General features: G+C 34.8%; 36 protein-coding genes and 1 tRNA gene (1 of these 37 only partly in view). 21 read left to right on the forward strand and 16 right to left on the reverse strand.

Annotation, left to right across the window (positions count from 1 at the left end):
* On the reverse strand, positions 1-2,631 hold the 5' portion of the coding sequence (locus ACFSQS_RS13695; protein ID WP_388020062.1) for a hypothetical protein. It extends 762 nt beyond the left edge of the window; 2,631 of the gene's 3,393 nt are visible here — the first part of the coding sequence; it begins with the start codon at positions 2,629-2,631; its stop codon lies off the left edge, out of view.
* A gap of 213 nt (positions 2,632-2,844) precedes the next feature.
* Here ACFSQS_RS13695 and gltX point away from each other — a divergent pair, with 213 nt between their 5' ends.
* Complete coding sequence (gene gltX, locus ACFSQS_RS13700) at positions 2,845-4,422, forward strand: glutamate--tRNA ligase (RefSeq protein WP_388020065.1); 1,578 nt, start codon at positions 2,845-2,847, stop codon at positions 4,420-4,422.
* A 219-nt stretch (positions 4,423-4,641) separates the two neighbouring features.
* On the opposite strand, the gene ACFSQS_RS13705 is transcribed toward gltX, so the two are convergent.
* The 3 genes from ACFSQS_RS13705 to ACFSQS_RS13715 are packed head-to-tail and all read right to left on the reverse strand — an operon-like array spanning position 4,642 to position 8,216.
* Entirely contained in the window at positions 4,642-5,805 is a 1,164-nt protein-coding gene (locus ACFSQS_RS13705; RefSeq protein WP_388020068.1) for a glycosyltransferase family 4 protein, read from the reverse strand.
* A complete protein-coding gene (gene wecB / locus ACFSQS_RS13710; protein WP_388020071.1) occupies positions 5,806-6,900 on the reverse strand; it encodes a non-hydrolyzing UDP-N-acetylglucosamine 2-epimerase in 1,095 nt (364 codons plus the stop codon).
* Positions 6,897-8,216, reverse strand: coding sequence for a phenylacetate--CoA ligase family protein (locus tag ACFSQS_RS13715; RefSeq protein WP_388020074.1), 1,320 nt, complete (start codon positions 8,214-8,216; stop codon positions 6,897-6,899). The genes wecB and ACFSQS_RS13715 overlap by 4 nt, the downstream gene beginning before the upstream one ends.
* A gap of 103 nt (positions 8,217-8,319) precedes the next feature.
* On the opposite strand from ACFSQS_RS13715, the gene purD reads away from it, so the two are divergent.
* Positions 8,320-9,603, forward strand: a complete 1,284-nt coding sequence (gene purD / locus ACFSQS_RS13720; protein WP_388020077.1) for a phosphoribosylamine--glycine ligase — start codon at positions 8,320-8,322, stop codon at positions 9,601-9,603.
* Positions 9,604-9,692: 89 nt separating this feature from the next.
* Here the strand turns inward: purD and ACFSQS_RS13725 are convergent, their stop codons facing one another.
* Positions 9,693-9,920 carry a DUF6341 family protein gene (locus ACFSQS_RS13725; protein ID WP_388020080.1) on the reverse strand — a complete coding sequence of 76 codons (228 nt, stop codon included), beginning with the start codon at positions 9,918-9,920 and terminating at the stop codon, positions 9,693-9,695.
* Positions 9,921-9,990: 70 nt separating this feature from the next.
* Between ACFSQS_RS13725 and ACFSQS_RS13730 the strand changes: the two genes are divergently transcribed.
* Positions 9,991-10,914 carry a DUF6427 family protein gene (locus ACFSQS_RS13730; protein WP_388020083.1) on the forward strand — a complete coding sequence of 308 codons (924 nt, stop codon included), beginning with the start codon at positions 9,991-9,993 and terminating at the stop codon, positions 10,912-10,914.
* On the opposite strand, the gene upp is transcribed toward ACFSQS_RS13730, so the two are convergent.
* Positions 10,903-11,562: a uracil phosphoribosyltransferase gene (gene upp / locus ACFSQS_RS13735; RefSeq protein ID WP_388020086.1), complete on the reverse strand. Its 660-nt coding sequence runs from the start codon at positions 11,560-11,562 to the stop codon at positions 10,903-10,905. The two genes, ACFSQS_RS13730 and upp, sit on opposite strands and share 12 nt — an antisense overlap.
* A 77-nt stretch (positions 11,563-11,639) precedes the next feature.
* Between upp and ACFSQS_RS13740 the strand changes: the two genes are divergently transcribed.
* The 8 genes from ACFSQS_RS13740 (at position 11,640) to ACFSQS_RS13775 (ending at position 19,854) form a co-directional block, all read left to right on the forward strand.
* Complete coding sequence (locus ACFSQS_RS13740) at positions 11,640-12,248, forward strand: DUF4254 domain-containing protein (RefSeq protein ID WP_388020089.1); 609 nt, start codon at positions 11,640-11,642, stop codon at positions 12,246-12,248.
* Between the two features lie 69 nt (positions 12,249-12,317).
* Entirely contained in the window at positions 12,318-13,340 is a 1,023-nt protein-coding gene (locus ACFSQS_RS13745) for a glycosyltransferase family 9 protein (RefSeq protein WP_388020092.1), read from the forward strand.
* 851 nt (positions 13,341-14,191) lie between these two features.
* A complete protein-coding gene (locus tag ACFSQS_RS13750) occupies positions 14,192-16,597 on the forward strand; it encodes a tail fiber domain-containing protein (RefSeq protein WP_388020095.1) in 2,406 nt (801 codons plus the stop codon).
* A 397-nt stretch (positions 16,598-16,994) separates the two neighbouring features.
* The gene (locus ACFSQS_RS13755) at positions 16,995-17,453 is read left to right on the forward strand and encodes a T9SS type A sorting domain-containing protein (RefSeq protein ID WP_388020098.1); all 459 of its coding nucleotides are present in this window, start codon (positions 16,995-16,997) and stop codon (positions 17,451-17,453) included.
* A gap of 268 nt (positions 17,454-17,721) precedes the next feature.
* Positions 17,722-18,021 carry a GIY-YIG nuclease family protein gene (locus ACFSQS_RS13760; RefSeq protein ID WP_388020101.1) on the forward strand — a complete coding sequence of 100 codons (300 nt, stop codon included), beginning with the start codon at positions 17,722-17,724 and terminating at the stop codon, positions 18,019-18,021.
* Positions 18,022-18,292: 271 nt separating this feature from the next.
* A complete protein-coding gene (locus ACFSQS_RS13765) occupies positions 18,293-18,571 on the forward strand; it encodes a hypothetical protein (RefSeq protein ID WP_388020104.1) in 279 nt (92 codons plus the stop codon).
* 50 nt (positions 18,572-18,621) lie between these two features.
* Entirely contained in the window at positions 18,622-19,290 is a 669-nt protein-coding gene (locus ACFSQS_RS13770) for a tetratricopeptide repeat protein (protein ID WP_388020107.1), read from the forward strand.
* 36 nt (positions 19,291-19,326) lie between these two features.
* Positions 19,327-19,854 carry a helix-turn-helix transcriptional regulator gene (locus ACFSQS_RS13775; protein WP_388020110.1) on the forward strand — a complete coding sequence of 176 codons (528 nt, stop codon included), beginning with the start codon at positions 19,327-19,329 and terminating at the stop codon, positions 19,852-19,854.
* Positions 19,855-19,971: 117 nt separating this feature from the next.
* Here the strand turns inward: ACFSQS_RS13775 and ACFSQS_RS13780 are convergent, their stop codons facing one another.
* Positions 19,972-21,030 carry a 2Fe-2S iron-sulfur cluster-binding protein gene (locus tag ACFSQS_RS13780; protein ID WP_388020113.1) on the reverse strand — a complete coding sequence of 353 codons (1,059 nt, stop codon included), beginning with the start codon at positions 21,028-21,030 and terminating at the stop codon, positions 19,972-19,974.
* A gap of 105 nt (positions 21,031-21,135) precedes the next feature.
* Between ACFSQS_RS13780 and ACFSQS_RS13785 the strand changes: the two genes are divergently transcribed.
* Positions 21,136-22,614, forward strand: a complete 1,479-nt coding sequence (locus ACFSQS_RS13785; RefSeq protein WP_388020116.1) for a DUF5687 family protein — start codon at positions 21,136-21,138, stop codon at positions 22,612-22,614.
* A gap of 11 nt (positions 22,615-22,625) precedes the next feature.
* Positions 22,626-23,333, forward strand: a complete 708-nt coding sequence (locus ACFSQS_RS13790) for an ABC transporter ATP-binding protein (protein WP_388020119.1) — start codon at positions 22,626-22,628, stop codon at positions 23,331-23,333.
* A 9-nt stretch (positions 23,334-23,342) separates the two neighbouring features.
* On the opposite strand, the gene rnr is transcribed toward ACFSQS_RS13790, so the two are convergent.
* Positions 23,343-25,538, reverse strand: coding sequence for a ribonuclease R (gene rnr / locus ACFSQS_RS13795; RefSeq protein WP_388020122.1), 2,196 nt, complete (start codon positions 25,536-25,538; stop codon positions 23,343-23,345).
* A 718-nt stretch (positions 25,539-26,256) separates the two neighbouring features.
* On the opposite strand from rnr, the gene rpiB reads away from it, so the two are divergent.
* The 3 genes from rpiB to ACFSQS_RS13810 all read left to right on the forward strand — a co-directional run bounded on the left by rpiB (position 26,257) and on the right by ACFSQS_RS13810 (position 28,188).
* Positions 26,257-26,691 (forward strand): ribose 5-phosphate isomerase B, encoded by a 435-nt coding sequence (rpiB, locus tag ACFSQS_RS13800; RefSeq protein ID WP_388020125.1) that lies wholly within the window; start codon positions 26,257-26,259, stop codon positions 26,689-26,691.
* Positions 26,692-27,609 (forward strand): cation diffusion facilitator family transporter, encoded by a 918-nt coding sequence (locus ACFSQS_RS13805; protein WP_388020128.1) that lies wholly within the window; start codon positions 26,692-26,694, stop codon positions 27,607-27,609.
* Positions 27,610-27,744: 135 nt separating this feature from the next.
* A complete protein-coding gene (locus ACFSQS_RS13810) occupies positions 27,745-28,188 on the forward strand; it encodes a GNAT family N-acetyltransferase (RefSeq protein ID WP_388020131.1) in 444 nt (147 codons plus the stop codon).
* Here ACFSQS_RS13810 and ACFSQS_RS13815 read toward each other — a convergent pair whose 3' ends face one another.
* From ACFSQS_RS13815 to rnpA, 5 genes are read right to left on the reverse strand one after another with little or no spacing between them, the layout of a single operon-like run.
* On the reverse strand, positions 28,189-29,670 hold the full coding sequence (locus ACFSQS_RS13815) for a T9SS type B sorting domain-containing protein (protein ID WP_388020134.1): 1,482 nt from the start codon (positions 29,668-29,670) through the stop codon (positions 28,189-28,191).
* A 6-nt stretch (positions 29,671-29,676) separates the two neighbouring features.
* The gene (locus tag ACFSQS_RS13820) at positions 29,677-30,531 is read right to left on the reverse strand and encodes an OmpA family protein (protein ID WP_388020137.1); all 855 of its coding nucleotides are present in this window, start codon (positions 30,529-30,531) and stop codon (positions 29,677-29,679) included.
* 37 nt (positions 30,532-30,568) lie between these two features.
* A complete protein-coding gene (locus ACFSQS_RS13825) occupies positions 30,569-32,203 on the reverse strand; it encodes a S41 family peptidase (protein WP_388020140.1) in 1,635 nt (544 codons plus the stop codon).
* A 4-nt stretch (positions 32,204-32,207) separates the two neighbouring features.
* Positions 32,208-33,020, reverse strand: a complete 813-nt coding sequence (locus ACFSQS_RS13830; protein ID WP_388020143.1) for a DUF4349 domain-containing protein — start codon at positions 33,018-33,020, stop codon at positions 32,208-32,210.
* Positions 33,021-33,032: 12 nt separating this feature from the next.
* A complete protein-coding gene (rnpA, locus tag ACFSQS_RS13835; protein WP_388020146.1) occupies positions 33,033-33,407 on the reverse strand; it encodes a ribonuclease P protein component in 375 nt (124 codons plus the stop codon).
* A 142-nt stretch (positions 33,408-33,549) separates the two neighbouring features.
* Here rnpA and ACFSQS_RS13840 point away from each other — a divergent pair, with 142 nt between their 5' ends.
* Both ACFSQS_RS13840 and ACFSQS_RS13845 read left to right on the forward strand, forming a co-directional pair.
* Positions 33,550-35,409, forward strand: a complete 1,860-nt coding sequence (locus tag ACFSQS_RS13840; RefSeq protein WP_388020149.1) for a CBS domain-containing protein — start codon at positions 33,550-33,552, stop codon at positions 35,407-35,409.
* Positions 35,403-36,605, forward strand: coding sequence for a succinylglutamate desuccinylase/aspartoacylase family protein (locus ACFSQS_RS13845; RefSeq protein WP_388020152.1), 1,203 nt, complete (start codon positions 35,403-35,405; stop codon positions 36,603-36,605). The genes ACFSQS_RS13840 and ACFSQS_RS13845 overlap by 7 nt, the downstream gene beginning before the upstream one ends.
* A 61-nt stretch (positions 36,606-36,666) precedes the next feature.
* On the opposite strand, the gene ACFSQS_RS13850 is transcribed toward ACFSQS_RS13845, so the two are convergent.
* Together ACFSQS_RS13850 and ACFSQS_RS13855 are read right to left on the reverse strand one after the other, a co-directional pair.
* Positions 36,667-37,146, reverse strand: a complete 480-nt coding sequence (locus tag ACFSQS_RS13850) for a DUF1761 domain-containing protein (protein ID WP_388020185.1) — start codon at positions 37,144-37,146, stop codon at positions 36,667-36,669.
* Positions 37,147-37,231: 85 nt separating this feature from the next.
* On the reverse strand, positions 37,232-39,238 hold the full coding sequence (locus tag ACFSQS_RS13855; RefSeq protein ID WP_388020155.1) for a glutamine--tRNA ligase/YqeY domain fusion protein: 2,007 nt from the start codon (positions 39,236-39,238) through the stop codon (positions 37,232-37,234).
* A 100-nt stretch (positions 39,239-39,338) separates the two neighbouring features.
* Here ACFSQS_RS13855 and folB point away from each other — a divergent pair, with 100 nt between their 5' ends.
* The 3 genes from folB (at position 39,339) to ACFSQS_RS13870 (ending at position 41,019) form a co-directional block, all read left to right on the forward strand.
* The gene (gene folB / locus ACFSQS_RS13860; RefSeq protein WP_388020158.1) at positions 39,339-39,701 is read left to right on the forward strand and encodes a dihydroneopterin aldolase; all 363 of its coding nucleotides are present in this window, start codon (positions 39,339-39,341) and stop codon (positions 39,699-39,701) included.
* Positions 39,702-39,749: 48 nt separating this feature from the next.
* A tRNA-Cys gene (locus tag ACFSQS_RS13865) sits at positions 39,750-39,820 on the forward strand.
* Positions 39,821-40,068: 248 nt separating this feature from the next.
* A complete protein-coding gene (locus ACFSQS_RS13870; RefSeq protein ID WP_388020161.1) occupies positions 40,069-41,019 on the forward strand; it encodes a DMT family transporter in 951 nt (316 codons plus the stop codon).
* A 65-nt stretch (positions 41,020-41,084) separates the two neighbouring features.
* On the opposite strand, the gene ACFSQS_RS13875 is transcribed toward ACFSQS_RS13870, so the two are convergent.
* Positions 41,085-41,516 (reverse strand): TerB family tellurite resistance protein, encoded by a 432-nt coding sequence (locus tag ACFSQS_RS13875; protein WP_388020164.1) that lies wholly within the window; start codon positions 41,514-41,516, stop codon positions 41,085-41,087.
* Positions 41,517-41,971 lie beyond the last annotated feature (455 nt).

Consider the following 41,971-nt stretch of genomic DNA (forward strand, 5'->3'; position numbering starts at 1 on the left):
CCCTTGGTATAATTGGTTTTCGGCCAAAAGACTAAGTGATTTGTCGATGTTATAAAACACCTCGGTAATTTCTTTATTTACGGTTTCTGATAGTTTTGGTTGGCGTAATGATAACGCGAATAAACTATCATCAACATGCTCAAAATGTTCTTTTAAGTGGTGTTGCTTTATTAAAAAGGACGCATAATTATTATGGTTTATTTCTATGCTCTTAAATTGATTCATTAACGCTTCTTGATCAAAAGAAAAAAGGACTAAATTGTCGAGAATTTGCCGCAACGTTTCAACATCTTCTTGCATTTGGTTAGATTCTCCACCACTCATCATCGAGCTTTGCATTTTTTGGCTCATTTTCTTCATTTTTTGAGCGGCTTTCTTTTGGCTTTTTTGTGCGCTATTTTTGTTTTTTGGTGTTTTTTGATTCTCGTTTTTTTCTAATTCTTCAGTTGCTTTTTGCTGTTCATCATCCACTTCTTTTTCATCTAATTTATCTCGTGGAATAGCAATTGGCTTTTTTAATGCTTTACTATCTTTTTCAAGTTGATCTATTTCTTTTTTAAAATCTTGAAATTCTTTATTTAATTCGTCTTGTTTTTCTTTGGTGTTTTCTTCATCTTTTTTGTTTGATAATTGGTCTTGCTCTTCAGCTAAATTTTCTAGATCGCTTCTGAGCTTTTCCAATTTCTTTTCAACATAAAACCGTTTGGTTAATTCTATTAATTGTTGGAGGCTTCTTTTTTTGTTTTTGTTCTGTTTTGCTAATTCTTCTAATTTTTGTGTTAGCTCTTCTTTATTAATTATTTCCTGGAGCTTTTTTAATTCCTCTAAAAGTTTCTCATCTTTTTTAAGCTGCTCTTCATTTTCATCTAATCGCTTTTTTAAATCTTCTTTAAAGACATCTTCTTTTATATTTTCCTTTTGAAAATTCTCTAAGTTCTCTTTTAGCTTTTTGTTGAAATTTTTCATCATTTCGTCTTGTTGTTTCTGACGTTTTAAAAATGATTCTAATTTCTTTTTATCGTTAAAATTTAAACTCGATTTTTCCTTTTGGGTTTTAGATAATTCTTGAAGTTTTTTATCTTGTTCCTCAAACTTTTCTAAAGATTTGTTTAAGTCTTTTATCGTTTCGTTTTGTTCTTTTAATTGTTTTTGCTCCTCTTCTTCATTAGTGCGTTTTCTATAAGTAAACACATTGCTTTTGGTGCGCTTATATTTGTTAACTACATCATTATCAAATACTTGAAAATATAATTCGTAAGTAATTCCTGCTTCAATGTTCAAATTATTTGGAAATGCTGTAATAAACTCATCTATATTTGAATTGGAAATTGGAATGTTATCTATTTGTTTTTTTGATTCATCATTTACAGGGTAATATACCATTTGCAGTTTGCTAATTCCGTAATCATCGCTTATTTGCCCGTAAAAATAAAGCGTTTGTAAATCTAAGCTGTCCACCTGCATTTTAAGGTTTAGCTCTGGATATTCGTCTTTAACCACATCAATTCTAAAAGCCAGATTTTCAAAGTTTTTAAGGTTGGCGTTGCTGGTACTAAGGCTATAATCAAAATGGTTAAAGATGCGTTTAGATAATTGGTAATTATTCAATTTATCAGAAGAAAAATCTAGCGTGTCTTTGGCATACAAATGTACATTATCGGTCGATTTTGTTTTTAGCTGCCACGTTACATTTGTGCCTTCTGGAACAATGGCATTTCCCGTGCTTTTTAAAACAGCTTTCTTCTTTTTGGTGTGCTTCGGATAATCTAAAACCATCTCGAAGCTCAATAAAGAAGGCGTTTCAACAACGTTTAAAGTATAAGTTTTTGATGTTACGCCGTTTGCGTTTAAAGTAAATTCTATATTGGTTTTGGGCTGTGTAAAGACATACTCGAACTCGCTAATGCCATTTTTATTTAAAAAATAGGTTTCGCTGTTATAATTTATTTGCGCGCTTTCTGGAGTGAGCTCGCCTGCGGTTGTAACCTGTAATTTAAAATCTTTGTTTTCAATGGCATTTAAGTTACTATTAACCACAAAAAACTCAAACGGAGCAGGCGGTTGGTATGCAATTTTGTAATTTGTTACACGCTCGTAACTATCGCTAAACCAATTAGATTTTCCTGTTAAAAACGTTATTAAAATGATTAAAACAGGAATGGCGGCATACTTTAAATAGCTAAGGTTGTTTTTAAAATTTACAGCTAATTTAAACGGAACAGGCTTTAGTTCTATAGATTTTTGTTCGATACTTGCCAACAACAATTCCGATTGCGAAGGGTTTTGTTTTAACTGAAGTACATTAAGCAATTTATCGTTAACCTCAGGAAAATGCTGCCCTATAATTTTTGAGGCATCTGCATAATCAATGCCTTTTTTAAGCTTAAATAATTTAGCCAGCGGCAGCGCCACAAACTTAACAAGTAAAACCACTTCAACAAAAACAAACAACCAAAACAAAATGGTTCGCGCCAAAGGTTTTAACCATAAAACATACTCGATAAACAGCGTAAACAAAAAGTAAAGCAAGCCAATGGCAAAAAACAAAATCGTGCCTTTTATTAAATCGTTAATGTAATACCTGGCAATAAATTGCTCTAATTTGGTTTGTATGGTTTTAAAATTGCTCATATTTAAACAGATTTCCGCTTTCATTTCTACATGCTCAATACAACGCGGGGAAATGAAAAAAAACTGAATTAATAGACTAAACTACAATTTTATTTTTTACGACATTTATAATTAAGTGTTAATTAAGTTTTTGGTTTAATAAAAATAAAAAACTTCGGCCTTCTAGCTTCGGTCTTCTGTCTTAATACATATCTTTGCCAAAAATAACAAAACATGACCAAAAACGTTCGTGTGCGTTTTGCACCAAGTCCTACCGGACCTTTACATATTGGAGGCGTTAGAACCGCACTTTTTAACTATTTATTCGCTAAAAAACACAACGGAACTTTTATTTTAAGAATAGAAGATACCGACCAAAACCGCTATGTTGAAGGCGCAGAACAGTATATTATTGATGCCTTAAATTGGTGCAATATGCCTTTTGATGAAGGCCCAAACAAGAATGAAAAATTTGGTCCGTACCGCCAAAGCGAGCGTAAACATTTGTACAAAAAATATGCCGATGAGTTGATTGCTTCGGGCAACGCCTATTACGCTTTCGATACTGCCGAAGCATTGGATTTTCACAGAAAAGACCACGAAGCCAAAGGCAAAACCTTTATTTACAATTGGCACAACCGGCTTAAATTAAGTAATTCTTTATCGCTTAGCGCGGAAGAAGTTAAAGCTAAAATTGAGGCTGGCGACGATTATGTGATTCGATTTAAATCGCCACAAGATAAAACCCTGCATTTAAAAGATATAATTCGGGGTGATATTAAAATCGATACCAATATTTTAGATGATAAAGTGTTGTTTAAAAGCGATGGCATGCCCACTTACCATTTAGCAAATATTGTGGACGACCATTTAATGGAAATCTCGCACGTAATACGTGGCGAAGAGTGGTTGCCCAGTTTAGCATTGCACTATCAATTATACAAAGCATTTGGTTGGCAAACTCCAGAATTTGCGCATTTACCGCTTATTTTAAAACCCACGGGCAAAGGCAAACTAAGCAAACGCGATGGCGATAAATTGGGCTTTCCGGTATTTCCTTTACAATGGACAGACCCTAAAACCAATGAAATCTCTAGAGGATACAAAGAAGATGGCTATTTCCCTGAAGCCATGGTTAACTTTTTGGCCTTTTTAGGTTGGAATCCAGGAACCGAACAAGAGATTTTTTCTTTAAATGAATTGATAGAAGCCTTCGATTTAAAAAAGGTAAATAAATCCGGGGCACGTTTTGATCCGGATAAAACAAAATGGTTTAATCACCATTATATGCAAGAGCAAAGTAATGATGGTTTGGCTGAATTGTTTTTGCCGATTATAAATGAAAAACTAAATGTCGTTCAGAGCGAAAGCGAAGAATCTCATCTTGAGATTTCTCGACAAGCTCAAAATAACAACCATATTGATGTTAATTACGTGGCTATGGTTATTGGACTTATAAAAGAACGAGCCACATTTGTTTCAGATTTTTGGGCGTTGAGTCATTTCTTCTTTAGAGCTCCAACAGCTTACGATGAGAAAGCATCAAAAAAAGCCTTTAAAGATGGCACAAAAGCTATTTTGGAAGAAGTTATTACAATAGTAAACAACATTGAAGATTTTACCGTAGAAAACCTTCAAACCGAAATAAAAGGCTGGATAACAAATAGCGAAATTGGTTTTGGAAGCGTAATGATGCCACTGCGCTTAGCTTTGGTTGGAGCTTTACAAGGTCCCGATGTGTTCGATATTATATTTATGGTTGGTAAAGCCGAAACGCTTAAACGTATTGAAAACGTGATTAGCACACTATAATTGGTTAGATAATCGATTTAAAAATAATTGTATTAATATAGCGTAACGTTGTACTGAGCGCGTTTTGGCGTCTCATAATTATTTAACATACTGTTATTTGCTTAATGTAGCCCTTAAACAAGTTTAGGGTAACGATTTAATTATGTTACATTACGATCAATAATAAAAAATTAATGTTCAAACCTTTTTTAATACCTTAAGAGGAGAGGGAAAAGCCTGTTAAATTTTCTCAATCAAATTGCTTAGCTGCGTGTTAAAGTCAAAATTTTTAAGAGCTGTTTCCTTTATTTTTTGTTTTAATTCTATATCCATTTCAAACGGTTTAATCTTAGCAATTACCTTATTCAAATCATTATAATTACCAGCTGTTGCAATCCAACCTAAGGCATTTGCCTTAATAATGCTTTCGCCCTCGCCACCTCCAAAATAAATTATGGGCAAGCCTAATCGTGCATATTCAAATATTTTTGAGGGTACAGAGCCATAAATCCTATTTAATAAAGGAATAACAGTTACGTCATATTGCAATAATGCGCTATGCAACTCTTCTCTAGTTATTTCACCGTGGTAAAAAACAGGTAAGTTTGGGTTGTTCTTTACAAAGCTTATAATCTTATACTGTTCTGCCCCATTACCATAAATATGAAACTCAATATTGGTATAATCCAAATGTTGCAAAAGCTTATAAATACCTTGGGCTACACCCAGCAAACCCGCATATACAATGGTTAGTTTTTTTTTTGATTTTATTTTATGAATAATTTCAAGCGGTTTAAAATCTGGGTAATTTCGATACAAAAAGGTGTTTTTCTTTGGGAAAAAAGATTTTACATGTGTAATAATTTCTTCGCTTTGCCCTAAAATTAAATCTGCATTTTTATAATTGAATCGTTCAATACGTTCAAGGATTTTATAACTGAAATTCTTTTTTAAGGCACCCAGTTCCAAGCCTGCAATGGGCCACAAATCGCTTACATTTAAAATAAGCTTGCGTTGTTTTGATCGTAAAAAAAAGACGGCTGTATATGCTACTATTAATGGCGGCGATTGAATAATTACGGTTTTCGGGATTTTATTCCACGTAAAAACCCAAATTAAACTAAAACTGTAAGAGAGCATTGCAAACAAACGCAATAATTTATTTTTTGAGTTGCTGGCGTAAATCCATAATCTAAAAATGTTAATGCCTTTTTCGGTTGTAATGTGTTTAAACTTACCTTTGTAACCGGTAAATATTGCCCCGGTCGGATAATTGGGCAAAGGCGTAATTACAGATACGTTAAAGTTGTGCTTTTTAAGCCCATTAGCTAAATGAAAAATTCTATTGGATGCCGCACCGGTTTCTGGAGGGTAATAGCTAGTTATTATTAGGATATCCTTCATTTATAGCTTATATATTTCAACCAAATGATTAACAATTCGTTCGGCAGCTTTTCCATCCCAAAGTTGTGGAATATTACTTTGTTTCCAGTTACCGGAAAGCAAATCCTCAAAAGCAGCTTCAATTTTAAAAGTATCGTTTCCAACTAAAACATTTGTTCCTAGCTCACAAGTTTCTGGGCGTTCGGTAGAATCCCTAAGCGTTATACAGGGTACATTCATAACCGTGGTTTCTTCGGTAATCCCACCAGAATCTGTTAAAACACCAAATGCGTTTTTTACCAAATAATTAAACTCTAAATAACCCAAAGGTTCTATATAGTGCAGGTTTTCAAAGTTCAGCTTAAGCCCTTGTAATAATTTTTTTGTTCTAGGATGCACAGGGAAAATAATAGAAAAATCTTTCCCTAAAGTTGCAATTTGTGTAATTAGGTTTTTTAACTGAGATGCTTCATCGACATTATTTGGCCTATGCAGTGTCATCACTAAATAATGCTTTTTCTTTAAGTTTAAATCTTTCCAAATTAAAGGTTTTTTTAGCCTGTTTTCGTTTTTGAGTAAGGTATCAATCATCACGTTTCCAACGAAAAAAATATTGTTTTCCATCACGCCCAACCGCTTCAAGTTGTTATTTGCGTATGTTGAGGTTGTAAAAAAATAATCGGTTAAGCTATCGGTTACTATCCTATTTATTTCTTCGGGCATTTTCATGTCTCCAGACCGGATACCGGCCTCAACATGTGCCACTTTTATACTTGCTTTTTTGGCTACAATGGTACACGCCATGGTTGAGGTAACATCGCCAACCACCATTACCAAATCGCATGGGTGTTGTTGCAATTCCCTTTCAAAGCCAACCATAATAGCCGCTGTTTGTTGGGCTTGCGTTCCACTTTTTACCTCTAAATTTGAATCTGGAAAAGGAATATTTAATTCCTCAAAAAAAGTAGCGCTTAAATTTTTATCGTAATGCTGCCCGGTATGTACTAATCTATATTTAATATTGAACCCTTGAGTGTTTTTCTGTTTTATGGTTTCTATTATGGGCGCTATTTTCATAAAATTTGGGCGCGCACCAGCTACTATTGTCATGTTCATTGGCTTTTTGGTATTAAGGATGAAAACTGTTTAAGCTTACCACTTTTTGAGCGTTTTAAATGCGTTTGTTTTTCGAATATGAGATGTAATCCTTTTTCAAGATAACGCTCCATTTCAGTTTTAATTACGGCTTCTTTTTCTTTTGAAAAGGGCTTATCGCTCGCATAAATAATTTTAAACGTATCGAGTTTTTGTTGTTCTATTATAAACTCTTTTACATGTGCATCGCCTTCAATAATGCTTTTGGTAATATAGTAAAAAGTAAGTCCCGCCACTTTTTTTCTACTGGGTAAAATAGCCATATCATTGGTTCTGCCCACCAGTTTTTCGAGAATGGGTCTATTAAGGGTGCTTTTTTTGGAAAATGCGCCAATATCGCCAATATCATAACGTATAAACGGTTGCGATTTGTTGTAAAGCGACGTGATTACCAAACGGCCTTCTTCGCCTAGTGGCAATACATTATTATGCTCGTCTAAAATTTCTACAAAAAGCGTTTCACTATTTACCTGCCATTGTTTTTTTGGGTTTTCAAAGGCAATTAAATCCAATTCAGATGCACCGTATTCGTTAACAACAGGCACTCCAAATTGGGTTTCCATAAGTTGTTTATCACCATCAAAAAGCATTTCAGAGGTTACAATACAAACTTTTAAGGATTTACAAACGCTATTTAAAACCATGTTTTTACGTTGTAAGAATCTTGCGAACTGTACAATGGGGCTGGTATAGCCATTAATATACATAATGGGTTTCGATTTAAAAACCGACAACCATTTCTGTAAAGCGGTATCGCTTAAATCGAACACGTTAAATCGAGTTCTGTTGCTTATAAAATCTTTTAGTTTTTCTGTATAAAACCCTTTTTTATCTAACGGTATTCCATAAAACCGAGCTTGTTTCGATCTGTTAAAATCAATATTGTACCAACCAAACCTGTCTTGAATAACAGCCCAGGTTAATGCATGGCAAAACTTATCTTTTGAAAAAACAAAAGGTGTTCCCGAAGCTCCAGAGGTTTTATCTATATAAATATTCGTTTTAGAAAAACCATCGGTTAAAAGCGTTTGCAAAGGTTGCTGCAAATCCTGTTTGGTCATCACAGGAATACTATTCCAATCTAATGGATTAATGTCCTTTGCAAACGTTTTATAAAACGAATTGTGTTTTAAATGATAAGCAACAATGTCTTGTTTTTTAGTTTTCAGATAATCTCTAAAGGCATTATCATCTTTATTTTGAATAGATTCTAAATGATTTTTAGCTTCCTTTATGGGAAAGCCTTTTAATTTTAACGAAAGATCAAATAATTTCAAAATAAAAATAATTTTTGTAAAGTAAATAAAAAAAAGTCGTGTCCCGAAGTGTCGGGAGTGGTAATTAGTTTTATTTTTACGCATTATAAAAAACCACAGCACAATGAATATTTTAGTATTAGGTTCTGGCGGAAGAGAACACACTTTTGCTTGGAAAATAGCCCAAAGCCCTTTATGTAAAAACCTATACGTTGCTCCAGGAAATTCTGGAACAGCTCAAATAGCAACCAATGTAAATATTGGCGTAACCGATTTTAAAGCTATTAAAACCCTTGTTTTAAATGAAAATATAGATATGGTTGTGGTTGGGCCTGAAGACCCCTTGGTAAAAGGCGTGCACGATTTCTTTTTAAATGAAGATAGTTTAAAACACGTTTCGGTTATTGGGCCACAACAAAAAGCTGCCGAATTAGAAGGTAGTAAAGAATTTGCCAAAGAATTCATGTTTCGCCATAACATTCCTACGGCGGCATACCAGAGTTTTACAAAACAATCTGTTGAAAAAGGCTATGCGTTTTTAGAAACCTTAAACCCGCCTTACGTTTTAAAAGCAGATGGATTAGCAGCCGGTAAAGGTGTTGTTATTTTAAACGATTTAAACGAAGCCAAAGCCGAATTAAAAAGCATGCTGGTTGATGCTAAATTTGGTGAAGCCAGTACAAAAGTGGTTATTGAAGAGTTTTTAGACGGCATAGAGTTAAGTTGTTTTGTATTAACCGATGGCAAAAACTATAAAATTTTACCAACTGCCAAAGATTATAAACGCATTGGCGAAGGCGATACGGGTTTAAATACTGGCGGCATGGGAGCAGTTTCTCCAGTGCCATTTGCAACCGATGAATTTCTTAATAAAATAGAAGAACGCATTGTAAAACCAACTATAAATGGTTTTAAAAAAGATGATTTGCCGTATGTTGGTTTTGTGTTTATTGGATTGATAAAAGTGGGCGGCGACCCCAAAGTGATTGAATATAATGTTAGAATGGGCGACCCTGAAACCGAAGTGGTATTACCGCGTTTAAAGACTGATTTTGTTGAAATACTAAAGGCCATGGCTAACCAAACTTTAGATAAAATTAATATTGAAATAGACGAGCGTGCCGCAACAACCATCATGTTGGTATCTGGTGGATATCCTGAAGCTTACGAAAAAGGGAAGGAAATTTTTGGTGTTGAAACCATTACCGAATCTATACCCTTTCATGCTGGCGCAAAATTGCAAGATGGTAAAATAATAACCTCTGGCGGACGCGTAATGGCAATAACATCATACGGAGGCACCTATAAAGAAGCTATTAAAAAATCTTACCAAAGTATAGAAAAACTATGTTTTGATAAAATGAACTACCGAAAAGATATTGGTTTCGATTTAAGCGAATCTGATTAAAAAATCTAAACAAAAAATTAAAATACCGTGTATTTTTATCTTGGAATATAAATACTATCCCATTTAAGTAAAATAATAAGGTAAATGGTTTACAAATAAGAATGCGAAGAAATGCTTTTGTCTTCTTCGTTGTTATCATTAAAAACCTTAAGCTGCTTTAACCAATACAATAAGGCAACAAAACAAATTAAGGTAAAAATCCAAGACACTGTATTTGCTAACCACCAGTTTTCTAATTCTAACTCTGCTAAAAAATCAAATGGTACAAAAAGAACGTTAACAAACAAGTCTTGAATGGCGTAAAAGAAATCTTTCATCTGTGTTATAATATTTTCTAACCGAACATTTAGTTACTATATTTACGTAGCTAAAATACAAAAACAGTTAATGATTACAAGTATTTTTAATAAATCTAAGCCAATAAATTTCACTATTGTTTTTTTTACGGTGCTTTTAGCTTTTGCAGTGCTTAACATAAGGCATGTTGAAAACCCATTTACAACTTCTGTTTTTTTAAAACAAACCCTTCTGTTTTTTGTTTGTTATATTTCTATTTTTGTACTTAACTTTATTGTAGATAAAAACAATTTATCCCAAAAAAGCAATTACGAAGTTGTATTGTATAGCTTGTTTTTATTGGCACTTCCGCAAACCGTAAACAACCCCGATATTATTTATGCCAACTTTTTTGTGCTGTTGGGTTATAGGCGTATTATTAGTTTGCGTTCTCAAATAAACGTAAAGAAAAAATTATTCGATGCTGCTTTCTGGATTGCCATCGCCACATTGTTTTACTTTTGGTCTGTTTTGTTTTTTTTATTAATTATAATTACGCTGCTTTTATATACCGATAACAATATAAAACATTGGCTAATTCCGTTTACCGGATTATTAACCGTTTTTTTAATTTCAATTAGTGCTTCAATAATTTACTACGGTAGTTTTTTTGGCGTTTTTAAAAGTTTGCCAGAGCTTAGTTACAATTTTAACGCTTATAATTCAACCCCATATATTATTATAATTACCATGCTTTTTTCTTTTGGGTTATGGGCTGGTATTTTCTATTTAAATAACATAAAACAAAAAAAGAAAGCGTTTAGGCCATCGTTTTACGTGGTGCTATTTGCTGTACTTATCGCGTTTTTAATTATAGTTTTTGCACCAAATAAAAACGGTAGTGAGTTCTTGTTTTTATTTGCGCCTTTAGCCGTTATACTGGCCAATTACATTGAAATAATCCAAGAAAAATGGTTTAAAGAGCTGTTTTTTGCAGTTATAATTTTAGTACCTTTTGTTATTTTACTGCTGTAGTTTTTTGCCAAAAGCCAAATCGCCAGCATCTCCAAGCCCAGGTACAATATAACCTTTGCTATTTAAGGTGTCGTCTATGGTGGCAATCCATAAATGGGTATTTTTACAAAAGTTGTTTTTAACATAATCTACACCGTCATTGGCACCAATAACACTAACCAAATGCACGTCTTTAGGTTTGCCAAAAGGCTTTAAAGCTTCAAAAGTCGCCACCATAGATTGTCCTGTTGCCAGCATGGGGTCGGCTAGAATTAGTGTTTTATTTTCCAAGTCTGGACAAGCTAAATACTCTACGATAATTTCAAAATTTTCAGGATTTTCTTTGTGGTGTCTGTATGCCGAAATAAAAGCATTTTCAGCCTTATCAAAATAATTAAGCAAGCCATTGTGCAAAGGAACACCAGCTCTTAAAATAGAACATAAAACAATGTCGTTTTCCATCAAATCCATAGTGCAATGTGCTAAAGGGGTTTTAACGGTAGAGGTTTTATAACTCAGGGATTTGCTAATTTCGTAAGCTAAAATGGCACCAATACGTTCAATATTTCGCCTAAAACGCATGCGGTCTTTTTGAATACCAAGGTCTCGCATTTCAGAAATAAAAGTGTTTAAAACAGAGTTTTGAAGAGATAAATTATGAATGTACATCTTGGTTTTTTTTGCCGTTTTGAAATAGTAAAGTTAATTATTTAGAACTATATTTACATTTTTAAAATCAACTCATTATGTTTACAAGTAAAGCCAATAAAATTTTTCAGGACGTTATAGAAAAATACCACATTATCAATACGGTTGATCAACCTTTTAAAAACCCTTACAACAAAGATTCTCATTTAATAGAGCATTTACTGTACAGAAAATGTTGGATTGATACCGTGCAATGGCATTACGAAGACATTATTCGCGACCCACAAATAAATCCTGTTGCGGCTTTAACTTTAAAACGACAAATTGATGCATCAAATCAAGATAGAACCGATATGGTGGAATATATAGACAGCTATTTTCTTGAAAAATACAAAGATGTTACCGTAAAAAGCAACGCTAACATTAACACCGAAAGTCCTGCTTGGGGCATAGACAGATTGTCTATTTTAGCCTTAAAAGTCTATCACATGAACGAGGAAGCTACACGTAATGACGCTTCCGCGGAACACAAAGCAGCATGCCAAAAAAAGCTGGATGTTTTATTAGAACAACGTGTAGATTTATCTACGGCTATTGATACGCTGTTAAGCGATATTGAAAACGGCGATAAATACATGAAAGTTTACAAGCAAATGAAGATGTATAATGATGATGAGCTAAACCCTGTATTGAGAAGTCAGAAATAAGAAGTGGGCAGTTAAATTGAAATTGTACTGTCAGTCTGAGCTTGTCGAAGACTTTTCAATTGAAATAAAATGACAAACTCACAAAAACACATCCTAGTAATTCGTCTCTCCGCAATAGGCGATGTTGCTATGGTTGTTCCCGTATTACAAGCTTTAACACAGCAATATCCAGAAGTAAAAATAACTGTTTTAACCAGAGTTTTTTTTAATCCTTTTTTTAGGAATTTAAAGAATGTATCGGTATTTGAAGCCGATGTTAAAGGTAAGCACAAAGGCGTTTTCGGACTTTATAAATTAGCACGACAGCTCAATAAAAACAATCGTTTTTATGCCATTGCCGATTTGCATAGTGTTTTAAGAAGCAAAGTTTTAAAAAAGTTTATACGATGCAAACGCTTTGTTTCTATTGATAAAGGCAGAAAAGAAAAACGACTTTTAACCACAGGAAAACTTTTTAAACAACTAAAAAAAACGCACCAACGCTATGCAGATGTGTTTGATGCCTTAGGTTTCCCTTTAGATTTAACACAGCCTACTTTTCCTAAAAAGGTAACTTTAAATGAAAAACTACTATTGATTTTAGGCGAAGATTCTAAAAAACGAATTGGCATTGCTCCTTTTGCAGCACATGAAAGTAAAATGTATCCTTTAGATTTGATGGAACGAGTTATTAAAACGCTATCAAAAGATTATAAAGTGATTCTTTTTGGAGGAGGAAAAAAGGAAACGGAAATCCTGGATTCCTTTCAAAATAAATATAAAAACGTTATCAATCTGGCCGGTAAACTGTCTTTAAACGAAGAATTAGATGTTATTTCAAATCTAGACCTCATGCTGTCTATGGATTCAGGAAATGCGCATTTAGCTGCTATGCTAGGTATAAAAGTCGTTACAGTTTGGGGAGTTACTCATCCTTATGCTGGTTTTGCGCCTTTTAACCAACCAGATGATAACTGTTTGCTGGCAGACAGAAACCAATACCCAAAAATCCCAACTTCGGTTTATGGTAACAAATTTCCTGAAGGCTATAAACAAGCAGCAGGAAGTATTGCTCCAGAAACAATCATAAATAAAATAGGGTCTATTCTATAACGCCATTAGGAGCTATCAGACTGAGCTCGCCTGCACTGAGCTTAGTCGAAGTGTCGAAGTCAAAGCGACGAAGTAATCTGTTGAATGCAATTTCACTACAAACAGACTGCCACGTCCTACGTCCTCGCAGTGACGTCATTACGAGTGAGGCACGAACGAAGTAATCTCATGAATAAAAGAAAAAGATTGCTTAACCCGAAAGGATTCGCAATGACGAAGTAATCTGTAAAATAAAAGAATAAGACTGTCACTTCCTAAGTCCTCGCAGTGACGTCATTAATGAGCTGTTAGACTGAGCTCGCCTGCACTGAGCGTAGTCGAAGTGTCGAAGTCAAAGCGAAGTAATCTCATCAATAAATCAACATAATTCTCATTTTTTATTCCTTATTTTAAATCCCAGTAAATCAGTGCTTTGTAAATTATTTTTAAAATCCTAACCCATAAGGTTAGGTGCTAAAAAGTTCATTTTAGGTAGTTTCAGCATAGAATTTTTAAAACGCTATTAACCTAAAAATGAATCACAATGAAACCATCTTGATTTTAATAACAACGTCATTGCGAGAAGCGAGGCACGAGCGACGTGGCAATCTGTTAATTATGAGTTCTAAATCAAGAGATTGCTTCACTCCGTTGCACTCCATTCGCAATGACGAAGTAATCTGTAAAATAAAAGAATAAGACTGCCACTTCCTATGTCCTCGCAGTGACGTCATTACGAGCGTAGCGAAGTAATCTCATGAATAAAAGTTCCAAAGAAACAGATTGCTTCAATCGTGCCTCGCTCGCAATGAGGAACAACTTTAAAATCATTAAAGGCAACATGTACTTCATTTAAAAAAACAAAAATCACAATGAAACATTTAATTTTCACGCTCGTGTTCCTTATGTCAGGAATCACGTTTGCACAACAAGGTATTAATTACAAAGCCCTGATTAAAGATGGTTCTGGCAACGTGGTTGCCAACGATTTAATTACCATCGAATTTACCATTTTACAAGGCGCAGGACAAACCAACGTCTATCAAGAAAGTCACGCACCAACAACCGATGCCAACGGTATTGTTATGGTAAATATTGGCGATGGCACACCCATTTCTGGGACGTTTAATGCCATAGATTGGGCAGCAGACGACCACTACCTAAACGTACAGATAAACACAGGTGGTGGCTTAACAGATATGGGGACCACACAGTTTATAGCAGTACCTTATGCTAAACAAGCCGAAACCGCTACCACAGCAACCAATGTAAACGGTCTGGAAACTTTGGACGAAGGCAATGGCACAGGCTACCGTTTGGTAGGGAGAAACCCAAGTTATTTTGGTAACATTGGTCTTGATGCTGTAGATGTAAGTGCCAGCAACACCACAGGCGATTCTGGTGCTACAGGAGATTATGCCTTTGCCTCTGGACGCCAAGTTTTAGCTTCTGGTCGTTACGCTATGGCAAACAATTATGGTAATACAGCGTCTGGTGATTATGCCACAGCCTTTGGTTTCATTACCTCTGCTGATGCTTATGCATCACTGGCATTGGGACGACGTAACGTAGGTGGAGGCAACCCAACAGCTTGGGTAGAAACCGACCCTTTGCTAGAAGTAGGTAATGGCTTTGGTGCTAATACCAGCAATGCCTTAACCATTTTAAAAAACGGAACCGTTACAGCACCCAGTTTTGATATGGCAGAAATAACCGACCCCAAAGCGTTGATTACCAAAGAGTATTTAGAAAACACAGCCGTAGCTACTGGTTTAGAAGCCATAGACGAGGGCAATGGTATAGGCTGGCGCTTGATTGGGTCAAACCCAGCTTTTTATGATAATATAGGAGATAATGTAGTTGATTTATCTTACAGTCTTAATAATACTACTATAAGCTCTGGTGCTTCTGGGAGTGATTCTTTTGCAAGTGGCAGGGATACAACCGCATCAGGACAATTTTCCACAGCTATGGGCTATGCAACAGAAGCATCAGATGAACGTGCCACAGCAATGGGATCCTTTACGACTGCATCAGGTGGAGTTTCCACAGCAATGGGAAATGGTACAATCGCATCAGGAAATTATTCCACAGCAATGGGAAGTGGTCCAACTGCATCAGGTGGAGCTTCCACAGCCATGGGACATGTAACAGAAGCTTCAGGGCAATTTTCCACAGCCATGGGAACTAATACAACAGCATCAGAGTATGCTTCAACAGCAATGGGAAATGGTACAATCGCATCAGGAGCAAGTTCTACAGCCATGGGATCTAATACTGAAGCATCAGGAACTATTTCAACAGCCATGGGGTACAATACAGAAGCATCAGGAGCGTATTCCACAGCAATGGGTGAAGAAACAGTTGCTCTTGGAGACCATGCAACTGCCATGGGACGTTATTCTCAAGCCAACGGAGAACGTTCTGTTGCTTTGGGCAGTTCTAATGCAGGTGGCTTTGGTGCAGTAGCGATGGGTTTTGGAAATAATGCATCTGGAAATTATTCAACAGCAATTGGCTATTATAATGAGGTGTATTCAGCATACTGTACAGCGGTCGGTAGATATGGGGTTGCTTTTGGTTCTTATACCGATTGGGAATGGACAGAGCCGCTATTTATAATAGGAAATGGTACGATCAATTTTGAACGCAATGCACTTACCGTACTTAAAAACGGTAATATGGGCATTACCACCAGCACACCAGAAGTTAAGTTGCACATTACAGATGGCAGTGATGCTGGCCTTAACCAAACAGGTGGTTACGTGTTACTGGGCGAGACCTCTGGTATGAATCTGGTAATGGATACCAATGAGATTATGGTACGCAACAATGGTGCAGCAGCCCCTTTATATTTACAAAACGATGGTGGCGACGTACGTGTTGGTGGTGCTGTGGTGCACAGTAGCGACCGTAGGTTAAAACGTGATATAGAAACTTTACGTTATGGTTTAAACGAAGTTTTGCAATTGGCACCCAAACAATACTACTGGAAAAACCGTGGCGAGCAAACTCACAAATCGTTAGGCTTGATTGCCCAAGAGGTACAACCTGTTATATCAGAACTGGTACACACAGCCAATAACGAAAGCAACACCTTAAGCGTGAACTATACCGAACTGATTCCAGTTTTAATAAATGCCATACAAGAGCAACAAGAGATTATCAATAGTTTGCAGACCACAGTAAACAGCAAACAGTCGCAATTAGGGCAACTTGAAAATGATGTCGCCGAATTAAAAGGCTTGGTGAATCAATTAATTACTAATAATAAATAAAGATAGTAACGTCATTGCGAGCGAGGTACGAGCGAAACAATCTCATGAATAAAAGTTCCGATTAAACAGATTGCTTCATTTCGTTGCACTCCATTCGCAATGACGAAAAACACGAATGTCATTACGAGGAAAGAGGAACGAATGACGAAGTAATCTGTAAAATAGAAGAATAAGACTGCCACGTCCTACGTCCTCGCAGTGACGTCATTACGAGGAGAGAAGAATGAACGATGAAGCAATCTCATGAATAAAACATACAGACTGCTTCGTTTCACTCGCAGTAACGTCATTGCGAGAAGTGAGGCACGAGCGACGTGGCAATCTCATCAATACAACTAACAGATTGCTTCACCCTAAAGGGTTCGCAATGACGATAAATTTTAAAAAACTAATAAAAATGAAACACATACTATCATTAATTATAGGTTTAGCTTGTTTCCAAACCCAAGCCCAAACCATCGAAAAATATTCCATAGACAATGGAGGCGCAAGTACAACCAACGGAAACATCACCTTGCTTTACACCATAGGCGAAGTAAACATACAAGAACTAAATGCAGGAAACATTATACTATCCGAAGGGTTTATCAATTCCAACTTCGGAGAAACCTTAAATATTGCCGAAGTAAATTCTAGAGAAAATAAAATACAGATGTACCCAAATCCAGCACAAGAGGTGTTTTATGTATCCAGTTCAGAGCCAATAACACAAATAACCCTTTATGATGTATCTGGAAAGCAAATAACCAAAACCAATGCAGAACAAATGAACGTGAACCATTTAGCGGCTGGTGTGTATTTTGTCAGGATAAGCACAGAAATCAGTAATGAGGTTAAACGCTTGGTGGTGAAATAGAGAGCCCTCATTACGAGTGAGGCACGAGCGAAGTAATCTCATGAATAAGAGTTAGAGTTACAAACAAAAAGATTGCTTCGCTTCGCTTGCAATGACGAACACAACGTCATTACGAGGAATGAGGAACGAATGACGAAGTAATCTGCTTCTCGTTTTCGGCATTGCGAAGAAGATACGACTGAAGCAATCTCACGAATGAAATAGACAGGTTGCTTCATTCCATTGCACTCCATTAGCAATGACAAACAGAAATTATGTATTTTTAAATATGCAAAAATCGTATGTATATTTTTTAACCAACAAAAACAACACGGTAATTTACATTGGTGTAACATCAAATTTGTTAAAACGAGTTTATGAGCACAAAACTAAAATTAGAAAAGGTTTTACATATAGGTATAATTGCAATAAACTGGTTTATTATGAAGAATTTAGCGATATAAACCAAGCCATATCACGAGAAAAACAATTAAAGGCAGGAAACAGAAAACGTAAAGAAGATGTTATCAATAAACAGAACCCTAACTGGGATGATTTGTCTGAAGGTTGGCTATTTTATTTTGATTGACGTCATTACGAGGAGAGAAGCATGAACGACGAAGTAATCTCATGAATAAGAGTTTCAAATAGATTGCTTCACTTAAGCCTGTCTTGAGCTACAGTCGAAAGGCTGGCAATGACGAACACTAGTGTTACAACATTGACGCAAACAAAAAACTTACCATGGTGTAAGTAACGAAGTAATCTTTAGGTTAATAGCATTACAGCTTACTAGATTGCTTCGTTTTTTATTATATTTATTGGGTTGAATAACATGATGTTACCTAAAACCCAACTAAATGACGCGTCTACTTTCAAATTATTTTTTAAAAAATATTATATGTATTCTGCTTTTGAGTTTTTCTGTATTTGTATTTTCACAAAACCACAAAGAACAAATAACACAAGCCCTAATAACTTTTGAAACCACAGACAATCCAAACGATGGTATTAAAAATTTACTACAACTAAAAAGCATAGTTGCACAAACTTCAGATTCGCTTCAAGGTTATTATTATTTAAATTTAGGCATTGCCTACGGACAGTTGAACAGGCAGATTCATCGTTTTGGTATTTAAATAAAGCTGAAAAATTTGCCAATACTACAAAATCAGATTTTCTATTAGCCATGATTAATAACACACGAGGTTTGGTCTATATGGGCAAAGCTGAACACGAAAAATCTGTTGCAGCTTATCAAGAAGTCATGAAACTAGCCGAAGGCAAGAACGACCCAAAACTCAACGATGTGTTAAGCAAGACCTATGGTAATTTAGGAGGCGTTTATTTTCAGTTAGGGCAAATGGACAAAGCTTTGGAAACCACAAAAAAATGTTTGGCGTTATCTGAAACTATAAAAGACACCACTGATATTGCTTTAAACCATTTGCGTTTAGCCATGATTTATAATACTACAGACCAATTAGATGATGGTATTCATCATTTAAGTGAAGCACGGCTATTTTTTAAGAACTTAAACAATAAAGCCATGTTAGTACATGCCGAAAACGGCCTTGGCAAAAATTTTGAAAAGAAAGGCGAATTAGAAAAAGCTTTTAGTCATTACAATACAGCCCATGAAATAGCCAAAGATTTAGGTCAACAAGAAGAATATATTTCTACATTATTAGCCATGGCAAACATTAAGCTAGCGCAATCACAAATTACAGAGTCCAAAAATTATGCAGAGGATGCATTAGCGTATGCAAAAAAAAATGGTTTTGCCAATAGTGAAAAACAAGCCTATGATTTATTGTACAGGATTGCTCTAACAAACAAGCAAACCAAACAAGCGTAAGATTATAGAAACGCCTATATCTCTTTAAATGATTCTTTGAATAGTGTTGAGGTAAAAACACGCGTGGCCGATTTAGAAACCAAGTACGAAACCACAAAAAAGGAAAAGGAAATCCAGAAATTAACCTTTGAGAGTCAATTGAAAGATGCCAATTTAGCCGAAGCACGAAACGCTCAAATAGCTTTAGCTACAGGAGCTGCCAGTATTATTTTAATTTTGGTTGTGTTTTTTACAGCGCGTTACAAAAAGGAAAAAGCCGAACGTGAAGCACAGGTTTTACAGGTAGAAGCCTTACAAAAACGCTTTATGGAATTGCACAGCAGTCCATCGGAATTATCGGTAGAACTGGATATGGAAACCTTAAACAAAAAGCTGCACACGCCACTTACCGAACGCGAGTTTGACACCTTAAAACATTGTGTTGCTGGAAAAACCAATTCAGAAATAGCCAAACAGCTTTTTATTACAGTAAGTACCGTAAAATTTCACCTTCGTAATGCATACAGTAAATTAGGCGTAAGCAATAGAAAAGAAGCGTTTCAGTTTATGTTGAAATCAGTGTGATGTAATGTTATTTCGAGGCGTTATATTGAGTATATCTAAAAGGATTTTTTAACTAATGCAATCTTAACATTTTTTTAGATTTCAATTAAGAGATTCCTGCCTTCGCAGGAATGACAATTACACATCATCATAATCAACGGTTAAAGTTGGCGATGTTGGTTGCGCTTGACAAGTCAAAATTAAACCTTCTGCAACTTCGCTTTCTGTTAAAATATTATTTTGCCTCATAGTAGCTTCACCTTCCGTAATACGAGCAATACAACTGCTACAAATACCACCTTGGCAAGAATATGGTGCATCTAAATCTTCATCTAAAGCGGCTTCTAAAACGGTTTGTTTTTGAGACATTTCGAAAGTGGTTTCCTCATCATCTACAATTACAGTAATATGGGTTTTTCCATCTGGAACAGCATTGTCGTTAAAGACCTCTGCTGGTTTAGCGGCTTTAAACAATTCAAAATGAATACGGTCTTTAGGTGTCTCGTGTTCGGTTAACACATCTTTTACGGTGTGTATCATTGCCTCAGGGCCGCATAAATAGTAGGCATCAACATCAATATGTTTGTATTTGTTTTTCATTACAAAATTAACCGTACTTTTTTCTATACGGCCAAACATGGCATCGGGTTCATCGGCTTGACTAAATAAAAACTGAATGGAAAATCGGTCTTTATAGACATGTTGCAAATCAAGCAACTCTTTTAAAAACATGGTTTCTTGAGTCGATTTGTTTCCGTAAACTAAAATAACTTTACTGTGTATTTCTTCTTCTAAGGCACATTTAATAATACTTAAAATAGGTGTAATACCACTTCCTGCGGCAAAAAGCGCAATGTTTTTTGTTTTCTTATCGTTGGGCTCAAAAATAAAACGTCCTGTTGGTGTTCCAACTTCCAGAGTATCGCCAACTTTTAAAATCTTATTGGCATAAGCCGAAAACGTACCGTCTTCAACTTCTTTCACTGCTACTTTAAGTTCACCGCTTTTTGGGGCTACACATAACGAATAATCTCTGCGAACCTCATTACCATTTAGTGTAGTTTTAAGTGTAATGTATTGTCCTGCCTTAAAAACAAAATTATCTTTTAAAAGTTCTGGTACATCAAAACCAATGGTTACAGCTTTATTTGTTTCGCGTTTAAGTTCTTTTATTTGGAGTGAATGAAAATGTGACATCTATTGATTTTTTTTAACAAAAATAAAGAATAGTGTTAGTTTTGTACAGATATTTGTAACAAAATTTTGATCTTTCAGACTAATGTTTTCATAACTACCAAAACCATGATTAAACATTTTATAAATTTAGAATGGAAAGCTTTTTTTAGATCTGCCAGCTTTGGCAAAAGTTTAGCCATCAAAATATTAATGGGCTTTTTTACCCTATATTTTATGGTTATGTTTCTTTTTGTAGGATTTTTAATGGATAAAATCTTAGAAAAATTATACCCAAATTTAGATCCGTTGGTGGCTTTTAACGGATTACTATTTTTCTGGATAATTAGTGATTTGTTTATAAGGTTCTTCTTTCAAAAACTACCGGTAATGAGTGTTAAACCCTTATTAACATTGCCAATAAAACGAAAATCTGTGGTTAATTTCGTTTTAGGAAAATCGGCTCTATCATTCATTAATTTTTTACCCTTGTTTGCTATTGTTCCTTTTGGACTTAAACTAATTGCAAACGATTATAATACATCAACTGTTTTAATTTGGATGTTCGTTATTGTACTAATCACTTTAATAAACAATTTTTTAAATTTTATTATTGAAAGCTTATCGGCTAAAACCGAATTATCCTTTTTACCAATAATTGTTTTTATTGGTTCGCTTTACGCATTAAATTATTTTAATATTATAAATATTGCAGGAATACTATCAAATGGTGTTACGGCAATTACCGATAACCCCGTATTGGTAATTGTGCCTATTTTAATATTGTTGATTTTATATGTTTACAATTTTAAAATTTTAAAAGAAAAACTTTTTTTAGACAGCGGATTAAAAGCTAAGATTAAGGAGGTAAACACCTCAAATATGGAGTGGACCAAAAACTTTGGGGACATTGCCCCTTTTATGCAACTGGATTTAAAACTGATTTGGCGTAACAAGCGAACTAAATCTTCGGTTTGGATGGTTTTAATTGGCTTATTGTACGGTTTGTTTTTTTATCCGCAGCCCACTTATCAAAACCTACCTTGGTTTTTTATGTTTATTGGCGTGTTTTCAACGGGTATTTTTTTAATAAATTTTGGGCAGTTTATCCCGGCTTGGGACAGTGGGTATTACAAACTGCTCATGAGCCAAAACATTAAATACGAACAATATTTAAAATCTAAATTTACGTTAATGGCAGTAAGTGTCATCATTTTATTTGTATTGGGCATTCCGTATGTTTTTTTTGGGTGGGAAATTTTATTGGCACATTTTGCCGCGGCCATTTATAACATTGGTGTTAATACACATGTTATTTTATACGGTGGCTCCTTTAACCGTAAAAAAATAGATTTAAGCCAAAAAGCCGCCTTTAATTATCAAGGTACAGGGGCGGTACAATGGCTTATTGGTATTCCGCTTTTAATATTACCAATGGGTATATTTGCCCTTTTTTACTTTTTGATAAGCTTTGAAATAGCTTGTTTAATACTAGCTTTATTGGGCGTTATTGGTATTGTGTTTCATCAAAAATTAATGGAAGCCATTACACAGAAATACTCAGAATCAAAATACAAAATGATTAGCGCTTTTAACCAAGACAACTAAAAGAAAACATTATGATTACAACATCAAACCTTTCAAAAAAATATAATAATAATACTGTTTTAAATATAAAAAGTTTAGACATCCCAAAAGGCCAAAGTTTTGGTTTGGTTGGGAATAACGGTGCCGGAAAAACCACGTATTTTAGTTTGCTTTTAGATTTAATTCAGCCCACAACCGGATATATAAAAAACAACAATATTAAGGTTAATGAAAGTGAAGATTGGAAACCGTTTACCTCTGCTTTTATTGATGAAAGTTTTTTAATTGGTTATTTAACTGCCGAAGAATATTTTTACTTTATTGGAGAATTACGTAATCAAAATAAAGCCGATGTCGATACATTAGTAAGTCAGTTTGAAGATTTTTTCCACGGAGAAATACTCGGTCAAAAAAAATATTTACGCGATTTAAGTAAAGGCAACCAAAAAAAAGCAGGTATTGTTGCTGCACTTATTGGCAACCCAGAGCTTATTATTCTTGACGAACCCTTTGCTAACTTAGATCCCACAACACAAATTAGGTTAAAAGGCATTATAAAAGATTTAGCCGAAAAACAGGGCGTTACCGTATTAATTTCCAGCCACGATTTAATGCACGTTACCGATGTTTGCGAGCGTATTGTGGTACTTGAAAAAGGCGAAATAGTAAAAGATTTAGCCACAAGCGAAGCCACATTAAAAGAGCTTGAAGCGCATTTTTCTGGAAATGAAGTAATTTAAAAAAACGTATTAATCTGCTTTACCAATAAGATTAAAATCGAGGTGTTTTTTAACTAAATCGGTGTTTTTTACTTTTACAACAACTTCATCACCAAGCTGATACATGGTTTTAGTATTACGGCCAACCATAGCATATTGGTCTTGATCGAAGGCGTAATGGTCGTCTTTCATATCGCGTACGCTTACCATACCTTCGCATTTATTTGATATGATTTCAACATAAATTCCCCAATCGGTTACCCCGGAAATTACGCCAACAAATTCTTCATCTTTATGGTCTTCCATAAATTTAATTTGCATGTATTTTATAGAGTCGCGTTCTGCTTTTGTGGCTAGATTTTCCATGTTGCTGCAATGGTTGCATTTATCGTCGTAAAGATCTTCATTTACCGATTTTCCGTCATCTAAATAGTGCTGTAACAAACGGTGAGCCATCACATCTGGATACCTTCTAATGGGCGATGTAAAATGGCTGTAATAATCGAATGCTAAACCGTAATGCCCAATATTTTTGGTTGAATATTCGGCTTTGCTCATCGTTCTTATGGTTAAGGTATCAACTAAATTTTGCTCCTTTTTACCATTAACATCTTTAAGTAAATTATTAAGTGATGCCGATACACTTTTACGATCTTTAAAGTTTAATTTATAACCAAATCTACTAACTACGCTTTGTAAACTAGCAAGTTTGCTATCGTCGGGCTTGTCGTGCACACGATATACAAATGTTTTTTTAGGTGATTGTTTACCAATAAATTCAGATACTTTCCGGTTGGCCAGCAGCATAAACTCTTCAATAAGTTTATTGGCATCTTTACTGGTTTTAAAGAATACCCCTATTGGATTAGCCTCTTCGTCGAGATTGAATTTTACTTCTACTTTATCAAAAGAAATTGCACCAGATTGCATACGTTTACTACGCATTTTTTTTGCAAGTTCGTCCATTTTTAAAATAGCGTCTGCAATAGCTTGGTCTGTTTTATAAGCTGTACCTGTTAATGAAACTTCTGCGGGAATTGTGTTGGATTTAGAATCAATTACAGCTTGTGCCTCTTCGTAAGCAAATCGAGCGTCGCTGTAAGTTACAGTTCTGCCAAACCACTGGTTTTTTATTTCGCATTTATCATTCATTTGAAAGACTGCCGAAAACGTATATTTTTCTTCTTGCGGACGTAAGGAACAAGCATTATTCGATAATACTTCTGGTAGCATGGGCACCACACGATCGACTAAATACACCGATGTGGCACGCTCGTAAGCTTCATCATCTAAAACAGTGCCTTCTTGCACGTAATGCGATACATCGGCAATATGAATGCCTATTTCGTAGCATCCATCTTCTAACACTTTAAATGATAAAGCATCATCAAAATCTTTAGCATCTTTAGGGTCGATGGTAAAGGTTAGATCTTTACGCATATCGCGGCGTTTTGCTATTTCTTCTTGAGTAATGGATGTGTCTATTTTATTGGCAAAATCTTCAACTTCTTGCGGAAAATCGTGTGGTAAACCATAATCTGCAAGTATGGCATGAATTTCGGTATTGTGTTCTCCTGGTTTGCCTAAAACCTGAATCACTTTTCCGTAAGGCGAATCGGCTTTTTCTGGCCAATCTTCAAGTTTTACCAATACTTTATCGCCATTTTCTGCTTTATTTATTTTATCTATAGGTACAAATATATCTTTGTACATTTTATTGCTGTCTGCCACTACAAAGGCAAAGTTCTTTTTTTCTTGAATTTGAATAACACCAACATACTCGCTTTTTTCGCGTTTTATTATGTTTGTTATTTCGCCTTCTAATTTACCTCGTTTGCGGCGTTTGTAAACATAAAATTCTACTTCATCGCCATTTAATGCTTTATTTATGTGGTTTGATGCTATAAACACATCGTCTTCAAAATCATCTGAAATTATATAACCGTTTCCTTTTGCGGCCAAATCTAGTTTTCCTATATGATATTCGGTATTAATAATCGCTTTAAACTTTCCGCGTTCTACTTGCTCAATTTCTTTTTGTGCGGCTAGTTTCGCTAAGGTTTTTATTATCTGGTTTCGGCTACTGGCATCGTTTACACCAAGTTTAGCAGCTATTTGTTTGTAATTGAATGATTGGTTTCTGTCTTTTTTTAAAATACTTAGAATGGTATTTGTTAAGTTGGAAATGCCTTTGTTTTTGGATTTCCCTTTTCTATTTCTTGTCATTTAATTTTTGTAATCGTTTTAATTTCCCAATGCCGAAGAGTCGGGAGATAATTTTGTTATTAAATAGCTTTAATTTAGGCGAAGTATTTGCTATTTGTTTTATGCAAAGTTAAGCTTTTAATATTAAATGGTATTTTTTTACTGTTAAGCTTTGGTAAATTTAACTTATCCACATTATATATTATATAATAATTTTTCTTTTAAAATTTAAAAAAATAAATGATGGTTATTATAGTGTGTTAATATGTGGTATAACTTTTTTTGCTTTTATTTTGATTACAATTATTTTACATTCTATTAATAGGTAATTAACAGGTTATATTATTTTAATTACCTTATTTTTAAATGTATTAAGTTTTATATAAACAGTTGTTAACAACTAAAATTTGGTGTTAATTACTAACAAGTATTTATGTTTTGGTGTTTATATCTTCAAGATTTTGTACTAATAACATGGCTAAAAAAAGTAACTTAAATTTTTGGTAAATTGATATGAGTTTTTGATTGTAAAAATAATTGGATATTCCATATTTTTCTTTTAAAAACTAATGAACACTTATTAACATGTAATGAGTGTGTTAATTGACAATGTTAGTTACTGTACGTTACCTGCTTTAATTGTATTTCATGGTTGTGGTTTAAATTGTCATTTTTAATAATACAGCAATCTAAGCGGTTAATTCATTACTTTTGCTTATCTAACATAAATTTAAAAAAAATGACTATTGCCATAGGAAACGATCACGCAGGAACAGATTATAAATTTGCCATAAAAAAACATTTAGAAACTAAAGGATACACGGTAATTAATTACGGTACCAATGTTAACGATAGCGTAGATTACCCAGATTTTGTACATCCGGTTGCCCAAGCTGTAGAGACCAATAAAGCCAACTTTGGTATTTTAATTTGCGGTAGCGCCAACGGTGTAGCCATGACAGCCAACAAACACCAAAAAATACGGGCTGGTTTATGTTGGAACAAAGAAATAGTAACTTTAACTAGGCAGCATAACAATGCCAATGTTTTATGTATTCCGGCTCGATTTACTGCTATAGATCAAGCGATTGAAATGGTTGATACCTTTTTAAATACCGAGTTTGAAGGTGGCAGACACCAAAATAGAGTAGATAAAATACCGTTTTCTTGTTAAATGGCGCATCAGCATTCCCATAACCATTCGCACTCACATCCCGATTTAAAAGGGCGTAATTTATTTATATCCATTTTATTAAATATTGCCATTACAGTAGCCCAGGTAATTGGTGGTTTAATATCTGGCAGTTTAGCGCTTTTAAGTGATGCCTTGCATAATTTTAGCGATGTTATTTCGCTTATTATTAGTTATGTAGCCGATAAATTATCGAAACGCAAAGCTTCGTTTAAAAAAACATTTGGGTATAAACGTGCCGAAATATTAGCCGCTTTTATTAATGCCGCTACCTTAATTATTGTTGCTGTTTTGTTGATTATTGAAGCCGTTGAGCGTTTTCAAAATCCGCAGGAAATAGAATCTAATTTGGTTATTTGGTTGTCTTTGGTGGCTATTTTTGGTAACGGGTTTAGCGTGCTATTATTAAAAAAAGATGCTCATGCCAATATGAACATGAAAAGCGCCTACCTCCATTTATTAACCGATATGATGGCCAGTGTTGCGGTTTTAATTGGTGGTTTGTTAATGAAGTACTACCAATTATATTGGGTAGATAGTGTGCTTACTTTTGCTATAGCTGTTTATTTAATTTGGATGGGCTTCGATTTGTTAAAAGATTCCACCAAGGTACTCATGTTGTTTACACCAGATTCTACACCTATTAATAAAATTGTTGAAGAAGTTAATACGTTTGAAAGTATAAAAAATGTACACCATGTACACATTTGGCAACTCAACGAAGATGAAATCCATTTAGAAGCCCACATCGATTTCAATAAAGATATAACCTTATCTCAATTCGATATTATTTTACATAAAATTGAAGATTTTTTATGGGATAAATACGGTATTAACCATGTAAATATACAACCGGAATTTGGGAAAGATGATGCGAAAGACGTGATTGTGCAGGATTGAAAATAGCGTCATTACCAGGAGTTTACTAGCTTGCACTAAGCGCAGTCGAAGTGTAGAATCTGTTTAAAAAAAGTTGAAATAAGTTCAATTAAAAAGATTGTTACGCCTTAAAAAAGGCTCACGATTATTAATTTTATGCTATCAATAAAAATAAAAACCTTTCAAGAACTAACAACGCAAGAACTATACGATATGCTCCAATTACGTAGCGCGGTTTTTGTTGTGGAACAAGATTGTGTTTATCAAGATTTAGATGGCAAAGACCAAAAAGCATTGCATGTTTTAGGTTTTAAAAATGATGAAATAATAGCTTACGCGCGTATTTTTAAACCAGGTGATTATTTTAACGAAGCCAGTATTGGTCGCGTAGTTGTCGCAATAAACGAAAGGCAATACAAATATGGTTACAATATTATGAACGCTTCCGCGGAAGCGATAAAAAGCTATTTTAACGAAACTAAAATTAAAATTTCAGCTCAGGTGTATCTAAAAAAATTCTACAACAATTTAGGTTTTAAAGCTATTGGTAAAGAATATCTTGAAGATAACATACCGCATGTTGCGATGTTAAAAGGATAATTAACGTTTTAAAGCAAAAAAACCTCTAATTACAGTTTTGTTGTTTAGGGTTATTTTATACCAATAACTATCTACGGGTAAATGACTGCCGTTTAAAGTACCGTCCCAACCTTGCGATGTGGGAAGCATGAATTTTAAAAATTTTCCATATCTATTGTAAATAACAATATGGTTTACACTGTTATTGTTATCTATTACGTTCCAATAATCATGGTTGCCATCGTTGTTTGGGGTAAAGTATTTCGGAATATAATAATCGTTGTTTGCAATATCTAGGTTAATACTAACTGTAAATTGAGATTCGTTACTATCGCAAACCGTTTCGTTGTAAATATAAATGGTTTGTGTGGTGCTTATAATATCGCCGGCTTGCAAGGGTAAACCATTTCCACCAGATTGGGTAAAGTAATTACCATTATTAAGCACTGGTAACACGTAGCTAGCACCTATAAAATTCTGTAAGGTATCAACCGGAACAAAATTACCGCAATCTGATAGTTGGTTAACATAGTTTGAAAACGAGGCAGGAATCCAATTAGGAAAGCTTAACGAGGCATCATCTACAACTACGCAATTTAAGTTTGCATTTAATTCAAAATTCATAATAGTTGCATTTTCATTGGTACCATTTTTAATATTTAGCCAACATAGGTTATTGTTGCTGCAATTTAAATTTACCAACGATGTGTTTCTAGACATATCTAATTGCGTAATCTGGTTGAATTCGCAACTTAAATCGCTAAGCAGTGTATTTTGGCTAACATCTAAATTGGTAAGCAAATTATTAAAACACAGCAAAACACGTAAATTAAGGTTTTGGCTAACATCTAAATTGGTTAATTGGTTTATGCCGCAATCTAAAAAAGCTAAATTGCTATTTTGGCTAACATCTAAATTAGTGAGTAGATTTCCTCGAATAAGAAAGGAATTTAATGTTGTATTTTGGCTAACATCTATATTTGATATTTGATTGTTTTCGCACACCAAAACATTTAGGTTAGGGTTTTGGGTGGTATTTAAACTGCTTATAAAATTATTGCCACAGGTTAACGAAATTAAATTAGGGTTATTAGCAACATTAATTGTTGTAAGTTGGTTAAAATCGCACCACAATATTCTTAAAGCAGTAAGCGCAGAAACATTTAAAGTGGTTAATGCATTGTTGTTGCAATATAGTTCTGTAAGGTTGGTGTTTGATGTTATTGGAAGGCTGGCAAGGTTATTTTCAGAACAATCTAAAATAGATATAGCGGCAAAATCCTGAATTCCGGTTAAGTCTAAAATGTTTTGCGAGGCCACATCTAAATTTGTTACGGTATTTATGTTTGCCGTGGGTACAAAATCATCTAATGGTCCAGAATCGAAGCCAAGGTTAATCAAGGCTTGCTCAAAATTATCATCGGGCACAAAGGTGTTTTGAGATGCACAAAATGTACTTATTAAAAATAAGCATAATGTAAAAAAATTGATTTTGTAAACCATACATTTTTAGTTCTCATTACCTACATAAGTAATTAAAATTTCTACACGTCTATCGAATTTTGGGTCGCCACCAAGCGGAAATTTTCTGCGCATGCCCATATAGCGCATACGTTTTTTATTAACGCCTTTTTTGGCAAAATAATTATAAACGTATTTCGCCCTGGCTTCAGATAAATTGCGCTTTTTGGTTTTTCTGTTTATGGCATCTCTAGAAAACTTGGTACAGCACACGTGCCCTTGAATGGTAAAATAAATATCGTCGCGCTCAACCAATGCCTCGGCAATTTTGGCCAGTGTTTTTTTAGAATCTGGGGTAACCGTAGCGTACCCCGTTTTAAATAAAATGTTCTCAAAAAGTATTTTATCGCCAACTTTAAGATGGCTTTTTATTTGTTCTGGAACATCTTTTTTTTCAACTGTTTTTGCTATAGGCTGTTCTGTTTCAACAATCTGGGGTTTTGGCTTTACAATAATTTCTACTTTTCGGTTTAAGCCTCGAATTTTCAACAGGTTTTTTTCGTTGATTATTTTTAGTAATATTTTACCTTTTCCGTCAACATTTGAAATTAAACTTTCGCTTATTTCGTTATTGGAAAAAATAGATTTTATGGCATCGGCACGTTGCTGCGACAGTTTTTGGTTGTAATCGTCTGCACCCACATCATCACAAAAACCATAGATGGAAATAGACTCGATATCGATATCGGCTAAGTTTGAAATAAAGAGCAGCAACCGGTTTTCTTCGGTGGGTGGCACATCATATTTATCGGTATCAAAATACACATCGTGTGTGAGTTTACTTTGAGAAGAAGCTGTGCTAAAACAAAATACAATGAGTATGATTCTAAATAAGGTATGCATTACTTTGGGGATAGAATATAAGTATAAATATACGGTTTTATCTTAAATAATTTGAATACGTTAAAGGGCTACTAAGAATATTGGTGGCTTTTTTTATTTTTGGGTCGTTAATTTTATAATATTCGTACAGCCCTTCCCTATAAACATAGCGCTTTACTATTTCTTTGGTTAAAAGGCTTAGCAGATACTCTTTATTTTGGTCTATAGCCTTTGTTTTTGATGTGTTTAAATTAGTAACCAACGTGTTGTAATCTGTTTTAATGGCAGTATGTAAATCTTCTTTTTTGGCGGTTTCAAAGGCTTTTAAAAGTACTTTTTCGGTTTGGGTTTCAAATGAAAAATTATTGGCCTTTAAATAGGTTTTAAAATCTGAAAAATCTGAAGCCGATAGTTTAAAATTATCCATATCGGTCATCGGGTTTTTGTAATAATATTGGGTAGCAAAATCGAATATCAGGTTTTCGTTTGCCAGGGCATTAATAACTGCAGAGTTTTTAATGGTGCCCATGTTTTCGTCTGGAAATACGCCGCCGCCATCAAAAACCTGTCTTCCGTTTTTGGTTTTATAGGCGTTATAATTTTCTTGTTTTACTTTAACGGCTTCGCCTTTATCGTTTCTATTCCAATAATCCAACGATTGGATACATCGGCCCGAAGGCGTATAATACCTAGAAATAGTTATTTTAACCTGTGTGCCGTAAGTTAGCATTTTAGGGCGTTGCACCAAGCCTTTGCCAAAGCTTCTGGAGCCTACAATAACGGCGCGATCTAAATCTTGCAAGGCGCCCGATACAATTTCGCTGGCCGAGGCGCTGCCGCCATCGATTAAAACCACTATCGGAATTTCGGTATCAATAGGTTCTTTTTGGGTGTAATACGTTCGGTTGTATTTTTTTACTTTAGATTTTGTAGTTACTACCAATTGGCCTTTTGGCACAAATAAATTAACGATTTTAATAGCCTCGTTTAGTAGTCCGCCCGGGTTGCCTCGTAAATCCAGAATTATGCGCTCTGCTCCCTGTGCTTTTAGATCCCGCAGTGCATAATTGGTTTGTGCTGCCGCTTTGTTATTAAATTGAGACAGCACGATATACCCGGTTTTATCGTTAACCATTGAAAAATGTGGTACAGCATTAATCTCTACTTCGGCTCTGTTTATGGTGGCGGTTTTGGTTTGGTTTTGGCGTTTGTAGGTTACTTCAACCGATGTTCCCGGTGCGCCTTTTAGTAAATTGCCTGCATCGTCTTTATAACCTTCAACTGTAGTGTTGCCCACTTTTATAATTTCGTCTCCGGCTTTTAAACCCGCTTTATCGGCAGGGTAATCTTTATAAGGTTCAACAATTACCAGTTTGTCTTTTTGGGTTCTAACTTTTGCACCAATGCCAATGTAATCGCCGGTATTGTTAATTCTGGCGGCTTCAACATCTTGTTCGTTTAAAAAGTTGGTGTAAGGGTCTAAATCGGCCAGCATGCTTTTTATGGCGGTATCCATTAAATCGCCCGGGTTGGTTTCGTCAACATAATTCATGTTAAGTTCTTTAAACAAAGTGGTAAAGATTTCAATTTGTTTGGCGATTTCAAAAAAATCGTTTTTAAAAGCCGAACCCGTAAATAGGATGCTAAACGCCAAAACGGGAATTAGTATTTTCTTTTTCAGGAGGTTTTTCATGTTGTTATTTCTTTTTTTTGAGCCATTTTTTAATTAAAAAGAACAAGATTATAAGTATAATTATAAACGGCCATATATGCAATAATCCTATAAAAAACATAGATAATCCATTAAAACCAGACTTAATAGCGTTCCACATTTTTGTTCCGTAGGAAACTGTAATGCCTCTTTTGGCTGAGAGTTTATAGAATTCTATATTTAATGTGCTTAAAGCAACTTTGTTTGTTAGATATTTTAATCGACCATGTTTGGCTTCAATTTCTTCTCTTATTTTAGATAGTTCTTTTTCAATGTCAAGAATTTCTTTTACATTTTTTGCTCCCGAAAGCAGTTCTAAATAGCGTTTCTCTAGGACTTGTTTGGCTTTTAGTCGCGCTTCTAAATCTATAAATTCTTCGGTTACATCTTTTGATGATATTCTTTTAGTATCAAAAAATGAAACATGATTACTTATGGAATCTATAGTTTTCTGAAAATTATTTGTAGGTATTCTTATGGTTAAATGTCTTGTGATTGTGTGGTACGACTTATTGGATTTATCATCTTGAACAAACCCTTTATTTTGAGTTATAAATTGATTGATTTGCTTGTAGGTTTTGTCTAAATCTTGGGTTTCAAAACGCAAAAACGATTCTTTGATGAATTTTTGCTCAATATCTCCATTAGGTAGTGAAACCAAAGCGTTTATCGATGGTGGTTCTTCTTTGTAAAGTACCTCTGAGACAACATCGTATTCTACTGATGCCTCATCATTAGATCGCGCTTTAGAGCACATCAAAGGGAGTAGCAGTAAAAATAAGTAAGAAAATAGTTTCATGAAAAATACTTTTTATTGCGAAACCTTATCTAAAAACTTTTCAAATAAGTGTTTCATTTTGGTTTCTACTTGGGCAAATGTGGGTTTGTCTTTGCCAATGTACAAAATCATAAACGCATATTGTGTTGTCGTGTTGTTAAAAAAATCAGCTTTGTTTAGTCTATAAGCCTCTCTTAACAAACGCTTTATATGGTTTCTGCTAACAGCTGTTTTAAAGTTGCGCTTACTTACCGAAACGCCTGTTTTTGCCTTAACCTTATCATTAAAAGTGGTGGGCAAATACACCAAACGCAACGGAAAAGCAGAAACCGACTGTCCATCTGTAAACAGTTGGTCGATAAGCTTTTTGCTTTTTAGTTTTTCTTTTTTTGGATAAGAGGCAGCCATACTTTGTTAAATGTAACCGCAAAAATAGGAATAAGAATCAATACCCGTGTAACGATATTTTTATATGATAAAAATCATTCTTTATTTATTTAACATACAGTAATTTAATCTTTTTAATTTGTTTTAAGTAATTTTAGAAACCATGGGAGACTTGAATATTAGAAAACTAAATAACAAAAAGGAGAAAGCACATTATATTCATCATTTAATAAACGACATTGAAGCTTTGGAAATGATGATAGATAAGGGCATGATTGAAGAATCTCCCATCCGCATTGGTGCAGAGCAAGAGTTTTGCTTGGTAAACAAAAACTTTTTACCAGACAACAATGCCATGGCGGTTTTAAAAGCAATTAACGACCACCATTTTACCACCGAAATAGGTAATTATAACCTCGAAGCAAACCTTGACCCTATAGAGCTTAAAGGCAATTGTTTTTCAGAATTGCACACCCAGCTGGATAAACTTCTTAATAAAGCCAAAGCGGTTGCCAGCAAAATGGGCACCAAAATAATTTTAACGGGTATTTTGCCTTCGCTAACCCTAGATAGCATTACTGAAGATAAAATGACACCCATTAAACGCTATAAGGTTTTAAACGAAGCCGTAAAAAAAACCAGAAAACAAGATTTTAGCATACATATAAGAGGTGCAGACGAGCTAAACCTGCTTCACGATTCGGTTATGTTAGAAGGCTGCAATACAAGTTTCCAGATGCATTTACAAATTAACCCAAAAACGTTTATAGATAGCTATAATTGGGCACAAGCCATTTCGGGGCCTATTTTAAGTGTATGTGCCAACTCCCCAATATTATTTGGTAAAGAACTTTGGAGCGAAACCAGAATAGCACTCTTTACCCAAAGCGTAGATACGCGCGCAAACTCTTTTTTATTAAACGAAAAACAATCTCGTGTTAGCTTTGGTAACGATTGGCAAACCGGATCGATAACCGATATTTTTAAAGATAATATTTCGCGTTTTAGAAGCTTTATTTCTACAGATTTTATGCGAGATAGTCTAGAAATGGTACAAAACAACGAAACACCAAAACTAAGTGCCTTAAATTTGCACAATGGTACGGTTTACCCCTGGAACCGGGTTTGCTACGGCACAGGCAATGGCAACCCACATTTACGCATAGAAAATCGTTACATCCCTTCCGGACCAACCACAAGAGACGAAATTGCGAACATGGCACTTTGGGTAGGTGCTATGCTTGGGCAACCAAAAGCCTATAAAAACATACATGAAAAATGGGATTTTAAAGATGTAAAAACCAACTTTTTTAATGCCGCTCGTTACGGAATGGCCGCTCAATTTTATTGGAATGGTAAATACGTTTCCAGTCTCGACCTTGTACAAAACGAACTTTTGCCCATGGCCTATAGAGGGCTTTACAGCGTTGGTATTTCTCCTAAAGATGCCGAGTATTATTTAGGCATTATAGAAAATAGGATAACAAGTCTCAATGGTGCCGAATGGTTAACTAGAAACTACAGACATTTAAAAACCACGCATAACAGGTACGAGGCTATGCAAATATTAACCGCAAAACTTTACGAAAAACAAGAAAAAGGCTATCCGGTATCAACTTGGAATAGACTAAAAACCAATACAGACTCGCCGTTTAAAGACTCCAGAACCGTTAAGCATATTATGAATACCGATATTTTTTCGGTAGATAAAAACGATAGCGTAGAACTGGTGTTGCATATTATGAAATGGAAAAACATCCACCACATGCCAGTAATAGATGCACACAGAAAAATTATTGGCATCATTTCCTGGACAGATATAAAAGACTGTTTAAATAACGCTGAAGTTTTGCATGGCTCAGTAAAAAAAATAATGAACACCAATATTGTTTCCATTACCGAGAACAAACCCATAGAAGAAGCCAAACGCTTAATGAAAACCCATAACATTAGTTGTTTGCCAGTCATTAAATACGATAAATTAAACGGATTGATTACGCTAAAAGATTTTGATGAATGCTAAAAGAAAATACCGAAATACTCGAAAACCCTGCAGACCTTAATAGAATAATTGGTAAAGTTAAAGGCCCAACCAAAGGGGCAACCGTTGTTTTTTTTGGCGGCATCCACGGCAACGAAAAAGCCGGGGTAAAAGCACTACAGCTTCTTTTTAAACATATTAAACCTAAAACTGTTAAAGGAACAATTTATGGGATTTTAGGCAACCTAACAGCACTTAAAACCAACCAGCGTTACATAGACCAAGATTTAAATAGACTCTGGACGCCCTCGCAAATTGAAACGCTTTTTAATAAGTCTATTTTAAACAACGAAGAACAGCAAGCTTTTCAGATATTTAATCTATTGCAAACTATTTTAAACCAAGAAAGCGGCCCGTTTTATTTTATAGACTTTCATACTACTTCCAGTATTTCACTACCGTTTATAACTATAAATGATGCCCTAATAAACAGAAAGTTTTCTAAGCAATTTCCCGTGCCAATTGTTTTGGGTATCGAAGAGTTTTTAGAAGGCCCTTTGTTAAGTTATATAAACCAATTAGGATATGTGTCTTTAGGTTTCGAAGCCGGACAGCACGACTTAAAGACATCTACAACCAACTGTATTGCATTTGCTTTTTTAACCTTAGCCTATACAGGTGTTTTAAAAAAAGAAGCACTTTTTGGTTTTGAAGATTATTATAACATCTTAAAGCATGATGCAGAACAAATTAAAGATGTTTTCGAGGTTGTATATCAATATAAAATAAAACCCGATCAGGACTTTAAAATGCTTAATGGGTTTAAAAGTTTTCAGAATATAAAAAAAGGCACTCCTTTGGCGCATAGCAACAATAAGCCAATTATATCAAAGCACAATGCCAAAATTTTTATGCCGCTATATCAATCCAAAGGCGACGACGGCTTTTTTATTATTAAAACCATAAAACCGTTTTACTTGAAACTATCGGCAATATTACGGCGTTTTCGTTTTGATGAGCTTTTGGTGTTTCTTCCAGGAGTCTCTTGGATAAACCATACCAAAGGCGCTTTAATGGTTAACCTTAAAACTGCCAGATATTTGGCAAAACCGTTTTTTCATTTGTTGGGGTATAGAAACAAGCAAGTTAACGAAACCCATTTAAAATTGTTTAGTCGAGAAAAAGAAGCAAAAACCAATACTTATAAAAAAGAGGCGTGGTATAAGATAAAGCTATAGTTAATTGGCCTTGAAATGGTTTTTAAAACATTTTTTTTATGATTCTGCTATTTTAATTATTCTACAACCCACATAAAATACCGCCCATAATTCCTAATGTTACTATCCAATATCCAGCATTTATAAATATATATTTGGCCCCTTTGCGCTCAAATAAGGCATTGGTTCCAATAATGGGAAGCGCTACAAAAATTCCTGCCAGTGTGCCATGAAACGCTCCGTGTTTAAAGGTTCTGTAGGCTGTTCCGTAATCTGCCATAAACGCTTTAAACGATGGTAAAGCTGTAGTTGGATCTCCACCAACCATACCAAAGGCGCCCCATTGGTGGTTGGTCATTTGCATAAGCTGTACGGCTAATAAGGCTGCAAAAAACAAGGCTAATCCAAATATTTTGGCCATATTTCCGCCTTTTATTTTTTCCTCTGTCATTCCAGAAGCTTGCATCCATGCGTTTCCAAATACTTTTGGGTTGTACCATATAAATCCTACAACTAGAGCAGCAACTGCAGCAATTGGGATTGCTATGGGGTTAATTGGCATTTCCATAATATTTTAGTTTTTAGTTATAAGCTAAATATAGCTAAAAATATTACGCCCGCATTTTTTTTTAACACTTAGCACTGTGCTAAATAGCCTTAGCTTCAGTAACTAACAACGCGTTTTTATCTTCTAAAGCTTTCGTTATAAAAGCGTTAATAACATCGTTTTTTTCTAAACCGTTTTGCAATAGAACACCCAAAGTAATCATGGTAACAATACGTGTTCCAGATTTTTTTACAGAAGTATTAAACAAGGGTTCTATATCATTATAAGTTACTTGTTTTGCTAATTCTTGAATTTCTGTTTTGGCTTTAGCTTGTTTATCTTCTGGTAATCTATCGTACTTTTTGCCGTAAGATTTTATAAGTTCAATTGCTGGTCTGTTATTGTTTTGCAGTGTTTTTGATGGCTTTTCGTTGGTATTTTGTTTTGGTTTTTGTTTGGCCCACGAATCTCGTAAACCAACTGTTTTATTAAATACTAATTGATTAGAAGTAGAATCGCTATCAACATTAAAATAGCCTAAACGTTGAAACTGAAACCTATTGCCCATTTTGGCTTGTTTTAAACTTGGTTCTACAAAAGCTTCGATGGTTTTTAATGAGTTTGGGTTGATAAAATCCATAAAACTTTTATCTTGATGGCTATCTGGGGCTTCATTTATAAACAACCTGTCGTATTCTCTAACTTCAGCTTTTATAGCATGTTTAATAGATACCCAATGTAAGGTGCCTTTTACTTTTTTTGATGTGTCTTCATTATAAGTACAATGAATTTCATTAACATTCCCATCAATATCTTTTACAAGGCTTTCAGCCTTAATAATGTAAGCATTTTTAAGTCGCACTTCGCCGCCTAGTTTCAATCTAAAAAACTTGCTTCCTGCTTCTTCTTTAAAATCTTCTTTTTCAATAAACAGCTCACGAGAAAACGGTACTTTTCTAGCTCCCGCATTGTTATCTTCTGGATTGTTTTCGGCTTTTAACCACTCTTCCTTGTCTTCCGGATAGTTTGTAATTACCAGTTTTACAGGGTTTAAAACCGCCATAACCCGTGGTGCCGTTTTGTTTAGATCTTCGCGAATGCAAAACTCTAAAAGCGATACATCTATTACATTGTCGCGTTTTGCAACACCAACGGTTTCAACAAATTTTTTGATGGCACTTGGGGTGTAGCCACGGCGGCGCAAACCAGAAATGGTAGGCATTCGTGGGTCGTCCCACCCATTTACAATACCTTCTTCTATAAGTTGCAACAATTTGCGCTTGCTCATTATGGTAAAGCTTAAGTTTAAACGTGCAAACTCGCGCTGTTTAGGCAGTAAGGGGTATTGGTTTTTGCTGTAGTTATACACTTGGTGCTTAAACCAGTTGTAAAGTTCTCTATGTGGTTTAAACTCTAAAGAGCATAACGAGTGCGAAATTTGTTCGATGTAATCGCTCTCGCCATGGGTCCAATCGTACATTGGGTAAATACACCAATTGTTACCGGTTCTGTGGTGGTGTTTTTTTAGTATGCGGTACATAATGGGGTCGCGCATTAGCATATTGGTATGTTGCATATCAATTTTTGCCCGTAAAATATGAGAACCTTCATCAAACTCGCCAGCTTTCATACGTTCAAAAAGGTTTAAATTCTCAGCTACGCTTCTATTTCTGTAAGGGCCATCAACTCCTGGTTGAGTTGGTGTGCCTTTTTGTTGGGCCATAGCTTCGCTAGATTGAGAATCTACATAAGCCTTTCCGTCTTTAATAAGTAAAATGGCCCAATCGTAAAGTTGCTGAAAATAATCTGAAGAATACAATTCATTTGCCCAAGTATAGCCTAACCAAGCAATATCGCGCTTAATGGCATCAACATATTCTTGCTCTTCTTTAGCTGGATTGGTATCATCAAAACGCAGGTTTACAGGTGCATTGTATTTTTCTCCTAAACCAAAGCTAATGCCAATTGCTTTGGTATGCCCAATGTGCAAATACCCATTAGGCTCTGGCGGAAAACGAAATCGAAGCTTGTTTTTTGGCATACCGTTGGCTAAATCGTCTTCTATGATTTGCTCTAAAAAGTTAAGTGTTTTTTTTTCTTCAGACATAAAAATTAGCAGCGCTGTACAACAGCTTTTAAAAACTATTGATATTAAACAAAAATATTGTGCAAAATTAGGTAATTTTGGCGACTTAAAAAGATACCTTATGGGAATTATAAAAGTAGAGAATATTCGTGTGTTTGCCTATCATGGTTGCTTAAAAGAAGAAACTAAAATAGGAAGCGATTATCGTGTAGATTTAAAGGTTAAAGCCAATTTACAGCAATCTGCAAAAACCGATAAGTTAACAGATACTGTTGATTATGTGTTTTTAAACCGAATTATTAAGGAAGAAATGGACAAACCTTCCCATTTACTTGAAACCGTGGCAAAGCGTATTCTAAATAGGATTTTTAAAGAAGATAAAACGGTAAAAAAAGCAAGCGTTTGGGTAAGTAAATTAAATCCGCCCATAGGAGGCGATGTGGCACGTGTAACGATAAAAATGACCGATAAACATAAAAAGTAATTTTTTGTAAGATTAAGTAATATTTTTTTTTACATTTGCAACCAATAAGGCGTCGTGGCCGAGTGGCTAGGCAGAGGTCTGCAAAACCTTTTACAGCGGTTCGAATCCGCTCGACGCCTCACTAACAGACTACTGTAAAAGGTAGTCTTTTTTTTTGCAATTTATTGAGGTGTTTGTTCTGGTATTTAATATTTAAAATGGTTTGCACGATTTCTTACGTTTATCTTAATTGTAATACCTAGCCCATTATAGCATTTTAGGAAAAAAACAGGATAATATAGTACCGTTAATGGTTAGTTTAGTGTTAATTCAATACTAAACGGCCAGCTATTTTTGCCGGTTTATTTTTAACAAGCTATTACTAAAGATGAAAAAGCCAAGAATTGCACTTGTTATTGGGATATTTTGTATTTCGGTGTTTCCTATTTTGGTTAAACTTAACCTAGCACCTGGCGTTGTTTCGGCATTTTACAGAATGTTGTTTTCGTTATTATTGCTTTTGCCTTATGTTTTAATTAGGCGCCAGCTTAAAATACCAAATTTAAAAGCGGGTATTTTAGCTGTTGTTTGTGGCGTTATTTTTGGTAGCGACGTTGCTGTTTGGAATATTGCCATACAAGGATCTACAGCTACACAGGCTTCTTTGTTAACCAATCTATCGCCGGTATGGGTAGGTGTTTTAGCGTTGTTTTTTTTAAAAAACAAACCTAAAACCAATTTCTGGATAGGCACGATAATAGCCGTTTTAGGTATGATGATGTTAGTTGGCTTCTCGGTATTTAAAAATTTAGATTTCGATTTGGCCTTTAGTTTTGGCGTACTTTCTGGGGTTTTATATGCTTTTTATATGCTTATAAGCAAGCAGGTACTAAGGAGTATGAATATTTTGTCTTTTATGACTATTACCTTAACGGCTTCTTCTTTGTATTTAGGCCTGGTAAGTTATGCCTTAAACGAACCTTTTACCGGGTTTTCCAATTTGGGTTGGTCGGTATTGGTAATACAAGCTGTAGTTTGCCAGTTGCTAGCGTGGTTACTTATTAGTTATGCCACAAAGCATATGCGTGCCACCCGGGTTTCTGTAAGCTTGTTGGGCCAAGGGATATTGTCGTCGTTATTAGCATGGTTTTTTATTGATGAAACAATTACACTGCAAATGGTGTTTGGAGGTATTGTTTTATTAATAGGAATTCGGGTTACTTTTTTTGAAAAGCAGTTAATATCTCTATCTTATTTCAAGAAGCTTTTGTGCAATTTTAAAACTAGGCCCACAGGAAAACATTTAAATGTAAATGTTCTGCGAAAGCGGTTTAATTAAATATAGGTAAAAAAAATGCAGACCCTGTAAGTCTGCATTTTCAGTATATTAATGTATGGTATAGATTACCTGTTCATCATTTTAATCTCTTCCATAAAGGTTTCAAGGTTAACATTGTTTTTTACTAATGCCAAGGCTTTGTCCACTATGTACTTTACGTTTGCTGTATTAAACCCCAGTCCAACCCCAATTTTGTTTAAAAGCCTGTGTTCTGGGTCTCCATTAATTTGATCTACGTAAACCATACGTGTTAAATCGTATAAACGCTCCAAGCGTCTGCTGTATGATGATGGCGGATTTATAGGGTGCGATCTGTAATCTTTTAAGATGATTTTATAATCAATTTCGCTAATGCTTAAATTACGGGCTAATCTGTCTAAAAATGCTTTTTCTTCATCGGTAATAATTCCATCGTCCATGGCAACTCGTACTATGGCGGCAAAGTGGTCTTCGTTACGTTTTTTAAAACCACTATCAAATAATTCAGAAAACGACATATATTTTGTTTTTTTAGTGATACAAACCTACATATTTTTTTATTATTATGAACTGTAAAGTTTAATTTTTTGAGCCTTTTAAAAGAGTCGCGCTTTCCACTATATCTTTTTAAAAGCAACGTCATTGCAATGACGAAGGTAGCCTGCAATGAGCGCAGTTGAAGTGGGGCAATCTGTAAAATTTTAGTTTTCTACAAGATTAATTCTTTCCATTTTTTAAAAAGGGATGCTCCCGAAACTTTAGGACAATCGCTAACGTACATATTTGTTAATTTATGTTTTAACTGCAAACTTGTTTTGTTTTTGGAGAGGTTCGTTTAACGTGTTTCTTTAGTTTGTAATAAATAACTTTATATAGAAAAAGAGGAGAACTATAACGTGTTTTAGAATTACAGATCCATGACACGTACGAGTCCTCTCTTTCTATAGAGTTGCAAAGAACCATTTGGAATACC

The organism is Gelatiniphilus marinus, from assembly GCF_042684345.1.
Taxonomy (GTDB): domain Bacteria; phylum Bacteroidota; class Bacteroidia; order Flavobacteriales; family Flavobacteriaceae; genus Gelatiniphilus; species Gelatiniphilus marinus.

Coding starts and splice junctions, on each gene's coding strand:
- gltX (WP_388020065.1), top strand. CDS start 2,845: ATGACCAAAAACGTTCGTGTGCGTTTTGCACCAAGTCCTACCGGACCT.
- ACFSQS_RS13705 (WP_388020068.1), bottom strand. CDS start 5,805: ATGAAGGATATCCTAATAATAACTAGCTATTACCCTCCAGAAACCGGT.
- wecB (WP_388020071.1), bottom strand. CDS start 6,900: ATGAACATGACAATAGTAGCTGGTGCGCGCCCAAATTTTATGAAAATA.
- purD (WP_388020077.1), top strand. CDS start 8,320: ATGAATATTTTAGTATTAGGTTCTGGCGGAAGAGAACACACTTTTGCT.
- ACFSQS_RS13725 (WP_388020080.1), bottom strand. CDS start 9,920: ATGAAAGATTTCTTTTACGCCATTCAAGACTTGTTTGTTAACGTTCTT.
- ACFSQS_RS13730 (WP_388020083.1), top strand. CDS start 9,991: ATGATTACAAGTATTTTTAATAAATCTAAGCCAATAAATTTCACTATT.
- upp (WP_388020086.1), bottom strand. CDS start 11,562: ATGTACATTCATAATTTATCTCTTCAAAACTCTGTTTTAAACACTTTT.
- ACFSQS_RS13740 (WP_388020089.1), top strand. CDS start 11,640: ATGTTTACAAGTAAAGCCAATAAAATTTTTCAGGACGTTATAGAAAAA.
- ACFSQS_RS13745 (WP_388020092.1), top strand. CDS start 12,318: ATGACAAACTCACAAAAACACATCCTAGTAATTCGTCTCTCCGCAATA.
- ACFSQS_RS13750 (WP_388020095.1), top strand. CDS start 14,192: ATGAAACATTTAATTTTCACGCTCGTGTTCCTTATGTCAGGAATCACG.
- ACFSQS_RS13755 (WP_388020098.1), top strand. CDS start 16,995: ATGAAACACATACTATCATTAATTATAGGTTTAGCTTGTTTCCAAACC.
- ACFSQS_RS13760 (WP_388020101.1), top strand. CDS start 17,722: ATGCAAAAATCGTATGTATATTTTTTAACCAACAAAAACAACACGGTA.
- ACFSQS_RS13765 (WP_388020104.1), top strand. CDS start 18,293: ATGACGCGTCTACTTTCAAATTATTTTTTAAAAAATATTATATGTATT.
- ACFSQS_RS13770 (WP_388020107.1), top strand. CDS start 18,622: ATGATTAATAACACACGAGGTTTGGTCTATATGGGCAAAGCTGAACAC.
- ACFSQS_RS13780 (WP_388020113.1), bottom strand. CDS start 21,030: ATGTCACATTTTCATTCACTCCAAATAAAAGAACTTAAACGCGAAACA.
- ACFSQS_RS13785 (WP_388020116.1), top strand. CDS start 21,136: ATGATTAAACATTTTATAAATTTAGAATGGAAAGCTTTTTTTAGATCT.
- ACFSQS_RS13790 (WP_388020119.1), top strand. CDS start 22,626: ATGATTACAACATCAAACCTTTCAAAAAAATATAATAATAATACTGTT.
- rnr (WP_388020122.1), bottom strand. CDS start 25,538: ATGACAAGAAATAGAAAAGGGAAATCCAAAAACAAAGGCATTTCCAAC.
- rpiB (WP_388020125.1), top strand. CDS start 26,257: ATGACTATTGCCATAGGAAACGATCACGCAGGAACAGATTATAAATTT.
- ACFSQS_RS13805 (WP_388020128.1), top strand. CDS start 26,692: ATGGCGCATCAGCATTCCCATAACCATTCGCACTCACATCCCGATTTA.
- ACFSQS_RS13810 (WP_388020131.1), top strand. CDS start 27,745: ATGCTATCAATAAAAATAAAAACCTTTCAAGAACTAACAACGCAAGAA.
- ACFSQS_RS13815 (WP_388020134.1), bottom strand. CDS start 29,670: ATGGTTTACAAAATCAATTTTTTTACATTATGCTTATTTTTAATAAGT.
- ACFSQS_RS13820 (WP_388020137.1), bottom strand. CDS start 30,531: ATGCATACCTTATTTAGAATCATACTCATTGTATTTTGTTTTAGCACA.
- ACFSQS_RS13825 (WP_388020140.1), bottom strand. CDS start 32,203: ATGAAAAACCTCCTGAAAAAGAAAATACTAATTCCCGTTTTGGCGTTT.
- ACFSQS_RS13830 (WP_388020143.1), bottom strand. CDS start 33,020: ATGAAACTATTTTCTTACTTATTTTTACTGCTACTCCCTTTGATGTGC.
- rnpA (WP_388020146.1), bottom strand. CDS start 33,407: ATGGCTGCCTCTTATCCAAAAAAAGAAAAACTAAAAAGCAAAAAGCTT.
- ACFSQS_RS13840 (WP_388020149.1), top strand. CDS start 33,550: ATGGGAGACTTGAATATTAGAAAACTAAATAACAAAAAGGAGAAAGCA.
- ACFSQS_RS13845 (WP_388020152.1), top strand. CDS start 35,403: ATGCTAAAAGAAAATACCGAAATACTCGAAAACCCTGCAGACCTTAAT.
- ACFSQS_RS13850 (WP_388020185.1), bottom strand. CDS start 37,146: ATGCCAATTAACCCCATAGCAATCCCAATTGCTGCAGTTGCTGCTCTA.
- ACFSQS_RS13855 (WP_388020155.1), bottom strand. CDS start 39,238: ATGTCTGAAGAAAAAAAAACACTTAACTTTTTAGAGCAAATCATAGAA.
- folB (WP_388020158.1), top strand. CDS start 39,339: ATGGGAATTATAAAAGTAGAGAATATTCGTGTGTTTGCCTATCATGGT.
- ACFSQS_RS13870 (WP_388020161.1), top strand. CDS start 40,069: ATGAAAAAGCCAAGAATTGCACTTGTTATTGGGATATTTTGTATTTCG.
- ACFSQS_RS13875 (WP_388020164.1), bottom strand. CDS start 41,516: ATGTCGTTTTCTGAATTATTTGATAGTGGTTTTAAAAAACGTAACGAA.